This is a genomic window from Actinophytocola sediminis, assembly GCF_054779715.1.
This window is the reverse complement of sequence record NZ_BAAGXS010000104.1, coordinates 1-57,671: the sequence shown is the minus strand read 5'-3', so window position 1 is coordinate 57,671 and position 57,671 is coordinate 1. Positions and strand designations below refer to the sequence as shown.

Here is a 57,671-nt window from a genome sequence, read left to right as displayed (position 1 = left end):
CTGCTGGCGAACAACCCGAGGTCGGGCACGGTGCTGCCGCTGCCCGACCTCACCACCTCGACGCCGGTGCTCGCCCTGTTCCTGGACGTGCCGGGCGTGGTGGACGCCTACGCCGCGCTCGCCAACGCGGTCACCTTCGGCGCGGTGACCGGCCTCGGGGACCTGCCGGCGGCGGTGCTCACCCGCTACCGGCGCGCGACCGGGTTCGCCGACGCGGCGCCGCCGCGGTTCCTGCTCGACAGCGCGCCGGCCGCCCGCCTGTGGGCCGACTGGATCACCGAACACCTGCGGGCCACCGGCGCGGAGGTCGGCACGCTGCGCGCGGACGCGGCCTGGCTGGCCGACTCGCCACCCCCGGAACTGGTGTTGGTCGGCACCGGAACCACCGACGAGCAGGCGGCCGAACGCGCGATGTCGGTCACCCAGGTCGTCGTTGGCGAGTCGGCGCCAGCACCGGCGGACACGCCGACGCTGGTGCTCGCCGGGCTGGAGGCGTCGGTCGCGGTCGCCAGGCTGCACGCGTACTTCGGGCTGCGCCCGGCGGGCGAGGACGCCCCGCCGCTGACCGTGCGGCACCCGGACGAGCCACCCGACCTGGTGTACCTCCCACCGGTGCACACCCCGCACATCGGGCGGAGCGCCGAGCTCGAGCAGTTGCGCGACCGGCTGCTCCACGGCGACGGCTCCCCGGTACGGCTGACCGGCGCCCCCGGCGTCGGCAAGACCGCGCTGGCCCGCGAGTACGCCAGCCGGTACGCCAACGCCTACGCCGTCGTCTGGTGGATCTCCGCGCACGACCGGGAGGCCGTGCTCGCCGCCATCATCGGACTCGGCCGTGAGTTGCGCAGACATACCGACGGGGACGTGCCCGGCCCGCTCGCGCTGCTCGGGTCCGACCTGGTCAGCACGCGCTGGCTGCTGGTGTTCGACGACGGCGACGACCCGGACAGCTATCACGACCTGCTGCCGCCGCCCGGCCGCTGCCACGTGATCATCACCTCCTCGCGCGACGGGAACTTCCCGGTGCCGCCGCTGGCCGTCGACGACTACGCCGCGCTGCTCGCCGGCAGGCTGCCGCAGCTCACCGACACCACCGTGCTCGACCGGGTCGCCGCCGCGGTCGGCTACAGCCCGCTCGCGATGGACCTGTCGGCCGCCTGGCTGACCGAGGCGATCCGCACCGGCGAGGTGGACCCGGAGAGCACGACGACCGAGGCGCACAAGGTGGTCACCGACTACCTCGACGAGCTCGCCACGCTGCCGCCGGAGACCAACGCGGTCGCCAGGGTGCTCGCGGTCGTGGCCAGGAGCCTCAGCCTCGACGCCACCGGCCGGATGACCCTCCTGCTCGCCCAGTTCTGCGCGCTGTTGTCGCCAGACGGCGCCCGCCTGACGCTGTTGCGGTCCAAGGCGGTCCGCCGGGAGCTGATCAGGGTGGGCGGCCAGGACGCCGCGCCACTCACGATGGACGCCGCCGAGATCGACATCCTGCTCGCCCACGGCGCGCGGATCGGGCTGTTCCGGGTCGACTGGGGGCGCACGCCGACGCTGGCCATGCACCGAGTCGTCCGGTGGGCACTCGAGGACTCGCTGTCCGATGGGTTCGCCCCGCGCCTGCGCGAACACGTGCTGCGGGCACTGGCCAACTACGCGCCGACCGAGCAGGAGGAGGACCAGCCGATCGCGATGAGCCGGTACGCCGAGCTGAACCGGCACGTCATGTCGACCGGCGCGCTGGACAGCGACGACCCCGAGGTCCGCCAGTGGCTGGTCAACCAGACCAGGTATCTCTTCCGCACCAGCGAACCGGACGTCTGGCAGGTCGCGGTCGGCCCGGCCCAGCAGCTCTACGACCGGTGGCTGGCCGCGCACTCCGAGCGCGACCCGTACGTGTCCATGCTCGCCAGCCACCTTGGCAACCTCTACCGCGCGCTCGGCCAGTTCCAGACCGCCCTCGACCTGAGCACCAGGGCGCTGAACATGCAGCGCAGACACCAGGGCCGCGCCCACTACCGGTCGCTGCTGACCGCGCGCGGGATGGCCGCCGACCTGCGCGGGCTGGGCCGGCTGGAGGACGCGATGGACGAGGACATCGCGACCCTCGACGGGCTGCGGGCCGCGTTCGGCGAGGACCACCCGCACACCCTCGCCGCCGAGAACAACCTCGCCACGTCCCGCTACCACGCCGGCGACCTGGCCACCGCCCACGCGGAGGGCGAGGCGCACTGCGCGCGGCGCGACCGGCTGTTCGGCCGGGACGAGCCGCGCAACTGGCACTCGCTGGCCAACCTCGGCGTCTACCAGCGGGCCATGGGCCTGTTCAACGACTCCATCGCCACCTTCACCAGGGCACACGAGCTGGCGTCGGCGAGCAGACCGGCGATACCGCTGGCCATCCCGGTGGTCACCTGGCAGCGGTCGATCAGCGAACGGCTCGCACCCGAGCGGGACGCCACGATGGCCAAGGGCCGCAACGGCGAGGCGCTGGTCGCGCTGCGCGACGAGTTCGGCGACGAGCACCTCCAGGTCGTCGCGTGCAAGCTCAGCTACGCCAACGCGCACCGCGCGGTCGACGACGCCGACTACGCGGTCACCGCCACCACCGAGTGCCTCGAGGTGCTGGCCGGCCTGCCCGGCGTCACCGAGGGCCACCCGGACGCGGCGATCTGCCAGGCGATGCTGGCGGTGGCGCTGATGGCCGCCGGCCAGCCGCGCGCCGGGCTCGACCCGAGTGCGCGGGCCCTGCACGTGCTCGACGAGCACCTCGGCCCGGCGCATCCGCTGACCGTGGCGGCGCAGGTGAACCACGCCGTGGTGCTGTCGGCCGCCGGCCGGCAGGAGGACGGGCGCGCGGCCGCCGCCGACGCCGCGCGGGCGTGCGCGGAGTTCCTGCCCGGCCGCCACTACTACCGCGACATCGCCTCGGCGAACGCAGGCCATCTCGGCCAGGGCGGGGACCCCGACGCGGTGCGCACCATCGACCTCGACATCTCGATGCCATGAACGAGTGTGCGAGCGAATCAAGGGGGCCGACATGACGGAGACCGGAGGCCGGATTCCGGACATCACGGCACAGCTCGGCGGCCACCTCGACGACCAACGGGAACAGACCCTGTTGCACGTCTGCGAGAGCGCCATGGCGCGGACGGTCGACCTGCACCACCTCGCGTACTACACCGACCGGGTCCTGGACTTCACCCTCGACGTCCTCGAGGACGAGAACCGCGCACCACGGCACGCCGTGACCGCGGCGCGACCGGGGCTGCAACGGCTCGGCCGGCAGCTGTGCGGGGAGTTCGAGACGCTCGACGACCGGTTGCGCCAGGCACAGACCGGCGCGCTGATCCGCACGGTGCTGCGCACCGACGACGCGGAGATCGTCTGCGACCCGGTGGTGCGTGCCCAGTTCGTCGTCGGGGTCAGCTACACCGAGGCCCACGACTACATCGACGAGTCGAACAGCGTCGACCGCTCGCTGGCCGACCTGGTCAGGAGCCTGCGCACGCACGTCGGCCTGCAGAGCCAGAACGTCGGCGGGTACGAGACGGACACGGCGCCGACGCCGACGCCGACCGAGGACAGCCGCCGGATCGAGCCGCACATCGACGCGCACATCGACGCGCGCACCGACCCCCACCACGACACCATCCCGGCGACGGTCGAGCAGGCGTGTCTGGCCGCGCTCAACCCCCACGGCCTGCACCTGGTCGCCTGCTGTGTCGACGACGAGATCGTGTTCCTCGCCGACATCTTCGACCACAGCACGCTCGCCCTGTTCTTCGCCGGGCCGGTCACCCCGAGATATCGACGCGGGTTCTACCGGGAACTCGGTGGGCAGTTGGCCGAGATCCGCTCCCGGCTGGCCAGGGTCAGCGCGCGCATGCTGCGGGGACCGCTCAAGCGGGTGGTGCTCGACGTCGAACAGGGTGCGGTGTACTACTTCCGGGTCACCAGCCGCACCTACCTGGTCGGCGTGACCCTGAACCAGACGCGCGTGCGGCAGACGGATCTACGCATGGCCGAACTCGCCGAGGAATGCGGAAAACTCCACCCCGCCGAGTGAGTGGAAATGGGGCGAACGGAGCTTTTTGTCGTGGGGCGTGGTCGCTAGAATTACGGCCACGGATATCGGACTTGGGGACGCCGAATGGCCCTCGGCAGAGGCGCGTTACTGCTCGCGGTGCTGGCTGCCAGCTGGCTCGCCGGCAGTGCGCTGCGGGTCGACGACGTCTACCTGACCCCGGCCTACCACTTCGTCATCCTGTCGCTGCTGGCCGTCGGCCTGTACGGGAGCACGCGCGACATCGACTTCCCCGAGCTGTGGCGCAACCGCCGGACCGTCCTGCTCGCGCTCACGCTGGGGGTGCTGGCCAAGGTCGTGTTCATCGCCGCGGTCATGCTGGTGCTGTTCCCCGAACCGGCCAGCATCGTGCTCGGGGTCGCGGTGGCCCAGATCGACCCGCTCGCGGTCGCCGCGGCGACCCGGCGCCGCCGGATGTCCGAGTCGGCGCGCGCGGTGCTCAACGCGTGGGCCGCGTTCGACGACCCGGTGACCGTGTTGCTCACCGTGTACCTGTCGACGTTCGCGTTGCGGCTGGGCGGCGTCGACGCCGGCCCGGCCTCGCCGGAGACCACGTTCCTCGCCGACGTGGCACTGAACTTCCTGTTCGCGGGGGCCGCGTTCGGGGTGTGGTTGGTCGCGCGGCAGACCGGCCTGTCGGCGTGGCTGGCCGGCGGCGGGTTCGTGGCCAGGGCGGGGCAGGTCGTGGTGGCCGTGCTCGCGCTTGGCTACGCGGCGTTCGGGGTGACCCAGTCGCTGCTGCTCGGGATCGCGCTGGTCGGACTGTTCTTCCGGCCGTACGCGGTGTGGCGGCGCACGGCGGCAGGCGTCGTGTTCGGCGCGCTGCTGGTCGCCACGGCCGCGCTCGGGTTGGTGCTCGCCGGGACCGCCGACCTGATCACCGTGGGGCTGATCGGCAAGGGCGTGGTGCTCGGCGTCGCCGCCTACGTCGCGCAGCTGCTGACCGGGTGGCTGCTGTCGCGGGGCCGGGATCGGTTCGACCGGCTCTACCTGGCGTTCAGCCAGCAGAACGGGCTGACCGCGATCGTGCTCGCGCTGGTGCTGGAGCCCGATTTCCCGGGCGCGGTCGCGGTCATCGCGCTGGCGATCGTGGTGACCAACGTGCTCTACGGTGCCGGCGACGCGCTGGTGAACCGGCTGGAGCTGCGGGCGGAACTGGACCAACCGCCCATACCGGCGGCGGCCGGGGCGGTCACGGCCGCGACAGCTCAGCCAACACCGCGCTCCGTACCCGCACGCCAAGAGCCCGGAACTGCTCGGTGAACTCGGTGACCCGCTGCGCGATCAGCTGGTCGCCGATCCGGCCGACCGAGCCCTGGGTGTCCCCGTCGGCGACCAACCGGACCAGCGGCGCGATCCGCCCGAGCGGCATGGTCTCGGCCACCCGCTCATAGGTCCGGCACAGCGCGTCGAACCGGCTGCGGGCCGAACCGGGTTCGCGCGCCTCGTGGCCCTCGAGCACGTACCAGCCGGCGGCCGCGTTGGAGAACGACACGATCCAGCGACGCAGCAACGACATCGTGCCGGCGGCCTCGTACACGCCGGCGGCGGCCAGCCGGTTGAGCATCTGGGTGACCCGGCGGTAGTGGTCGCTTGTGTCCTCGGCCCGCCCGATGACCTGGTCGAACAGCGCGTCGGGATGGCCTAGCCGGTCGAGGGTGGCGAGCGCGTCGCGGAACAGCTGCGCCGCCGAGGCGGGGAAGCCGCGTTCGGTCCGCTCGCGGGCCGGGTCGGCCGCGGTGGTCAGGTTGACGATGTTCACCCGCTCCCGCAGGGTCGACAGCTGGGCCGCGGTGTCCTCGTTGAGCCGGTCCACCTCACGGCCGAGCCGGTCGACCATCTGGTGGGTGGTGGAGTTGTCCATGTCGATGCGCACCAGCCACTCCCGGATCCCGGCCAGCGCGTCGGTCCCGCCGAGGTCGGCGAACCGCCTGCTCAGCGAGCGCAGCGTCGGCTGGAGGGTCCTGGCGAACGACCGCCGGTCGTAGAGCATCGGCGGGTCGACCAGGTAGGTGCCCAACGCGGCGGCGGCGTCCGGATCGAGGACGTTGGCCGCCACCAGCACCACCTCGACCGTCGAGCGCACCGAGCGCACCGCGGTCAGCCGGGCGACCTGGTCGGTCTGGGTGCCGGTGAACACCGAGTCCACCACCAGGATCGCGAAGCCGGAGTCGGCACCGGTCTCGATCCAGAAGTCCGCGCGGGAGTCGCGGATGCCGAAGTGGCGGTTGCGGAGGAAGGGGATGTTGGCCCGGTCGAGCAGGTCGCGGACGGCGTCGGACACCTCCTCGATGGTCACGTTCTCGGTCTGGCCGCGCACCTCCTCCTCCACCAGCACGGTGTCCACCGACCGCCGCTGCTCGACGGCCGTGCGGTACATGGCGTGACAGAGCTTGATGATCTGCCTGGGGTTGCCGTTGACCAGCCGCACCATCCGCTCGATGGCGGCGGTCTGGAACTCGACGGTCGGCAGGTCGGCCTCGTTGCGCTGGGCCAGGTCGATGAAGTCGACGACGTCGGCCGGGGTCAGCGGCGGCATCAGGATGGTCGCGCCGAGACGTTCATGGACGTCCTCGTCGAGCGCGCGCCGGAACTCGGGCAGGCCGCTGAGCACGAGGAAGGCGCCGGTCTGTTGGAACACCTGCAGCAGGCGTTGCAGCGCCTTGCTGACCGGGGCCTCGATGGTCCGGCCGGTCAGGATCTTGTCGATCTCGTCGACGACCAGGACGAACCGTCTGCCCTTGCGCCCGTGCAGCAGCGCGAACACGCCCATCGCGTCGAGTGCGGAGACCTCGTCGTCGATCCGGTTGTTGATCCCGCGTTCCACCAGCGCCGCGTGCGGCGCGCTGCCGTTGAGCCAGTCCCAGACCGCGTCGTCGTAGCCGGGGCGCAGCAGCAGGGTGAGCGCGGTGCCGTAGATCTCGTTGTCGGTGATGCTCTTCAGTTCCTCGACCAGGCGTTCGGTGACCTGGCGCAGCAGCGCGCTCTCCATCATCTGGTAGCCGCCGACCACCTTGTCCGGGTCGACCTTGCGGTCCCGCACCAGCTCGGCGATGTCCATGGTCATGCCGGTGGCCAGCGAGTCGGCGACCACGTCGGCGTAGAAGTCGTTGACCCGCGCGCGCACGCCGTCGCGGCCGAGCTGTTTGATGAACCGGCGGTACAGCCCGGTGAACTGGTCGGAGGCGACGTCGAGGTACATCGCGCTGGCCGGTGGGTCCGCCGCCAGCGCGACCCGGACCAGCCGCATGCCGAGGTGGGTCTTGCCGGTGCCGTGCTCCCCGGACACCGCGAGCACGTTGCCCGCGCCGACGAGCGTCTTCGCCGCGAGGTACTCCCGCAGCAGCATCTCGGCCCTGAGCACCGCGCCGGTCGCGATCGAGGGGTCCGCCGACAGCGTGTCCGTGGTGATGGCCACGGCGAGTGGCGAGAACGGGTTGCCAGCGTACCGGCCGCCATTTCCGGTCATTGCCTCATCCCATCAGGCCAAGAGTCTTGTGGTAGGTGTAGTCGCCGAGCTCGAGCAAGCCGATCGTCGTCTCGTTCGAATACTCGGCGGAGACCGTGCGGACATGGCTGTACAAGCCGGCCAGCATTTCCTGCAACATCGCGACGGACATTCTCTCGGTGGACATCAGTCGCTGCCGGACGGCGTCGTCCAAACGGGGGAACACGCCGTCGTCCGCCCGCTGCTCGTAGCGGGTGTCGATGAACAACTCGATGTCCTCAGCACTCAGCGTGCCGACCGTCATCACCACCGGGGGCGCCTCGTCATCGTTGCCGCCGCCGACGGAGCCGAACTGGAAGGCGCGGGCATAGGCCAACTCGGCGAAGAACACCACACGGGCACCGCGCATGCCGGCATACTGCTCGACCTCACCATGGTGGTCGGCCGCCGGCAGCAGGAGGATCAACACGACGTCGGGCCCGCACTTGCGGTCCAGCGCGACCGCCAGGTCCGCGTAGACCTGGCTGGGCGCTTTGGCGTTCAGCAGCTCGTCCCTGGCCACGGAGTCGATGAGATTCTCCTGCGCCAGCTTCGGCACGAGCTGGTTGCAGACGTGCGCGATCCGCTTGTTGTTGTCGATGATCTGGTTTTCCCGGTTGGTGAAGTCGATCTCGCGGGTCAGGTCGATGACCTCGCCCGTGAGGCCGTGCTCGGGCAACTGTTGGTTGAGCCAGAACGCGCAGTGGTTGCGCAACGCGGACTTCCCGCAGCCGGACTCCCCGGCGACGAGCACCAGCCGGGAACTCTCCTTGAGCGCGTCCGGTTTCGTGAACTGGTCCTGGAAGTGGTCGAAGGCCGGCCCGTAGTTGTCGACCTTGACGTAGAGATCCTTGTGCGTCGAATCCCGCCACGGGCGCAACGCGCTCCTCGGCGCGTGCTCCCGCCCGGGGATGAGGAACGGGTTGATCTTCTCCGATGGCGCGCTCACGACGACCCGTCCCTGATCAGCCGCCGGTCGGCGGTGCCCGGCTCGGCGAGCGCGTCGGCCACGAGGAAACCGATCTCGGCGACCTCCCGGACCTGGGCGCGCAGTTCGGTGATCCGCTGCTGGCGGGTGGCCGTGTCCCGCAGCGCCTGCAGGTCGGCGTCCAGAGACGTGCCCAACTCGCCGTCCCGCAGCTTGGTCAGCACCTCCCGCACGGCGGTCCAGGCCTGTTTCCGCCCGACGATCCCGTTGAGTCGGCCGACGAGCGTGGCGCGAGCCGCGTCCAGGTCGGTGGTCGGCTCGTCGGCGGGAAAGGAGAGCCTGCTGTCGAGCAGCGCGTTGGCGGCGTGGCCGTAGGCGGTGACCGCCGCGCGCAGTTCCCCGGCGTCGGCCTGCCCACGGGTGGCCCGGTGCTGCCACCGGGTGGCGGCGAAGGCCAACGCCGAGGTGAGCACGACGCTGAACAACGGCAGGACGACGGTGTTCACCCCTTCTCCTGGAACGGTGGACTTGCCGCGGACCGCTGACAACGCGTCGCAGGCGGCGACGAAGTCGTCCGGCCACTGGTCACGCCACCGCAGGATCGGCACCGAGGCGTCGCCGACGAGGATCTGGTCCGCCGCGCTGCCCGACCTGGCCACCCCAAGCGCGACGGCGGCGTCGGCCAGCGCGCCACGTTCCGTTGGCTGCAGGCAGAAGACGTCGCGCGCGTCCCGGGTGTCCTGGGAGGTGACGAACGCGGGCCGGACCAACCAGCCGATGGCCGCCAGCCAGCCGGCGATGAGCGCGACGACCACGACCTGGCGCCACCCGCCGGACCGGAACCGGCGCCAGATCGCGAGCACACCACCATCCGCCACGACGTCCCCTCCGCCTGAACCGTTCGGTCGTCAGGTCGCATCCGGTTTGTCCATCGTTACGCTTCCGGCCAATGATATCGACCGCACCGCCGGAGGCAGTATTTTTCTGTCCGGTTTTCGGGAATTTCCGAATTAGATTTCAGCCAGCGCCCAACCGGCCGGTATTTCAGGGCGCGGCGGGGGCGCACGTCGGTGTTGATCGGACGGCCACCTCTTCACTACCATGAAGTGGAACGTGTTATTTTCCGACCAAGGGGTCGTCCATGTCAGTACGCCGCCGTCTCACCGCCGGTGCGCTCGCGACCGGTGCCCTCGTCGCCGGTCTGCTCGCCGCTCCCGGCTCGGCCAGCGTCGCGCACGCCGCTGCCGGGCCAACACCACTACCCACCAGCGAATACACGCTCAGCGCGAACTACAACCAGTTCGACGCCGTCAACTCGGCACTGATCTCGACACTGGGCACCGCCGCCGTGCACACGGTGATGGACAACGCGAACCACACCAGGACATCGCTGCCGTCGTCGTTCTCGATCGGCGGCCTGGTCGGCGGTTTCCGGTTCGACAGCGCGGACAACTCCGACTGCAAGAGCTACCCGCAGGGCATCACGACCAGCCGCGACGCGGTCGGCACGGCCGACAGCGGCAACTACGACGGCCACCAGCTCGTGCTGGTCAGCTGGTACACCAGGGACGCCTGCGGCGGCAGCCAGGAGCGCAGCCGGATCACCCTGGTCGACTGGGACGCGACCTATCCCAACAAGTACCGCAAGATCCTGCTCGTCGAGCCCACCGGGACCGCGGCCACGCCCGACTTCAGGGACATCCCGATCCACGCTGGCGGTGTCTCCTGGTACGGCCACTACCTCTACGTCGCGGACACCGGCCGGGGCATGCGGGTCTTCGACATGCGCAAGATCCTCAGGACCAACACCGGGGGCGGCGCCGACCAGATCGGCCGCCAGCCCAACGGCACCTACTACGCGCACAACTACGCCTACGTGCTGCCCCAGGTCGGCACGATCACCTCGAACACCACGTCGGGCACCAAGCTCGCGTGGTCGACGATCTCCCTCGACCGGGCGAGCAAGTCGATGGTGATGACCGAGTACACCTGCCAGTCCGGCTGCACGTCCTACCCCAACCGCGCGCCACGGGCGATCCGCTACCCGTTCGCCGCGGGCGCGACCACCTTCGCCGCGTCGACCACGGCCAGCCAGGCACTGCAACTGCCCTGGTACAAGCTCAACGGGGTGGCGTCGCACAACGGGCGCTGGTGGTACTACTCCTCGGGCGCCAAACAGCTCTACTACTGGACGCCGGCCGCCGGGCCGACGACCTACTCCTGGGTCAGCTACGGCGAGAGCATCTCCTACTGGGAGGACGAGACCGAGGCCGACATGCTGTGGACCCTGCAGGAAGGGGCCGGCAACCGCAACGTGTTCGCCGTCAGGCAGGCGACCTACGACGGCTGAGCCCGAGAGCCGGGTGTCCTGGCCGACCGCTCCAGGACACCCGGCGTCACCTCAGAGCACCGGTGGGGCGAAGAAGCCCGCCCAGTCCAGGATCACGTGGATCCGGCCGGCGTGGTTGTACACGTTGAACCCGTAGTAGGGCCCGATGTCATCGGAGTCCCACCCCAGGCTCGTGGTCGCCAGGTTCGACGCGCTCTGCCCGATGGACAGGTTGATCGTCGACGCGCTGGGCACCGGCGACCCGCTCGGGAACAGCGTCAGGTACGTGGCGGCGGTGCCGCCCGTGCCGGTCACGTTCATCACCATGGCGGAGATGGTCGCGTCCGGCGACTCCGGGTCCTCGGCGATGGCCCACGGGTAGTAGAAACCACCCTGCAGCGGGCCGCCGCCGTCCGCGCGGGTGTCCACCAGCCGCGTCGGGTTGACCGGGTAGAACGCGTCGCCGAAGCCGGTGTCGTAGTTGCCGACGACGTCGACGATCACGTGCGCGCTGCCGCTGTTGTTGTACAGCCGGATGTCCTTGTCCGCCCCAACCGCGACGGTCACCTGGTTGGCCGTCACCCTGCCACGAGTGGCGTTGATGCTCGACGCGTTCGGCCGGGCGACGTTGGTCGGGTACGCGGTGAGGAACGTGGTCGCGGTCGGGTTCACCACGGTCAGGTTGAGCGTGAGCGCCTTCACCCCGGTGGAGGGCACCAGCGTGCTGGTGTCCACGACGATGCTGCCACCGGCGGGGATCGGGCCGCGGCCGTTCCTGGTGTCCAGCACACGCGCCGGGCCGTGGGCGTTGTACAGCGCCTGACCCTCCGGCGCGTAGTAGCCGGCCAGGTCGGCGACCAGGTTGATGGTGCCGTTGTGGTTGTACAGGTTCAGCGTGCGACTCGGGCCGAGTGCGACGGTCACCGCGTTGGCCCGGATCTCGTTGGCCGCGAGGTTCAGGTTCGACACGGTCGGCTGGGCTTCCTCCGACGGCCACACCGTCACGAACGAGGAGCTGGTCGGCGCCACCCCGGTCAGGTTGAGCACGACCGCCCACGTGCCGGCCGGCACCCGGGTGGACAGGTCGAGGGTCACCGTGCCGCGCGGGGGAACCGCGCCCGGCGACGGCAGGCCGATACCCGAGCGGGTGTCCAGCACCCGCACCGGCGAGGTCGGGGTGAACAGCGAGCCGTCCGCGGCGGCCGCGCGGGCCTCGCCCGCGGCGGACAGGTCGAGGTCGACCGTGCGCCGCTCGCCGCGATCCGGCTCGGCCGGGCCCGCGGGCGCGGCCAGCGCCTGGCTACCCATGGTCATGGCGGCCGCCGTCGTGGCGAGCAACACCAACGTTCTTCGTACGTTCATTAAGCATGACCTCCGGTAAATACACCTGTGATCGGCCGAACCGGAATTTCGGCAGTGCCCGCGAAACGCGCGCGCAGAAGAGAACAAACGTCCTCTTGAATTCATGGAAAATGAATCCCCCCGGTCCAGCGGACGACCAGAGTAGTCCGGACTCGACGCCCGAGGACACCGCCGTTTGGCCGCACACCGGGGCGGGCCGCGGCCGAACGGCCCAGTCGACCGCGCCGTGGTCTGACCCTGTGTGGACAGTCCGGAAGGGACGGTCCAGTACCGCGCCGACGGCCCGCCCGCGAACCGGCGCTCGCCGGTTCGCGGGTCGGCGGGGCATGATGAGGGGGTCGGCGCGCAGGAGGTGACCGTGCGAGCGGGTGTGATCGGGGCCGGGCCGGCGGGCATCGTGACCGCCAAGGTGTTGCTGCGCAGCGGTTTCGACGTCACGGTCTTCGACAAGTACGAGCGGGTCGGCGGGACCTGGTCGCCGAGGGGGTGCTACGACGGGCTGGCCAACCAGGCCGCCCGCCGCCTCTTCGAGTTCGCCGACCTGCCCAACCGGTTGCACTTCGCCAGCGCGCCGGACAGCCAGCGCTACCTGGAGGACTACGCCCGCGCCTTCGGCGTGCTGGACCGCCTCCGGCCGAGCACCGAGGTGGTGTCGGTGCGCCCCGTGGACGGGCCCGGGCGGGTCGGCGCGGCCGGCTGGTCGGTCGAGTCCCGGCCGGTCGGGGGCGACCAGGTCCGGCACGACACCTTCGACTACGTCGCCATCGCCAGCGGGGCGCATCACCATGTCCAGCTGCCGGACCTGCCGGGGCGGGCGGCGTTCGGCGGCACCGTGCTGCACTCCAACGAGGTGCGGGCCGGGTCGCTGGCCGGCAGACGGGTGGTCGTGGTGGGTGGCGGCAAGTCCGCGCTGGACCTGGTCACCCGGGCCGCCAGGGAGGCGAGCTCGGCCACGCTCGTGCAGCGCGGGGTGAACTGGATGATCCCGGAACGGCTGCTGCTCGGTCTGGTCGGCTACAAGTGGATCCTGTTCTCCCGGCTCGGTGAGGCGCTGCTCCCCCGCTACCACGATCCGGCGTGTGTCCGGCCGATCGACCGCGTCGACGATCGGGTCAAACGCGCGCTGTGGTGGCTGATCACCCGCGACATGCTGATCTCCACCGGGTTCTACCGGCTGCCAAGGCGGTTACGGCCGGCGCGGCCGCTGCCCTTCCACCTGGCCCACGCCGGCGTCATGCCGCGCGGCTATGTGCGGGCCGTTCGCCGAGGCGAGGCCACCGTCAAGGTCGACGCGATCGAGGCCTACACCGACACCGGGCTCCGCCTGGCCAGTGGTGAGCAGGTGGCCGCCGAGGTCGTCGTGTTCGCCACCGGGCACCGCCGGGTCTTCCCGTTCCTGGACTCCTCGGTGCGGGTGCACGACTCCGCCGGGCGGCTGCGGCTCTACCGGGGCATCGTGGCACCCGGCGTCGACCGGTTGGGGTTCGTCGGTTTCCGGCAGATCTTCAACAACATCATGGGTGTCGAGCTCACCGCGCACTGGCTGGCCAGACACTTCCTGGGGACCCTGCGCGCCGACCCCGGCGAGCGGGAGATGCTGGCGGCCATCGACACTCGCCTAGCCTGGCAGGAGCGGGTGCTGCCGGGCACCGGTGGCTACGACTTCGGCCCCTACGACATCCACTGCGCGGACGAGCTCATGCACGACATGGGGTTGCCGTCCCGGCGCACCGGCAACCCGCTGACCGAGTACCTGCTCCCCGGCGGCGTCGCGCACCGCTACGCGGGTCTGGCCGACCCGCCGGCAGCGGTATGGTCGCCGCCGTGACCCAATCCTCCACCACACCGGACACCGGAGCGGCCTACGACGCCGTCGCCAGCCTGTACGCCGAGATGTTCAGCGGCATCCTCGACTCCATGCCGCTGGAACGCGCGCTGCTGGCGGCGTTCGCCGACCTGGTCGGGCAGCACGACGCCGGCCCGGTCGCCGACATCGGCTGTGGCCCGGGACATCTGACCGCACACCTGAACGCGCTCGGGCGGCCCGCCTTCGGCATCGACCTGTCCCCCGAGATGATCGCCATCGCCCGCCAGGCGCACCCGGACCTGCGGTTCGACCAGGGCACGATGCGCGCGCTGGACCTCGAGGACGGCATGCTCGGCGGGGTGCTCGCGCACTACTCGATCATCCACCTCCCGCCGGCGGACCTGCCGGTGGTGTTCGCCGAGTTCCAGCGGGTGCTCGCGCCGGGCGGCCACCTGCTGCTCGGGTTCTTCGCCGGTGACGATCCCCGGCCGACGGAGTTCGACCACAAGGTCACCCTCGCCTACCGGTGGTCGCCCGACACCCTGATGGACCTGTTGGGCCAGGCCGGTTTCGTCGAGGTCGGCCGGCTGCGGCGGGAGCCGTTGCCCGACGAGCGGCAGTTCCACGGTGGCCAGCTGCTGGTCAGGAAACCCGGGTAACGCCAGGCGTCCCTCGCGTGGGGGACGCGGGGACCGCTCCGCGGCGGGACGACCGCGACCGGCTCCCGGCCATAGCTTCTGCCGATGCGAACAATCAGAAAGCTGGTCCGGCCCGCGGTGGTGGCCGCGGTCGCGGGGATGGTCGCCACCGGCGCGCTCGCGTGCGGGAGTCCGCCGGTCGCCGAACAGCCGCCACCACCGACCGACGGGCGCCAGGCGCTGCTGTCCGCGTTCGACGACCACCGGATCGTCGGGTTGATGAGCCCGGTCGTCGGCGACTTCGTGGTCGACCTGATCGGTAGCCGACGCTTTCCCGACACGGTCGACGACATCGTCATCGAATGCGGAAACGCGCTCCACCAACCGATCCTGGACCGCTACGTCCGTGGCGAGGACGTGCCGCTGGCCGAGGTGGCGAAGGTCTGGCGGGACACCACCCAGATCTCCTGCGGCTACTCCAGCTTCTACGAGCGGCTGATCCCCTTCGTCCGCCGGGTCAACGACAGGCTGCCGGCGGCGGACAGGCTCCGGGTGCTCGCGGCCGATCCGCCGGTCGACTGGTCGACGGTGCACCGGCCGGCGGACATCGAGCCGTTCCTGGATCGGGAGCCACACATCGCCGACGTGGTGAAGACCGAGGTGCTGGCGAAGAACCGCACGGCACTGCTGCTGTTCGGACTGCGCCACCTCACTCGGGGAGAGCACCGCAGCGCGGTCTGGCTCTACGAGCAGGACTATCCCGGCGTGACCTACGTGGTCGCCTACCACCGCCGGTTCGAGAAGGACAACGACCGGCTGGAGGCGCGGCTGGCGTCCTGGAAGGTGCCGGCGCTGCTGCCGATCAGGGAGACCTGGCTGGGCGAGCTGACCCCGGACCACTTCCCGCTCGACGGCCACGAGGCGCCTCCCGGCGCGCTCGGCTACCCGGGCGTCGACGGCTACCTGTACCTCGGACGCCGCGACGTGCTGTTGCGCGAGCCCATCTCCTTCCGGACCGCCGTCGACCAGGACTACCTGGCCGAACTGAACCGGCGGGCCGATGTGCTCGGCGAGCCGCAGGACAGTCCCATGCGCCCGGCGAACATCCTCCAGCGCGAGGCCGCGTTGAGCGTGCTGCTCCACGACCCCGACGCCTGAGCGTTCGGCTACCGGCGCTGGCCGTGCCAGCGTGCCGGGTCGACCTCCAGCGCGGCGCGGTCCCAGCCACCGTGGTCGGCGGCGGCCGCGTAGGTGGTCTGCAGGAACCGCAGCAGCTCGCGGTCGGGGTTCGCCGCGGTGCGCACCGCCTCGTAGGGCAGCAGGAACTGGCCGTTCTCCTTGCTGTAGGCGGCGGCGTCGGGGGCGACCTGATGGTCGGCGAACCCCGCCGGCTCGGGGTAGGCGTAGGCGTAGAACGCGCCCTCGTCGCCGCCGCCCGGCCAGAAGCCACAGCTGCTCAGCTCCCGCGAGTAGCCCTCCACCATGACCCAGTCGCCGCAGTTGGGCGCGCCGCCGGGATGGGCAGGCGCCGGCCTGCCGGAGAACCGGGTGCACGCCAGGTCCATGGCGCCCCAGAAGAAGTGCACCGGGCTGACCTTGCCGGCGTAACTCGACCGGAACTCCCCCAGCACCCGGTTGGCCTGCAGCAACTGCCGCCAGAACAGCCCCGCGGCGGCCGAGTCGTAGGAGCGGTGCTCGTGGTCCTCGGCGAACGGGATCGCCGGCTCGACCTCGTTCGGGCGCGGCGTGATCGCGGCCTCGATCCCCAGCTCGGCCAGCGCCGCCACCGTCCTGGCGTAGAAGTCGGCCACCGACATCGGCACCAGCGGCACGTCGCGGCTGGCGCCGTCGCTGTGCCGGATGCCGAGCCGGTGCTCGACGAAGTCGAACTCCAGGTCGAAGGAGCCCGTCCCGTGCGGGATCGCCGAGGTCGTCAGGCCCCGGGCGGTGACGTAGAGCGTGACCTGCCACCAGTGGTTCACCAGCGGCGCGTACTGGAGCCGGACCTTGCCGACGATCTGGGTCCACATGTGCAGGGTGTCCCTGGTCGCCGTCCAGTCATCGACCCGCAGGCTGGGCCACCCCTTGTCGGTCACCATCCGCGGAGGGTACCCCGGACCCGGCACCGCACACCTGGTGCCGGGTCCGGCGCTCACTTCCCTGTGCCGTAACCGAACTCGTCGGTCCCGGCGGGCAGCACCGGGTCGGCGTCCACCCAGCCGACCTGTTCGACGGTCTCGGCGTGGACCACGGTGCCGACCGGCAGCCGCCGCCGCTCGCTGCCCGGCTCGAGCAGCACCAGGCGCCACTCCCGCAGCGAACCGGTGTCCGGGTCGATGACCACCTGCCACTCGAGCAGGGCGTTCTCCACGGTGTAGCTCCAGCCCATGCGCACCGCACGGGCGACACCGACCGACCCGTCTGGCAGCTCACCGCCGTCCATGACGCGGAACCCGGGCAGGTCGGCGAGCATCCGGTAGGCGGCGGCCCTGGTCCCCGGCGTCGTCGGCACGGTGCCGCTGAGCAGGGTGTCGGCCTCCCACATGAGCCACTCGGTCTCGTCGGTAGGGCCACCTGTCGGCGGCTGGGTGTGGAACCGGTCCAGCAGCAGTGCCCGCAACCGTGCCGGATCGGTCGGCAGCGTGAGCACCTCGCTGACCGGTGTCTGTACGCCACCGATGGCGTGGGTCTGCTCGCCGGCCATCCAGATCGCGGACGGCGGCACGGTGGACGGCATCGGCGGCGCCGGTGGCGCGTCCGGCGCCGGTGACGCGTCCGGGATGCCCACCGGGTTGCCTGCCCGGTCCCACTCGGCCTGGTCCCGGTCGGTCAGCGCGCGGGTGGTGAGACCGAGTTGGTCGACGGTGACGCTCAGCTCGGCCCCGGTGCGCGAGACCCACGACGCCGCGTCGCTCTCGGTGGTCACCAGGTACTCGTCGTGGTCCTTACCCGGCCACATCAGGTTGATGTCCGTGACGTGCCTGCGGACATGCCAGTAGCGGCCGGGTGCCGGGGTCGCCTCCTTCGCCGCGGCGTCGGCGACGGCCAGCAGTACCTGCTGGGGTGTCCTGACCGGGCCCGGATCGTCGGCGGCGGTGGTCAACGCGAAGATCATCGCCGCCACGAGCACACCGGCCGTCGCCAGAGTGGCCACCGGCAGGCGGCGGGTGCCCACTCGCCGGGTGGTCGCCACCTGCTGGGGCTGGTCGAGGATGGCGCGCAGGTCCCGTTCGCGGCGAGCGGGGTCGTGCGGGTCGTCGGGGTTGGGCAGGAACGGCGGCCTGGTGCCCGCGAGCGGGTCCCGCCTGGTGCGTGCGTTCACAGGATCTCCTGGGTCAGTTCGTCTGGTCGGCGCTCGTGGGCCTTGGCCGGCGGGGGCATGGCCGGCGGGGGCATGGCCGCCAGCAGCCGGCGGCGCGCTCGGTGCAGCCGGACCAGCAGGGTCGCCGGCCGGCAGCCGAGGACCGCGGCCGCCTCCCGGTTGGTCAGCCCATGCCAGGCCAGCAGGGTGAGTAACTCGCGGTCGTCGTCGGTCAGCTCCGCCAACGCCCGCAACGCCGTCGCCCGCTCGGCGACGTCCTCGGCGATGTCGTCGACGGTGTCCCCGGCCAGCGCGCCGAGTTCGGCGCACAACGTGCGCAGCCGCTGGTCTGCCCGGTGCCGCTCGCGGATCAGGTTCCGTGCGATGCCGAACAACCATGGCAGTTCCCTGGACGGCGCGTCCGCCAACCGACGCCACGCGATCAGGAACGTCTCGCTGACGATCTCCTCGGCGCTCGCCCGGTCCAGATAACCGAGTGCGTAGCCCAGCAGGCGGAAATAGCTCTCGTCGTACATCCGCCGGAGCCGGTTCTCGGCATCGATCGCGACCACCCCTTCCCTCGTGTTCGGTGGGTTCACCAGGTAGTGGTCCGCGCGGCGCGATTCTTACCCAACCGCCACGAACGCGACGGCGACCGGGAGCCGGTTCCTAGACTGTGCCGGTGTCGGGGTGGGCGACGGTGGCGGCGGTGCGGACCGTGCTCGTGGTCGTGCGTTCGCCGGTCGCGCTCAACCGGTTGCTGGACATCCTGCCGGTGTTCGACGGGGACACCCGGGTGCAGCTGGTGTTCACCGTGGACCACGGTTCGCGGTTCGCCGTCGGGCTCGGGGCGCGGTTGGTCGCGGCGGGCGCCCGGCTGATCTCCTGGGAGGAGGCGGTCGCCGGGTCGTTCGACCTGGCGTTGGCCGCGAGCGACAACGGTGACCTGCACCGGCTGACGACGCGGCTGGTGCTGTTCCCCCACGGCGTCGGCTACCAGCGGTTCGCCGCGCACGAGCGGGGCGCGGTGTCCGGGCTGCGGCGATCGACGCTGGTGCGCGACGACCGGATCGTGCCGAACAGGATCGTGGTCAGCCACCCGAGCCAACTGGACGTGGTGCGCGCCGTGGAACCTCGGCTGTTGCCAAGGGTGGTGGTGGCCGGCGACCCGTGTTTCGACCGGATCCGGCTCAGCGCGCCGCGCCGCGACCGCTACTCGCCCGCCTTCGACGCGCGCGGGCGACAGCTGGTGGTGCTGTGCTCCACCTGGGGACGGCACTCACTGTTCGGCCGGCAGCCCGACCTGCCGGCCAGGGTGGTCGCCGAGCTGGACGCCGACCACTACCGCACCGCGCTGGTGCTGCACCCCAACGTGTGGTCCAGGCACGGCGCGCGCCAGGTCCAGGCCTGGTTGCGGCCCGCGCTGGACGCCGGGCTGGTGCTCGTCCCGCCCGACGACGGCTGGCGCGCCGCCCTGATCGCCGCCGACCTGGTCGTCTCCGATCACGGCTCGCTCACCAGTTACGCGGCGGGCGCGGGCGTGTCGGTGCTGCTCGCCGAGGACGGCGGGCCGGAGGTCGTGCCCGGCTCACCCGGCGACCTGCTCCGCCAGCGGCTGCCCCGGCTGCGGCGGGACACCTCGCTGCGCGACCAGATCGCCTTCGCCGCCAGCCAGGACGTCGCGGTGCCCGACATCGTGGAAACGCTGTTCGCCCACCAGGGGCGGTCCCTCGAACGGCTGCGCGGCCTGCTCTACGGGACGTTGCCGCTGACCCCGCCCCCGCTGCCCGTGCGGCTGCGCCCGGTACCCGTGCCCGAGCTCACGGCGGTGACCCCGACGGTGTACGCGGTGCGCTCGCGGGTGGGTCAGCCGAGGGCGGACCTGGCCGAGGTCACCCTGCACCGGTTCCCGGCGGTCACCTACGACGAGGACCAGCCCCACCCCCGCCACCTGGCCGCGAACGACGCCGAACTCGACCCCGGCTGGACCGAGCGCGCGGCGGTCGTGTGGCGCGACGGCCAGCACCCCTCGGTCGCGCTCGCCCACGCGTGGGCGACCGGCACCCTCGACCGGCTGCCGGCGGTCCGGGTGGTGGTCACCGCGATCCGGGACCGCGCACTGCTCGTGGTGCTGCGCGACGGCCGCGAGCTGCTCGCGGTGGGCACGACGAACGCCGCGGTGGTCGGCTCGGCGGTGTGGTGCTGCGCGGTGCACGGCGTGGCGCTGGACCGGTTGCGACGCCTCGACATCACCGCCGGCACCACCACCACGGTCCACCTGCACCCCCGCTGACCAGCATGCCCTGAATGAGGCATTGGCGACGGTCAACGTCCTGAATGAGGCATTCAAGGCGGTTGGCCTTCTGGGGGGTCAGGCGGTGATCACCTTGGCCGCCAGGGGGCTGCCCATTCGTTCGAGGAGTTGGACCGCGCGGGCCCGGTGTTCGGCCGCGTCGGCGCCGCCGAGGTCGGCGAGGGTGATCAGCGCGTCGACCGCGTCCGCGGTGGTGCCGTGGTCGACGGCGAGGTCCACCGCGGCCAGCAGGGCGCGGTCGGCCTCGGCTGCGCGGCCCGCGCGGGCGAGCACGGCGCCGGTGGCCGCGAGGATCTTGGGCAACAGCACGGCCGCCGATCCGCCGGTGACGAGATCCCGGGCGGCGGCGAACATGTCCAACGCCTCGTCGAACCGATCGAGCCGACCGAGCGCCCGGCCGACGAGCATGCTCTGCAACGCCGTGCCACGCACCAGACCGAGCCGGCGGTTGACCGCGAGCGCCCGCTGGAACCAGCCCAACGCGACGGCGGCGTCGCCCTGTCGCAGGTACAGGTTGCCGGTGAAGTCGTAGGTGGCGGCGGCGAACCGCTCCGCTCCGTCGGCCACCAACCGCCGGGCGATGGTCAGCTCGGCGTGTGCCTCGTCGAAGCGTTCCAGCTCCTGATAGGCCTTCGCCAGCAGGCAACGGCACCGCGACTCGGTCTCGGCGTGCCCGGTCATGGACGCCGACCGCACGGCGATGGTGCCGGCCCGCACCCAGGACGAGAGCGGTTTGCGGGTCTTGTAGAGCGCGAACAGCGCCTCGAACAACCGGCACACCTCGGCATGCCAGCCCTCCTCCTCGGCCGCTTCCATGGCGGCCAGGAGGTTGGCGTGTTCGCGGTCGAGCCAGTCGACGCCCGCGGCCGCCGACACCCCGGCCGGCCGCTCACCCCGCACCGACTCCGCATCGGGCACCCGCAGCCGATCGGGGTCGGCCGCCAGGTCGGCGGCCATCGCGCCGAACAGCCACCACCGCACCGCCCGCCGGCGCCAGCCGCGGCGCACCTCGAGGTCGTCCTCGTCGGCCGACCGGTGCAGCGCGTGCTCCCGCACCATCCGGTGCAGGCGAAAGGTGTCCAGGCCGGCCTCCTCGACGAGCCCAACCTGAACCAGGTCGTCCACATCGGCCCGCGCCGCCCTGACCGACCGCGCGCTCGCCGCGGCGAGCAGCTCGATGCCGAAGTGGACACCGACCATGGTGCCCAGCGACCGGTAGAGCCGGCGCAGCGGTTCCCGCAGTTCGCCGTAGACGAGGTCGAAGGTGGCGAACACCTTCGCCTTGACCGTCCGGCCGTCGGCGTCCCCGACCTCCTCCAGCAACCTGGCCACCGGCCACGACCGGTGCGCGGCCAGGCGGGCGCCGGCGACCCCGATCGCCAACGGCAGCCCGTCGAAGGCGGCGACCAACGCGCGCGCGCTCTCGGGATCCTCAGCGATCCGCTGGTCACCACAGATCGCGTCAAGCAACCGGACACCGTGCTCGACCGACAGCGAACGCAACGGGACCGGCACCGCGCCGTCGGCGTAGAGCCCCTCGAACACCCGGTTGCCGGCGGCGAGCACCATGCTGCCCGGCGAGTTCGGCAGCAGCGCCGACACCTGTTCGTCGTCGGTCACGTCGTCGAGCAGGACGAGCAACCGCAACCCGGCGCTCATCGACCGGTACATCGCGACCCGCCGCTCGGTGGTGGACGGGATGTGCTGCTCCGGCATACCGAGGCCGACCAGGAACGTCGCCGCCGCCTCCCCCGGCGCCCGCTCCTGGGGCCCGAAGGTCACCGACAGCACCCCGTCCGGGAACAGGTCGCCCGCCGTCGCCGCGAACTGGCGCAGCAACGCGGTCTTGCCGACGCCCTGCATGCCGTGCACCGTGACCACCTCGGGCCGGGCCAGCCGCACCGCCGTTGCCCGTTCGCGCAACAACGCAAGCTGGTCGTCCCGGTTCACGAACGCCGACGGCGGCGGATCGGCCTGCGCGGGCACCACCGGCCGTGGCGACGGTTCGACGAACGTGACCGACCCGATGTGCGCCGCCTGCACGACATTGCGCGCCGTCCCCGACATCTCGTTATGCCGAGCCACCTCATCCACGACTGCTGACCCCCGGATGGCGTGTTGTGGCCCATCACACTACGTGAATCGCGGTCGTCCGTGTCGTGGTTGGCGCCTTGCTGATCCGGCCGAGCTGCCCCGATCCTCGGCGGGTCGAGATCGGGCGGCCGTCCGGAGAGGGGATCTCAGGGGTGTACCGGGGTGGCGGGGATCTGTCTGGTCGGCGGGTCGAGCCGGATCCCGCTGGTGGCCAGGCTGGTCACGCAGCGGTTGGGGATCAAGCCGGTGGTGCCCGACCAGCCGGCGGCCGTACTCGCGGTCGTGAACTGACGCGCGGCGGGTGAGTCGATGCTGGTGTCACTGAAGCACCGACAGCCCGATCTGGCGGCTGGTGGGCGAGTTGCCGGGCTGCCGCGAGCTGTCCAACGTGCTGGACTCCTCGACGCTGATGGCCGACGGGTACTGGATGCTGGTCGGCTGCTTCCGCGGCGGGGACCTGGAACATCTGCACGAGACGACACCGGACGGCCTGGGACACGCGGTGAACCTCGGCGGGATCGCGCTCGACCAGGTCGGGACCGTTGGCAGCGCCAATCACCCGCCGGTGAACCTGCTGATGACCGACGAGACCCCGTATCTGGTCCGAGGCGACCAGGAGCGCAGTAACGGCGTGGTCGCGCGGGCCCTCGGCGGTGGCGGGCGGCCGTGGCAACACGCGTTGACCGACGTCTCCGAGGTACGCCTGCTGGCCGCCGACGATGACGCCGTGATCGCGTTGGCCATCACGCCGGGACCGGCCACACTGCACACCATCCACGACGCGAACCGGGCAACGCCCGGTCAGGAACTGGATCCCGCCGCGTCCGAGAAACTGCCCAACGCGGACCAGGCGACCAGGGTCGGGGACTATCTCGTGTGCGCCTTCGACAGCCTGGAGGACACAACAATCGGCGTGCTGCGCGCGGAGGACTAGGCCAAGCAGCGCGATTATGGGGACGAGGAGCCGAGTTCCACCCGGACCAGCGATAGCTGATACCGGCTGGCCGAAGAACCGGAAAAACGGGTTAGCCGATTGATTCCGGAAACGGTTCGCGAGAAGGTAGCCGTGGTGGGCAACTCCCACTCGGCACTCGTCACCTGGCAGCCTCCTAGTTGTACGGCATATGTGACGCCGCGGCCGTGGCGGCACCCATGACCGCAACAGTCACAACCGAGCTCAGCAAGACGCTCATCCTCGCGATCCACTTTCGCATTGTTTCCCTCCTTTCTTGATCGAGATCGCCACCCTACACACGATCGATACCCCACGTTCAGGTAGGTCATCACCAGGCGACAACGCCACAGAAAAGCCCGCAGCCAGGCCTTATTGACCTTGACTACGGGCTGGATCGCGACGAAACAGGAACCCGACGGGCGGTTACCCAGGTACCACAACAGAAACTTCACCCGATGGGGTGAAGTTTCTGTTCAAAATTATGCTCTCAGTAGTTCAGCTCACCGGTCTCGGATGATCCGAGTTGGGCATCGCTCGGCCGAGCCTCCGGGATGACGACCTGGCTCGGCGACAGCTCACGAACCCGATCGTGCAGACTGGCCACGCGACTCAGGTTCCCCATGCGGTGGTACAGGTCGATCGCGCCCCGCCATGCCGAAACGGCGGCCTCAACCTCACCGCTGGCATGGCGCAGCGCGCCCAACACGGCCAGCGCCTGCGCCTCAACCGGCAGATTTCCCGATTGCCGGCAGAGATCGAGCGCGAGCCGGATCGTGGTCAGCCCGCTGCCCGTTCGCCCTCGGGCAAAGTCGAGTTCCGCGAGCGCGACACACGCCTGCGCGATTGCTGGTTTGTCCGGTATTTCCTCCGCCAGTCGGCGAGCATGTCCTAGATGCATCGCCGCGCCGGAACTATCGCCGGTGTCGATCAACAGGTGTCCGAGTTGGGTAAGCACGGCCGCGTGCGCCGAATTCTCATCAATGCGTTCAGCGATCCGCCGCGCCTCGGACAGCTGGATATACGACTCCTCATGCCGGTCGATTACGCGCAAAGCCTCACCAATTCGACATTGGTACCAACACCTGCCTTCGTCATCGTCATTCTGATCAGCAATGGACAGCCCCTTTCGCCACAGCCTCAGCGCCGCCGCCGGGTCTCCACGCAGCATTTCCAGCCTACCGAGATGATGCAGCGCGGCCGACCTGCCCCGAATCAAATTATCTTCAGTAGCGATTCGCAACGCCACCTCGAGATCACGCCGCGCGCCACCCAGTTCTCCGAGATGCAACTGGTTCATCGCGAAACCGATCAGTGCCGACGTCCGACCCTCGCGATCGCCGGTGACAGCGGTTGCCTCGAGAATCAGTCCTCTGATTCTCATGCTGTCCCGATACGCGCCCATTCTGTCACAGAACGTGGCGGCCGGCTCACCCAGTTGATAGGTGTAGCCACAGTGGCCGTTGTGCACAGAATAGACAACGATTGCGATGAGATTCTGTCGTTCCTGATAGAACCAGGACTGCGCGTGCGCACGAGTCGAGAACTCGATCGAGCGTAGACTTAGCCCGACTGTTGCCGGCGGCGGAATATAGGCGGCAAAGGACGCCTTTGCGGCGTTGGTGACGGTCGCCGCGTAGTAGCGGATCATGCGCTCGGCGGCCGCGTGCCGGTGCTCGGCGGATTCTTCTGTCTCAGCGCAGAACAGCGCGAACTCGGCCAGTAGGTCGTGCAGTCGATATCTCCCGAGCGCCGGCTGTTCGACGAGATGCGCGTCCACCAACTTGGCCAGGCTCCACGACGTCTCCTGGTCGCCACGATCGTCACCGGCGCGGAGCGCGCCGATGTCGATGTCGGGACCGGGATGCAGGCCGATCAGCCGGAACAGCCGACGTGCCGGCTCGTCCAGCGCGTCGTAGGACTGCGCGAACAACCCACCGACGTTGACCGTGCCGTCCTGGTCGCCGAGATCCACGACCAACTGGCGCGCGGTCAGCTGGCTGGCGAACTCGATGATCGCCTCGGGCGGGCAGGTCGCCGCGTACGCCGTGGCGACACTGATCGCCACCGGGAGACCACCGCAGCGCTCCACGAGCCTGGCCCGGTCGGCGGCGGCGAGCTGTCGCTGCTCGCCCAACTGGATCGACAGCAGGTCATCCGCTTCCGCCGCCGTCATGCGGCCCACCGCGACGCGCCGCGCACCGACGGTGGTGCCCAACGTCGTCAGCCTGAGCCGGCTGGTGACGATGACCTGGCTGTTGGCCATCCGCGGCACGAGATCGCGGACGTGCTCGTTGTCCCGGACGTTGTCCAGAATCACCAGCGTCGGTCGCTCGGCCAGCAGTCTGCTCAACAGCAGCACTTTGGCGCGCGGGTTGGACATCTGGTCCGGTGCGTGTCCCAGCGCGATCAGGAAGTCGTCGACGACCAGGACCGGATCGACGACCGATCGGTCAGAGAAGCCACTGAGGTTCGCGAACAGCACACCGCCGGGGAACCGGTGCCGGACCTGGTGTGCCCAGTGGATCACCAGGGCCGTCTTGCCGACACCTGGCGGTCCGTGGACGATCACCACGCCCCTGGCGGGTTCGTCGGTCGCGGATGTCAGCTCACGCAACGATTCGAGCAGGTCGACCCGTCCGACGAAGTCGACATCCTGCTGCAGCAGGTCGGGCGTCAGCCGACTCGGGGGCCTGGATCCGTTGCCGGACAACGTAATCGGCGCAGCGGCGTCGATGTGTTGGCGGATCAGGTCGTGCTGGCGAAGGAGTTCGTCCGCCGCGTCGATCTCGTCGTTCTCCAACAGGTGGTGCCGTGCCTGCTGCACGTAGCTCAGCGCGTCCCGTTGCCGGCCAACCGCGTAGAGCGCCTTGACCCGCTGCACCGCCAGCCGATAGTGCCCACGGTGCTCGAACGGAAGATTATCCAGGCGGTTCAACACATCCTGGCTCCTGCCGAGCCCGTCGAGCGCACGCAGCAGCACATCGTAGGCCGGCACCCAGATAGCGGACTCGGCCTGCCACCGCCGATATTCGGCCGGCTCGCCATGCAGGTCGGCGAACGGCTGAGGGGTCCACAGCTGGCCAGCTTGTCTCAGCAGCTGATACGCGTCCCCGTATTCACCGGCCTCGAGTAGTTCCCCGCCGCGTTCGACCGCTCCCTGCAACCACCAGTAGTCAATCTCCTCGCGGTCGACGTCCAATCGCAGGGTGCCGCTCTTGTTGCGTACGTCCAGCTCCGGATCCAGTTGCCGCAGACCCTTCCGGACGTGCCCGACATAGCGTTGGAACGTATCCGGGTTCACTGGTCCATCATCCGGTGGCCATACCCATCGGGTGATCGACTCGAACGACATCGCCTGGCCTGGGTGCAGCAACAGCACCGCGAGGATCCCCCGCGGTTTGGCATGTGGCCAATCGCCGTTCGGATTGTCTCGAATGCGTAACGCTGTTGGCCCGAGAATGCAGAATCTGTGTTCCACCAGCGCAACCCTTCGCTGGAACCCATTCCCCAACAAGGAGTGAGTGTGCGGTCACTTCCTGGAAACGACCCAGCGCACCGACCTTTCGAAATCGTTCCGTTACCGTACGGGTAATTCGATCATCGATGTGCGCGTCGACCGGCCAGCAATGTCCAGGCAATGTCCGCGCAGTGTCCGCTTCCTGTCCTCTCCGCCGGCGACCGGCGTGGACGGGCGTTCATCCAGTTGGTCGAACGGTGTCGGGATTCTGTCCTGGTCACTGTCCCGGATTCGTCCTACCCGCCGGGAGATGCTGGATACCGTCGGCCACCGCAGGCCGGCAACCGAGTTGGGGGGAGGTGGCCCGCGATGATCGAGTTCATCGAGTCCGACCGTCGGATGATGTTCTGCACCAAGGAGAACGACGACGCGTAGTTTTCGGTAAGACCGTAGGATGAGGAGATTTCCATGTTTCGCCCAATGATCAAGTTGGCACATCGGCCCGTGCGGCACGGCGAGGACCAGGTCCAGATCGGCGGGAACGTCCCCGGCATCCGGGCACGGATCTGGGACCCGGACGGGTGGGTGTGGGCGCTGCTGGAAACCCTCGACGGCACGCGGACGGTGGACCAGGTCGTCGCCGAGCTGGTCCACCGGTTCCCGGACGCCCCGGCGGCCGAGATTCGCGCCGAGACCCTCCGCGATCTCGAAGCGCTGACCATGGCGGGGTTCGTCGAGAACGCCGACGAGCCTGTGCCGACAACGTTGACCGCCAGGGAACAGGAGCGCTACAGCCGCTGCCGCGCACTGTGGCGGTGGATGGCGCGCCGACCCCAGCGATCGAGCTGGGACACCCAACTGCTGCTGCGCCAGGCCAGGGTCGCCGTGGTCGGCGTCGGCGGCACCGGCAGCACCGCCGCGCTGAGCCTCGCCATGTCCGGTGTCGGCGAACTGCACTGCGTGGAACCGGATCTGGTCGAGCTGTCGAACCTGAGCCGCCAGGTGCTCTACACCGAGCAGGACGTCGGCGAGCGGAAGGTCGACGTGGCCGTGCGCCGGTTGCGCGAACACAACTCCGACATCGCCATCACCGGCGAGGCGCTGACCGTCACCGGGTCACGGTCCCTGGTCGAGCTGGCCGCCCGGTTCGACGTCCTGGTGCTGGCCGCCGACCAGCCGGGAGAGATCCGGTCCTGGACCAACCGCGCCTGCCACGCGACCGGCACCCCGTGGGTCCACGGCGGCTACCACGGCCCGCAGGTCAACATCGGGCTGTACCGCCCGGGCACCGGACCGTGCTACGACTGCCTGTGCGCCGAGGACCGGGAACGCCGGGCGCCACGCGCCCCGGCGGCGCGGAAGCGACCCACCCAGGCGAGCAACGCGGTGTCGGCCGGTGTCTCCGGACAGCTCGCCGCGCACGCCGCGATGACGCTGGTCACCGGGGTACCCCAGCTGCCGGTGAACCGCGAGTACGCCGTCAACCTGGTCACCCTCGACGGCGCGGTGGTACTCGCCGTCGAGGCACCGCGACCGGACTGCCCGACCTGCGGCCACCACCAGGCCACCGGTTAGGTGTCCGGCTCTTCGGCGGCCATGGCCGTCAGCTCGGCCAGCCGCCCCCTGGCCTGCCGGGCGCGGGGATCCTCCAGGTCGTCGAGCAGACCGATCGCGGCGCGCGTGGTCGACATCGCGGCCGGCCAGTCACGCAGGTGTTCCTGGGACACCGCCAGCGCCAACACCGTCTGCACCAGATCCCGCCCGGTGTAGCGCAGCACCCGGTAGGACTCGATCGCCTGCTGGAACAGGGAGATCGCGGTGTCGTGCCGGCCAAGTCCCTGCCAGGCCAGTCCCGCGTCGCAGAGCGCGCCCGCCTCACCGACCTGATCGCCGGCCTGGCGGCGCAGCACGAGTTCCTGCTCGGCGTAGGCCAGGGCCTGGTCGAACTCGCCCAGGTCGGTACAGATCGCGCTCAGGTTGCACAGCGCGACGGCTTCCGACCTGGTCAGTCCCGCCTCCCTGGCCACCGCCGCCGACCGCCGGTAGTACTCCCCCGCCTCGCTCAGCCGCCGCTGGCCCCGCCGGACCCGGCCAAGCCCCGACAGCCCGGACACCAGGCGGGCCGGGTCGGCCAACTCCTCGGCGAGGGTCAGTGCCCTGGTGACGGCCACGTCGGCGTCGTCCCACCGGTCCAGATGCCCCAACGTGCCCGCGCGCATGCTCAGCAGCAGCGCCTCCAGCACCCGGTGGCCGGCGGCGCCGGCCGACGCCGTGCCCGCTTCGGTCGCCTCCAGATGCAGGGCATACCAGGCCCGGCCGCCCGAGGTCAGGAACCGGCACGCCACGGCGAGGGCCATGGCCTGGTCGTGCAGCCCACGGGCGTTCGCGCCGCGCGCCGCGGCCACCAGGTTGGCGTGCTCGGCATGGAGCCAGGCTCTGGCCTGCTCCCGATCGGCGAACGCGGCCTCGACGTCCACCGGCCCGACCACGGCCGGCACGGTCCCGGCCATCTCCGGGAACGCGGTCTGGTCCGCGTGCCACGCGGTTCGCGCGTACCAGGACAACATCCTGGCCACCGCGGCGTCGCGGTCGCCCGGAGGCTCGTCGAGCTCGACGCGGTGCGCGGCGTGGGCGTGCATCAGGTCGTGCATGCGGAAACGCCGGCGGGCGACCGGTTCGATGAGGTGCAGCTCCGCCAACGCCGCCAGACACCGGTACGCCGCACCGGAACCCAGCCCGGCGAGCGCGGCGGCCGCGGCGACCCCGAACTCGGGGCTCGGATGGAGGCCGAGGCGCCGGAAGACCATCGCCTGCTGGTCGGTCAGCCGCTCGTAGGACCAGTCGAACACCGCGCGCACCGCGCTGCCGACATCGTTACCCCACAACGTGTCCTCCGCTCGCCGGTGCTGGTCGCCGGTGATCTCGGCGACCACGTCCGCGATGTCGACGTGGGGGTGGGCGGCCACCCTGGTCGCCGCGACCCGCACCGCCAGCGGCAGCCCGCCACACACCGCGAGCAGCTCGGCCGCCGCGTCGAGCTCGGCGTCGATCCGTTCCGTGCCAAGGATCTCGCGCAACAGCGCGGTCGACTCGGCCGTGCTGAACACATCCAGGGGGACCCGATGCGCCGCCTCCGCGATGACCAACTCCGTGAGACCGCCGCGACTGGTCACCACCGCCATACAGCCGGGCGCTCCCGGCAACAACGGCCGCACCTGCTCGGCGTCCACGGCGTTGTCCAGCACCACCAACACCCGCCGCTCGGCCAGCACCGACCGGTACAACCCCACCCGCGCCTCGAACTCCGCCGGCACCTGGGTCTCGGCCAAGCCCAACGCGGGCAGGAACAACGCCAACACCATCGCCGGGTCCAGCGGCGGACTCGGCCCGAAACCGCGCAGGTTCACAAACAGCGTGCCGCCGGGAAACCGGCGCTGCGCCCGGTGCGCCCACTTCACGACCAGCGTGGTCTTTCCCGCACCACCAACACCATCGATCACCGCGACGACCACCGTGGCCGCCGGATCTCCCGCGCTGGCAAGCACTTCGTCCAGTGCCGCCAGTTCGCGGTCACGACCGGTGAAATCGCGCACCGCGGACGGCAACTGCCGAGGAACGGGTACCTCCCGCCCGGGTAAGATCACCTGGTGAATCGTGCCGGCCTGCACCACCGCGCCGGCGACACTTCCACTGATCTCATTCCCCACACTCTCCCGCTCCACCAACCCAGTGTGTGGTCATACCTATCGGACCGCAACACTGTTGTCCCTTTCATTTGGCAGGGAACGCAATCTTATCGGTCCTATGTAGACAGATCGAAACTCAGAACCTGACCCCGCCCTGGATGTCGCGCGCCTGCACGATCTTGCCGGTAACGTTTCCCGAGATCTGGTTGACCACGCCGCCACTTTCGGCCTTGGTGACGGTCTCCTGCCACCGTTCCCGGATTTCGGCAGCGAACTCCGGGTCCGAGCGCTCCACGGCCGCGAGCTGCTCACTCAGCGCCTCGACCTCGGGCGAGTCGGGCTCGGCCCCCTGCGCGGCGTTCAGCGCGGTTTCGGCGGTGTCCTTTCCCTGAAACTTTCGCTTCACCAGTTCGTAGAGCGCCCCCGCACCCTTGCTCGCCAACGCCGCCGCGATCGACACCAGTACCGGTTCCGGCATGATCCACCCCTTCTTCGACCCGTCAGGCCACCGTAACAAACCACCGCCAGGAATTGCCGTGGCCGGCCAGCACGACAGCGACTGGACGCGATGAATCCCCGAACCGCTTCATCCACAGTGGACTATCGGCCGGACGGGCGAACCGTGACACGCCGGGGGCCCAGGGCAAAGTCGGGGTTGAGTGACCGACGTCTCTTCTGTTAGCGTTAACACATCACGTCCCCCCGGGTCGCAACGTGACACCTGTGTGCTTTCGATATTCATTGTTAGCGATCACATTGGATGGGAGCCATGAGTACCTGGCGACGAGCGTCGACCCTGGTCATCAGCCTGTGCGTCGCGGTCGGCATGGCCGTCGTGGTCAACGCGCCGCCGGCGGCGTCGGCCACGAACACCGCCTACGTGATGACCTATTTCACCGAATCACCCCAGATGGTGGGGGCCAACTATGGCCTGCACCTCGCGGTGAGCCAGGACGGGAGCAACTGGACGCCGCTGAACGCCAACAACCCGGTGGCCACGCCGACGGCCGGCACGCTCGGCCTACGCGACCCGTTCGTGTTCCGCAAGCAGGACGGCACGTTCGTCGTGCTGGCGACCGACCTCAACGGCACCGACTTCACCCAGAACAGCCAGTACCTGCACGTGTGGGACTCCACGGACCTGACGAGCTTCACCGGGTACCGGCGGATCAGGATGCACACGCTGAACACGCACACCTGGGCGCCGACCGCGTTCTGGGACGCGGCGCGCGGCCAGTACGGGATCGTCTACTCGGCCAACAACGGCAGCGACGTGTTCCTGGTGAACTACACCACCGACTTCCTCACGGTGAGCTCGCCGCAGGTGTTCTTCAGCCCGGGTTTCGGCGTGCTGGACGGGGACATCGTCGTCGACGGCGCCACGACCTACCTCTACTACAAGAACCTGGCGACCGGCCTGCTGCACGGGGCGCGGTCCGCGACCGGCGCGCCGAACAGCTTCACCACCTACACCAGCGGACTGCGGCAGGGAAACGGCATCGAGGCGCCGCTGCTGGTCAGGAACAACGACGGCACCGGGTGGCGGCTGTGGGGTGACTCGTACAGTCCGATCAACAACGACTACTACTCCTGGACGAGCACCAACATCGGCGCCAACGCCTGGACGGTGGCCAACCAGCGCGACTACACCCCGCCGCTGAACGCCAAGCACGGTTCGATCACCGGCATCACCTCGGCCGAGTACAGCGCGCTGGTCTCCCGCTGGGGCACGCCGAACTGGACGCGGCTCAAGTCCTCCAACTACCCCGACCGGTTCGTCCGGCACGCGGACTACGCCGCGCGGCTGGACACCTACCCGCTCGAGCCGTACCAGGATCAGTTGTGGCGCATGGTTCCCGGCCTGGCCGACGGCGCGGGCGTGTCGTTCGAGGCGGTGAACTATCCCGGCCAGTTCCTGCGGCACTACAACCAGGAGGTGCGGCTCGCGGCCGACGACGGCACGGCCACCTTCCGCGCCGACACCACCTTCTACCGCACCGCTGGCCTCGCCGACGCCGGCTGGTCGTCGTTCCGCTCGTACAACTACCCGACGTACTACCTGCGCCACACCGGTTTCCTGCTGCGCATCGACGCGCTCAGTTCGTCATCCAGCGCGAGCGACCGGCAGGACGCCACCTTCCGGCTCACCCCGTGACGAACCTGGAGTCCACAATGGAACCATCCCGTCTCAGCCGCCGCCGGCTGCTGCAGGCCGCCGGTGTGGTGGCCGTCGCCGGCGGCGTGCCGGCGGTCGGCGCCGGCGCCGGCGCCGGCGCCGCGGTCGCCGAGATCCCGCCGGTCCGCGAGGACATCGGGGTGTCGGCCTACCCGTTCCCGCTCGAGCAGGTCCGGCTGACCGCGAGCCGCTGGCTGGACAACCAGAACCGCACGCTCACGTACCTGCGGTTCATCGACGCCGACCGGCTGCTGTACAGCTTCCGCGCCAACCACCGGCTCTCGACCGGAGGCGCGGCGGCCTGCGGGGGCTGGGAGGCGCCCAACTTCGAGTTCCGCGGCCACAGCCAGGGCCACTTCCTCACCGCGTGGGCCCAGGCGTGGGCGGTGCTCGGCGACACCACCTGCCGGGACAAGGCCAACTACCTGGTCGCCGAACTGGCCAAGTGCCAGGCGAACAACGCCGCCGCCGGGTTCAACACCGGTTACCTGTCCGGGTTCCCGGAGTCCGATCTGAACACCGTGGAAACGGGTGTGCGCAAGGGAGTGCCCTACTACTGTCTGCACAAGACATTGGCCGGGCTGCTCGACGTGTGGCGGTATCTCGGCAACATCCAGGCGCGCGACGTGCTGCTGCGGTTCGCCGGCTGGGTCGACTGGCGCACCGGCCGACTGAGCCGCGAGCAGATGCAGACCACGCTACGGGTCGAGTTCGGTGGCATGGGCGCGGTACTGACCGACCTGTGCCAGCAGACCGGCGATCAGCGCTGGCTGACCGTGGCGCAGCGGTTCGACCACGCCGCGGTCCTCGATCCGTTGGCCGCCAACCAGGACCAGCTCAACGGGCTGCACGCCAACACCCAGGTGCCCAAGTGGGTCGGCGCCGCCCGCGAGTACAAGGCGAGCGGCACCACCCGCTACCGCGACATCGCCGCCAACGCCTGGCAGCTCACCGTGGACGCGCACACCTACGTGATCGGCGGCAACAGCCAGGCAGAGCACTTCCGCGCGCCACACGCCATCGCGGGCTTCCTGGCCAGCGACGCGGCCGAGTCCTGCAACACCTACAACATGCTGAAGCTGACCAGGGAACTGTGGCTGCTGGACCCGAACCGGGTGGCCTACTTCGACTTCTACGAGCGCGCGCTGCTCAACCAGATGCTCGGCCAACAGAACCCGGCCAACAGCCACGGGCACGTCTGTTACTTCACCGCCCTCAACCCGGGCGGGCGGCGGGGTCAGACCGGGCCGGCGGTCGGCGGCGGCAGCTTCAGCACCGACTACAACTCGTTCTGGTGCTGCCAGGGCACGGGGTTGGAGACCAACACCAAGCTGGCCGACTCCATCTACTTCTTCAACGACTCCACGCTGACCGTGAACCTGTTCATCCCGTCGGTGCTCACCTGGGCCGACCGCGGGATCACCGTCACCCAGACCACGACCTACCCGGCCAGCGACACCACGAACCTCACCGTCACCGGCACCGTGGCCGGCACGTGGACGATGCGCGTCCGGATCCCGGCGTGGACCAGCGGCGCGACCGTCAGCGTCAACGGTGTGGCGCAGGACATCGCCACGACACCGGGCACCTACGCCAGCATCAACCGGGGATGGACCGCGGGCGACCAGGTGACCGTCCGGCTGCCGATGCGGGTGATCATGCGCGCGGCCAACGACAACACCGGGGTCTCCGCGATCACCTACGGCCCGGCGGTGCTGTCCGGCAACTACGGCAACAGCACGCTCACCGCCCTGCCCACCCTCGACGTCGGGTCGATCACCCGGACGAGCACCACGACGTTGTCGTTCACCGCGTCGGCAGGCGGCACGACGGTCCCGCTGGGGCCCTTCCACGACGCGCACGGGCACAACTACACGGTGTACTGGCGAGCGCCCGGCGACGGCGGCGGGAACTCCACGCCTGGCCACCGGTTGGTCAACGCCGCCAGCGGACTCGTCCTCGGCGTGCGCGACATGTCCACAGCCGACGGTGGACAGGCGTTGCAGTGGAGCGACACCGGCACGCCCGACCACAACTGGGAGCTGGTGCCCGACGGCGCGGCCGTACGACTGCGCAACCTCAACAGCGGCAAGGTGCTCGGCGTGGAGAACATGTCGACCGCCGACGGCGCCAACGTCCTGCAGTGGGCCGACAACGGCACCGCCGACCACCGGTGGACCATCACCGACCTCGGCGACGGCACGCACACCATCCGCAACGTCCACAGTGGCAAGCCGCTCGGCATCCAGGGCGGCTCGACCGCCGAGGGCGCGCAGGCCGTGCAGGACGCCGACAACGGCAGCGCGGACAACCGGTGGCGGTTCGCCCCGGTCGGCACCCGACGGCTGCGCAACCAGGCCAGCGGGCTGGTGCTCGGCGTCCGTGACATGTCCACAGCGGACGGTGCGCTGGTCATCCAGTTGACCGACACCGGCACCGCGGACCACCTGTGGACCGCGGTGATCGACACCGGCGGCTACCTGCGGCTGCGCAACGCCAACAGCGGCAAGGTGCTCGGGGTGGAGAACATGGGCACGGCCAACGGATCGCGGGTCGTGCAGTGGGCCGACAACGGCACCGCCGACCACCGCTGGCGGCTGCGCCACGGTGGCGGCGACCTGTTCCGGATCCAGTGCGCGAACGGCGGCCGGGTCCTCGGCGTCACCGACGCGTCCACCGCGGCCGGCGCGCAGATCGTGCTGTGGGACGACAACGGCACCAGCGACCACCTCTGGCGCTTCGGCTGACGGTCAGTGCCGGTGAGCCCCGACCGGAGATCGGACTCACCGGCGCTGCCGTCGACCGCGCCCGGACGGGTGATCAGGCCTTGGACATCTCCCACGGCGCGTTCTTGCCGTGGTTGCCCCGGTGGCTGGAGTCGGAGACGTCACTGGTCATCCTGGGCCACTCGTTCTCCCCCGACGACAGGTTCTTCGGGTACGCGCCGTTGGTCTGGATGACCTGGTCCAGATCCTTGAACGCGGGCAGCACGGTCGAGGCGACGAACGCCTCGAGCACGCCGATGGCCGCGGCGACCAGCCCGGCCACCTTCGCCACCGAGATGCCGGCGGCCGGGACGGTGGCCGGCGTCGCGGCGCCTTCGGAGGCCACCGTGGCACCGGCCTCCGCGATGATCTCGGAGATGAACGACACGATGGCCGCGGCGATCGCGAGCCACGCGACGCCGATCGCGACCGCGAGCTTGCCGAGCGCGTCATCGACCGCGTCCGTGGCCGCCTTCACCGCGGCGAGCGCCTTGCCCTGCGGGCCGAGCGACCGCTTGTACTGGCTGGCCGCGGTGCCGTCCCATTCGGCGCCGGTGGGCATGGCGCTCTCGGTGAAGTTCCCCTCCATCCCGCTCACGGTGCCGACGGAGTTGGTCCACGTGCTACCGGTGTTCCACAGCGTCCACGGCTGTCCCGGCTGGGTGAGGAACTTCCTGAGCTCCGCCTCGACCTCCATCAACTTGGCATACATCCAGCTCAGCAGTTCCGTGAGTTTTCCGTACGCCCAGGGGACCCATTTCTTGACCCAGCCCTCGACGCCCTGAACGAACTTCTGGAACTCGGACTTGAACGTCTCGAAGCCCTCGTTGATCTTGCGGATGATCTCGTCGATCTCTTCTTGAGTCAGTGGCATGACGGGTCCCTCACCAGACGTCGTTCATACGGTGGACGCCGGCCTGCTCCTCGGCGTCGTAGGTCGCGGCCGCGGCCCGCAGTTGCCCGGCAACGGCGGTGGAGTACTCGCCGCCGGAGGTCAGCAGCCGCTGCAGCTTCTGCTGCAACTCCGTGTACTGCGCGGTGATCCCGCACTTGTCGGCGACATAGGAGATCGCGGCCGCGTCCAGCGTCAGCCCGGCCGCGACACCACCCGCCGTGGTCAGCTCGTTCCCACACGCCTCCCATACCTTGGCGTCCCCTTCGAGCGCGTCGAGCGCCGCCTTGTACTGCTCCGGGGTCGGTGCCATGATCCAGCTCCCCTGTTCTGTTCTCAGCGATTGATTCCGAAGAGTGTGTTGACGAATTCCTGCGGGTTCTCGGTGAGTTTCCGCAGTTCGTCGATCGCGCTGTTCGCCCGGCGGCGCGGGGCGGCGTCGTCCAGGTTCCGGTAGGCCTCGGCGAACGCGTCGCGCAGTTCGGCCGCGATCTCCCGCTCGTTCGCGGTGGCGATCCACGACGTGTCGGTCTCGATCTCCACCCGCACCACCCGCTGGCCGTCCATGCCGACCACGACGTGCCCGCCTTCGCTGCGGCCCTTGGTGATCGGTCGGCGCGGCGCGGCGGCGAGCGCCTCGGCGCGCCTCAGTTCGGCCGAGGACTCCTCGCTCGCCCGGTGGATGAGCGTGAGGACCTGGTCGAGCATCACCCGCGGCGGGTTGATCTGGAACGGCGCGGACACCGGCGGCGACGCGGGCACCTCGACGGCCGGCAGCGTCGCGTCCGCCTCGGTGATCCGCTCGGCCCAGTCCGACACCCTGGCCGTCTCCGCGTTGCCGGCCGCCTCCAGGGTGGCCGCGGCGAGCAACCGGAGGTCGCCGGCGCGGAACTTGTCCCGGTCGATCGTCACGTCGACGACCCGGCCGTCCGTGTCGACCACCACGGCCACCGTCTCGGTCGCGTCCTGTCCCGCGTACCGCGCGTCCGGATTCCGGCCGGTGTCCAGCACCGTGCCCATCCGCTCGGCCTCGCCAACGAGCTGGCGCAACTCGTCCACCCCGACCTCCCCATTTCTCGACAGCGAACCTGTGACCGCAGCCGAGTTACATCGGTTCAATAATTGTCACAGGTATTTGCTGACGCGAATCAGGGACGGTCGGGCGGGCCTACGCGGGCCGCAGCAGGATCGCGTCGGCCACCACGTACCCGTCGGCGTCGTCGCTGATCAGCACGTGATCGCCGGTGCCCATGGGGAACGTGCCGAGCCGGTGCCAGACGCCGCCGCCGGCGCGCTGGTTGACCCGCACCGTCGCGCTGCCCCTGGCATGGGTGACCGTGTACGGCGCGTTCGTGGCCTGGGCGGGCGCGGAGAACCACCAGGCGAACACGTCGTAGGAACGCGTCCTGGTCAGCCGGGGCGTGAACCGCAGGGAGGCCTCGCCGGTTCCCGGCCCCTTGTAACGCACCGCCGTGCCGAACACCCCCGGCCCGTTCACCGCCGGACCGCCCACCGTCCACGAGCCCGTGACGACGACCCCGCGATCGCTGTTGGCCACCACGATCTGCTCGGCGGCGTTGGTCGTGCGCAGCGCGTCGTGGTGGGCGAGCCACTTGGTCAGCCAGGACTCGGCGGCCCTGGCGGCCACCCACTCCTCGCGGCCGGCATAGGTGTCCTCGCCGGCACTCCGGTAGGTACTGCCGTCGCTCGGCACGCCGCCGGCCAGCGGTCGTTGTTGCATGTCCAGCACCCGCTGCGCGTGCAGCCGCTCCCAGGTGACCGCCCGGCCGGGGACGGCGGTGTCCAGGCCGAAGGCGCCGACCATGACGTCGAGCTCGGCGAAGTGCGCCCGGCGCGCGGTGCCCCAGTCGTTGCCCTGTGGGTAGTACACGTCGTCGGTGCCGTGGACGTACATGGTGCCGGTCGGGTTCGCGGCCGCCGGCGGCCGGAACCCCGGGCTGTTCGGACAGGGCGGCGCGGGGGCCGGCCACCACCGCCTGGCCACCAGGCTCTGGTAAAGCACCGTGGCGCCGCGCAGCGCGTTGCCCGGGATGCGCCTGCGGGCCAGCCCGTAGATCAGCCCGCCGCTGATCATCTCGCTCAGCGTGGTCACGTAGTCCGGGTGGTAGATGCTGTGGTTGACCAGCCCGCCGTCGTCGTCGATGTTGGTGCCCTCGAGCCAGTCGCCGAGCGGCCGGCCCCGGGTGCGCTGTTTCGCGGCGAGGTCGGCCGGCCGCGCGAACGCGCCGATGCTCAGCTCGTTGGCCTTGTACGCCCAGCCGGCGCGCCTGCTGTGCCGGGGCATCATCACCACGGCGAGGAACAGCAACCGCGAGTTCCACGCGTTCTCCTCGGCCTTGGTGTCCCCGCAGGCGCCGTTGAAGCCGCCAGCGCGGTTGCGCCAGTAGGGCACCGGCCAGCCGATGAACCGGTTGGCCTCGAACTCCACCATGCGGCGCACGTACTCGCGGTCGGCCGCCGGCAGGTCGGCCCACAGCAGCCAGCCCGCGTTGCCGGCCAGCGCCGCCCACAGCGCGGTCTGCCAGTCGTAGCCCCAGCCGCCCTCGGTGTTCACCCGGTGGCGGAAGGCCAGCGAGCCGACCAGCCGGACGGTGAGCGCCCTGGCGGTCCGCTCGTCGACGCCGGTCACCGCCGCGTCGTAGCCGCCGGTGGCCAGCGCCACGGCCAGCGCGTACGCCTCGCTCGCGGCCGGCCGGATGCTGTGCTCGGCGATGCCGCCGAAGTCCAGGTGGTCACCGGTCTGCGCGTCGAAGTTCTTGACCTCGTGGTACCAGGTGGTCACCGCGTACCTGGTGGCATTGGCCAGGATCGACCTGATCCGCGCCGCGTCGGCGTCGGTCGGCCGGCCATTGGTGAACTGGCTCCTGTCGAACGGTCGCACCCGCATGACATCCTCAGCTCCTCACCTACGTGGTTGCCGCCCTCACTCGTCGAGGGCGGCGAGTCGTCGCCGCAACCGGCCGGCGTCGTCGTCGCGTTGTTGGGCCCGGTACAGCTCAAGGGCCTCCCGCCACGCCGTGCGGGCCTGCTCGGGGCGGCCGAGGGCGAGGTGCGCCTCGCCGAGCCCGTCGAGACTGTTGGCCAGCTCGTAGCTGTAGCCGAGGTCGCGCAGCAGCGTCAGCGCGTGGGCGTAGTGCTCGACGGCCTGCTCGTGCTGGCCCGTGTGGTGGGCGATGTAGGCCAGGCTGTCCAGCGCGTAGGACTCGCCGTCGGGGTTGTCGTGGCGGCGGTGCAGGGTGAGCGCGGCCGCGCAGTGCTCGTGGGCCCGCGCGTACTCCCCGAGCCGGGCGGCTTGCCAACCCATCTCGTTGAGCGCCTCGGCCTCCCACACCGCGTTGTCCAGGGCGCGGTAGCCGGTGAAGGCCTGGGTGGCCTCGGCCAGCGCCCGCACGTGGTCCCCCCGCTGCCCCCAGGCCCGCGCGAGCAGCCGGTGGGTGTGCGCCTGGTTGGTGTGGTCGTGGTGTTCCTCGGCCAACGCGAGGGACTGCCGTAGCTGGTCGATGGACTCGTCGTGCCGGCCGACCTCGGCGTAGGCGTAGCCAAGGACCCGGTGCGCGCGGATCCGGGCGGCCCAGTCGGCGAGCTGGTCGGCGGCGGCCAGGCCGGTCAGCCAGACGGCGAGCCGGTCGTGGGCGCGGCCCCGCCGGTCGTGGTAAGTGCCGAGGGTCCAGGCCAGCTGCCACACCGTCTGGTGCCAGTGCCGGGCGGCCGCGGTGTGCTGGGCGGCCAGCACACCGGAATGCTCGGCGTCCAGCCAGGCCAGCGCGGTGGCGTGGTCGGTGAGCGGTTCTGGCTGACAGCCCGGCGCCGGTGGGTCGAGCCGGACGGGCGGGCGGTGCGGGTCGAGCAGCCGGTCGGCCGCGTGCGCGGTGTGCAGGAAGAAGTCGACCACCCGGCGCAGCGCCATGGTCAGCTCCTCGGCGGGCAGCCGCTGGTCGACGGTGTCGGTGGCGTAGCGGCGGATCAGGTCGTGCATCGCGTACCGGCCGCGCCCGTCCCGGTTCACCAGGGACACCTTCTCCAGTTCCCGCAACAGTTTTCTCGCCTGCGGGAGTGGCTGGCCGACGAGGCTGGCGGCCGCGGCCGCGGTGAGGTCCGCGCCGGGCGCGATGGCCAGCAGCCCGAACATCGTCTGCTGGTCGGCGCTCAGCGCCCGGTAGGTCCAGGACAGCGCCGCGGGCAGGCTGGCCGCCGGGTCGTCGTCGGCCAGCGCCGCGAGCCCGGCCTCCCGCAGCTCGGCGGCGACCTCGGCGAGCGGGACGGTGGGGAAGATGCTGGCGCGGCCGGCGATGATGCCCAACGCGAGCGGCAGGCCGCCGCACAGGCCGACGAGCTCGGCGACCGCCGCCGGCTCGGCGGCCACCCGGTCGACGCCCACCCGCCTGGCCAGCAGGGCGTGCGCCTCATCGGCACTGAGCATGTCCAGGGACAGGGGGTGTGCGCTGTGCCGGGTGATCAATCCGGTCAGCGTCCGGCGGCTGGTGACCAGCACCGTGCAGGAGTCCCCGCCGGGCAGCAGCGGCACGACCTGCTCGGCGTCGGCGGCGTTGTCCAGCAGGATCAGCATCCGCTTGCCGGCGACCCGGCTGCGGTACAGCGCGGTCTGGGCCGGCAGGTCGACCGGGACCCGGCCGGCCGGCACGCCGAGGCCGTCGAGGAACCCGCGCAGCGCGACGCCCACGGGCAGCGGCTCGCTGTCCTGGCTGAAGCCACGCAGGTCGGCGAACAGGTGCCCGTCGGGAAACTCGGCCAGGTGCTGGTGGGCCCAGTGCAGGGCCAGCCAGGTCTTGCCCACTCCCCCGCCGCCGCCGACCACGACCGTCCCGCCGGGGGTGCCGGCCGCGGCCGAGAGCACGGCCAGCTCGCGGTGCCGGCCGACGAACGCCCCCGGCTGGGCCGGTAGTTGCCGGGGCACCGGTTCGCCGCCGGCATCAGCCACCCCGTCGGCTACCTCGTCAGCTACCTCGTCGGCCACCTCGGTGTGCATCGCGGCGGCGAGCAGTTCGTCGCGATCGGCCGGGCGCAGGCCGAGGGCGTCGGCCAGCAGGCGCATGGTCACCATTCTGGGGTCGGTTCGCTCGCCGGTCTCGAACCCCCGGATCGTGCGCACGCCGACCCCTGACCGGTCCGCCAACTGCTCCTGGGTCATCCCCGCCTGTCGCCGAAGCTGCCGCAGCAGCACGTTGAACTGACCTGTCACCTGGCGCCTTTCGATCCCATCCGCTGTGCGGTATCCCTACGCTAACGTGCATATCGGCTACCACTGACCGGTGCTCAGCTGACACTCCGTGGCGACATGAACAACGTGCGACGCTTCTGGGACGACCGAAACGTTCAATACGCGCCGGGCGGGACCGCGCCAGAATGACCGGGTGACTGTTGACCTGTCGGCCGCCGCCGCGTTCCTGGCCACCCATGGCCGGTTGCTCGACCGCCGCCGCTTCGAGTACCTCCTCGGCGACACGGACGCCGCCGCCGTGCTCGCCGCCGTCGACGGGTACCGCAACCCCGACGGCGGATACGGCTGGGGCCTGGAACCCGACCTGCGGGCACCCGAGAGCCAGCCAGGTGGCGCGTTGCACGCGCTGGAGGTGTTCGCCGAGGTCGGGCCGACGCCGAGGGCGGTCGAGGTGTGTGCCTGGCTCGGCCGGATCTCCCTGCCCGACGGCGGGGTGCCCTTCGCCCTGCCGGTCGCGGACCCGGCCGGGTGCGCGCCGTTCTGGGCGGACGCCGATCCGCGCGCGTCGTCCCTGCAGAGCACCGCGTTCGTCGCCGGGGTCGCCCACCAGGTCGCCGCCGGCGATCCCGGCGTGGCCGCGCATCCCTGGCTGGCCGCGGCCACCCGGTACTGCTTCGCGGCCATCGCCGAGCTCGACGGCGCGCCGCACGCCATCGCGCTCCGCTTCGCCGTCGGGTTCCTGGACGCCACCTACGACACGCACGCCGAGGCCCCGCCGCTGTTCGACAAGCTGGCGACGTTCATCCCGCCCGACGGGCTCGTGCCGGTCGCCGGTGGCGCCGATGGCGAGACCATGCGACCGCTGGACTTCGCGCCGCTGCCCGACCGGCCGGCCAGACGGCTGTTCAGCGCCGAGGTGATCGCCGAGGACCTGCGCCGGGTCGAGGCCGGACAGCAGGACGACGGCGGCTGGCGGGTCGACTTCGACAGCTACTCCCCCGCCGCCGCGCTGGAATGGCGTGGATATCTGACCGTGGGCACGGTGTCGTTGCTGCGCGCCAACTCACGCTGATCCCGCCGCGCGGCGGTGCTGGCCCGGGGCGGTGCCGAACTGCCGTTTGAAGGCGCTGGCGAACGCGAACTCCGAGGTGTAGCCGACCTTGCCGGCGATGGCGCGCAGCGGCTCGTCGGTGTCGCGCAGCAGCCGGGTGGCGGTCGTCATCCGCCACCAGGTCAGGTAGGTGAGCGGCGGTTGGCCGACCTTCTCGGCGAACCGCCGCGCGAACGGCGCCCTGGACAGCCCCGCCTCGGCCGCGAGCGTCGCGACGGTCCACGGCCGGGCCGGGTCGCGGTGGATCGCGTGCAGTGCCGAGGTGATCGCCCGGTCGGTGAGCGCCGCCGCCCAACCGGTGCCGCCGGTCGCGGGCTGGGCGGTGAACCAGGTGCGCAGGATGTAGAGCAACAGGGTGTCCAGCAGGGTCGGGATCAGCGCGTCGGTGCCCAGGTCGGGGCGTTCCAGCTCGGCGGCCAGCAGCTCGACCACGGCGCGCAGGTCGTGGCCGAGGCGGGCGGGCAGCCGCACGACCTCCGGCAGGCTCAGCAGGAGCGGATGGGCGCGGGCCGGATCCAGTTGGTAGGCGCCGCACAGCGTCACGGTCGTCGGGCCGGTCCCGGTTGGCGGCCGGTGCACGTGGCGCTCGACGAACGCGGGATCGTTCGGGTCGCAGGCCTCGGCGTCGATCGGGGTGGCCGGGCTGTCGGCCAGCGCGTGGCCCTGGCCGTGGGGCAGGAAGACCACGTCGCCCGTGCCGAGTGGCAGCGGGTCGGTGTCGGGGCGGATGAGCCAGCAGCTGCCGTGCAGGACCACCTGGAAGCCCGCCGACCCGGGCACGGGCGCGAACCGCTGTCCCCAGGGGGCGGTCCACACCACCCTGGCCGAGCGCGGCTCGCCGGTGCGCATCACCGTGAGCACGTCACTGAGCAGATCCATGGTCTTCTCTCCGAGACGATCGGATATGTACCAGGGACCCTAACGCATGGATTGTCTCCCCGTCGGCTCCTACGGTTCAGTCATGCGCAGCGCACGAATCCACGAGCACGGCGGCCCCGCCGTCATCCGGATCGACGACGTCCCCCGGCCGGTGCCCGGTCCCGGCGAGGTGGTGGTCGAGGTCGCCGCGACGTCGTTCAACCCGACCGAGACCGCGCTGCGGTCGGGGATGCTGCGGTCGCTGTTCGCGGTCGACCTGCCGTACACCCTCGGCTGGGACGTCGCCGGCACCGCGGACGGCCGGCCGGTCATCGGCTGGCTCGCTGGTGGGGCGGCGGCGGAGTACGTCGCCACGCCGGCCGGCCGGCTCGTGCCGGCGCCGGTCGGGATTCCACTCGCCGACGCCGCGGCCATCCCGCTCGCCGGGCTGACCGCGTGGCAGACGGTCATGCCGAACGTGCGGCCGGGGCAGCGGGTGCTGATCAACGGCGCGGGTGGTGGCATCGGCGGATTCGCCGTCCAGCTCGCCAAGCACGCCGGTGCGCACGTCGTGGCCACCGCGAGCGCGCGCAGCCGGGACGCGGTCCGGCGGCTCGGCGCCGACCAGGTCGTCGACTACACCAGTGGCTCGGTCGCCGCCAGCGTCGACCCGGTGGACGTGCTGATCCACCTCGTGGGTACGCCGCCGCCGTGGGTACCGCCGGTCCGGCGCGGTGGGGCCATCATCTCCGCGGCGGCGCCGGTGACCGCGCCCGCCGGGGTGAGCTCGACCCACCTGGTCGTTCGGTACGACGCGGCCCAGCTGAGCGAGCTGGTGGCGTTGGTGGACGCGGGCGTCGTGACGGTCGAGGTGACCGAGACCCATCCGTTGGCCGGGATCGCCGAGGTGCACCGCAGGAGCGCGGCCGGCGAGATCCGGGGGAAGGTCATCATCGTGCCCAGCTAGAGAAGAAACAGGGAGACACTCCAGGCGGTGATCCAGATCGCCCAGCCGAGCGCGCCGACCAGGCCGGCCGCCCAGAGCCGGTTGCCGCCGTCGACGTTGTAGGGACTGGCCGACGCGGCCACGAACAGCACCGCGGCGCTGAGGTAGCCGAGCACGGCGTGCCAGGTGGCGATCAGACCGGCGTCGGCGCCGGCCAGGGTGAAGCCCAGGATCGCCAGCGCCAGGAAGACCTGGTTGAACCCGAGCAGCACATTGCTCAGACCCCACAGGCCCGCCACCGAGCCAGGACCGTGCCGGGCGGCGGCGGCCATGCCGAAGCGGAGCGCCTCCACACCGGTGAAGGTGGCGTTCTGCATGAGGACGCCAGCGAAACCCACCAGGGCCCACGCGCTCGCCCCGGACCCGCCACGCCACAGCACCGACAGCAGACCGGCGGCGAAGACCGTGGTGCACACCCACGTGACCGGCACGATCGTCGACGGTCTCCGGAACGCGTCACCCAGGTTGGCGAACGAGGCCGTGACCGCGTTCAGGTCCCTGCCCGAGGTCGGGAACGGGAGCCCGGCGCGGACGTAGATGACGTTGAGGATGACCAGGATCAGGACGAACCCGATGCCGCCCAACCCGGCCAGGACGGTGAACTCCATTGTGGACTCCCCCAGAAACACGGTGTCATGACTGCGTCAGCGTGATCTCGTAGGCGATGGGCCGGTCGCGGTACACCAACCGGGCGAAGATCCAGAACCGGGTCCGCGTGCCGTCGGTGCCGTCCAGTCGCCGCGCGCGGCCGCGCACCGCGGGGCCGGTTGGCTTGCCCGTCGACGTCGACGGCGCGAGGGACACCTCGGGATTATTGGCCAGCCGCTTGACCTTCGCACTCGTGGCCCGCGTCATGAAATAGGCCTTGCCGTCCTTGATCTTCACGTTGACCGGGGTGCCGACGCCGCTGCCGTCGCGTCGGTAGGTGGTGAGCAGTGCGATGCTGGATTTCCTCAGTACCTCGACGCTCATCGCGGCCTTTCCGGGTTCAGCAGTTCGCGGCCGAGTGCCTCGGTCCACCAGCGCTCGATCTGGTCTGGCGGCCAGCCGCGTTCGTTGACAAGGGTGTTGTAGACGTCGATGTTGCACAGGGCGGCGTAGATGTCGACCGCGGCCGGCACCTCGAGGCCCGGTCGCAGGGTGCCCGCCGGCCAGGACGAGAACGCCTGGTCACGGGGTTCGTCGGCGCGCCGCCGACCTTGCTGGTAGAACGCCGCCAGCTCGGGCTCGGTGCGGCCGACCTCACGGATCAGGGCGATGATGTCGCCGGCGCGTTCGAAGAGCCTGCGGTCGTAGCCGGTCATCATGGCCAGGTGCGCCATCGGATCCGTGGTGGCCGCCAACTCGTCGAGCATCTGCGGCAGGCCCGCGGACAGGTCCGCGACCTCGACCAGCGCCTGGACCAGCCCGGTCTTGCTCTGATACGCGGCATAGACGGTGGGCACGGAGACGCCGGTCTGACGGGCAACGTCCCGGATGGTGGTCGCCGCCCACCCCTGGGCGAGGAACAGGCGGCGCGCGGAATCGACGATCTCGGACCGGGTCTGTTCGGCCTGTCCCACCCGTCGCGACGAGTCGTAGCGTCGCCGTTCCCCCATGGCCCACCAGCTCCTTCCGTGCCATGTATTGAATATAGCACGAGGAAAGCGGATATGCCTGAGCCGTCACGGTGTCGGCAGCTGCCCCCACACCTCGGTCGCCACGGAGACCGCGCCGGCGCAGCCGCTCTCGCCGCCGGTAGGCACGTAGGTGCTGACCTCGGCCAGTTCCGCCGAGCATCGCGAGCTTGCCGACCGACAGCACCGCGATACCGGCGCCGTCACCGGACACCAGGCTCAGCCCGCACTGCTCGAAGGACCGCCGGTCGACGATGCCCGCCGTGCCGAACTCGGCGAACGCGGCCGGCTCGACCACCCCGCACGGGTCGTACGTGGCGAAGTCACCGAGCACCGCCTCGGCGGTCAACCCGTCCGCTTGGTTCGCGGCCGAGTGCGCACCGGAACCACCCGACTCGCCCGCCACCACGTTCGTGCACCCCGTCAGGCCGGCGACCACCCCCAGCGCCACCACCCATCGCCGCCCGCGCCACACCCGCATGACTCTCCCCACCTGGTCGAATGCCGGCGAAGCTACCCACCCAAACCGCCCGCGCACCCCCACGGCCACAACCGGCCATCGCCGCCGGACCCGCCCCGCACCCGATCGTCAGACCGCGACCGCCTGGATCGGTGGGGTGCGGATGGCCCGACCGGCGGCGCCCAGGCTCGCGGCGAAGGTGAGTACCACCGCGATCGTCACGATGGCCAGGTACACGCCGATCGTCATGTCCGGCAACACCTTGCCCGTCCTGGCGATGCTGTAGGGCACGATCGACACCGCCGAGGCCAGCGACCCGAACAGCACCCCGATCGCGGCCAGCACCGCGCCCTCGACACCGACCATGCCCAGCACCTGCGGCGGGGTCGAGCCGACCAGCCGGTGCTGGCCGAACTCCCGGCGGCGGTGGATCGTCGCCGCCACCAGGGTGTTCACCAGCATGATCGCCGCGAACACCGCGATCATGCCGACCACGACGAAGTTCAGCGTCTCGATGCTCTGCTGGTCGGCGTTCTTCGCCACCCCGGCGGTGACCGAGTTCTCGATGCCCTGCATGTACAGCGTGCCGGTCGCGATCCCGGTGAACAGGATGATCGGCACCAGCACGCCGCCCATCTGCCGGCTGCGCTGCTGGATGTTGAGCACGGTCAGGTACCCGCTGACCCCCGCGAACCAGCGCACCGGCCCGGCCAGCACCGCGATCCCCGCCCGGCCGAGCGCGGGCGCCAGCACGGCCAGCCCGATCGCGGACATGATCGCCGCCTGGCCGGCGATGGCCATGCCCTCCAGCCCCATGTCCTCGACGATGGTCACGGTGAGCACCCCGCAGCTCATCCCGATCCCGACCAGCACCAGCCCGACGACCAGCCGCGTGCGGCCGAGCCGGGGGCTGTCGAGGGCGGCGGCGAGCATCGCGTCCCTGGCGCGGGCCATGGTGGCGCGCCTGGCGGTGACCCTGGCGGCGATGGTCGCCGCGACGAACGTGATCCCCAGCCCGACGCCGATCGCGACCGACCCGAACTCGTGCACCGTGCCACCGGCCGCCTGGCCGGTCTCCTTCAGCACGTCGAGCAGCAGGCCGCCACCGAGCATGGCCACCGGGATCGCGGCGAGGGCGGCGACGACCGCGACCACCGCGGCCTCACCGACGATCAGCCGGCCGACCTGCGCCGGGGTGGCGCCCACGCTCTTGAGCACCGCCATCTCGGTGTGCCGCTGGCTGACGAGCAGGCTGAGCGTGGAGGACACGGCGAAGGTGACGATGACCAGTCCCCAACTGCCGACCACCGACGCCATCAGGATCAACGGATCGGCTGTCGTGGCCGGCACCCCGTCGGCGAGCGCGGTGTCCACCATGGACGCGAAGCTCATCAGCACCACCGCACCGAGGAACAACGCGATGAAGCTCGCCACGAAACCCGTTGTGCGGTAACGAAGAGAGCGCAGCGCGAGCAGGAACATGGTCATGCGCCGGCCGCCGTGCTCCGCTCGGAGGCGTCCCCGAGACGGGCCATCCGCTCGGCGACCATTTCCGCGGTCGGGTTGCGTAGCTGACCGACGATCCTGCCGTCGGCCAGGAACAGCACACCGTCGGCATAGGACGCGGCCACCGGGTCGTGGGTCACCATCACGACCGTCTGGCCCATCCGGTGCACCGCGTCGGCGAGCAGCCCGAGCACCTCGCGGGCGCTGCGGGTGTCGAGCGCGCCGGTCGGCTCGTCGGCGAAGATCACCCGGGGGTTGGTCACCAGGGCGCGCGCGATCGCGACCCGCTGCTGCTGTCCGCCGGACAGCTCGGCCGGCCGGTGCTCGAGCCGGTCCCCGAGACCGACGCCGCGCAACACCCGCAGACACTGGTCGCGATCGACCTTGCGGCCGGCCAGCCGCAGCGGCAGCGTGACGTTCTGCCAGACCGTGAGCGTGGCCAACAGGTTGAACTGTTGGAACACGAACCCGATCCGCTGCCGGCGGAACTTGGTCAACGCGGTCTCGCTGCTCAGGTCCAGTTCGGTGCCGTCGATGAACACCTGACCGCTGGTCGGCTCGTCGAGCCCGGCGGCGCACTGCAGGAAGGTGCTCTTGCCGGAACCGGACGGCCCCATCACCGCGGTGAACGTCCCGGCGGGCAACCGCACGGTGACACCGTCCAACGCGCGCACCGGATTGTCCCTGGTACCGAAGATCCGGCGCACTCCGACGAGCGCAAGCGCGTCGACGTTGGTCGTGGCGGTCATCGTCATCTCCTTGTGGTGGCGCCCCGTGCGCCTTGGCGATCACGCTAGATGCGGCGCGCGTCACTCACGATGGGGCGCGCCCCCGCGATCGGGGTAGGGCTGGCCCTACCCTCGCGTCACGACTCGGTCTGGCGGGCGAGGCCGCGGAACCGGGTCGGGGTACTGCCGGTGAACGCGCGGAAGTCACGGTTGAGATGGGGCTGGTCCACATAGCCGCAGGCGGTCGCGATGTCGGCCAGGCGCGGCGCGTGCGGTTGGCTGAGCAGGCGCAACGCGCGGTGGAACCGGGCGATCCTGGCGACGGACTTCGGTGGCAGGCCAACCTGTCGGTGGAAGCGGGACTCCAGATGTGGCCTGCTCCAACCGATCTCCTCGGCGAGCGCGCCGATCGTCTGTCGGCCGCCCGAGGTGATCAGCCGGCGCCACGCGCCGAGAACCGGCGCGTCGAGGGCCGGACCGGTGCGCAGCCACTCGGCGAGCCGCCGGTCGAGCAACGCGAACCTGGCCGGCCATGCCGGGATGTGCGCCAGTTCCTCGATCAGGTGCGCTGCCCGGGCGCCGAGCAGGTCGACGATGCCGACATCGACCTGGGACAGTTCCTTGAGAGGCAGGCCGAACAGGGCGTACGCGCCAAGCGGGGTCAGCCCGATCGTCATGCTGTGGTCGCGACCGGACTGCTCGAACACCACCGGCTCGGCCCGCAACCCGTCGACCGGCGAGCCGGACACCAGCTGGCGCTGCCCGGAGTTTCCCGGGATATACCACCGTTGTGCCGGTTCGAGGTCGAGCAGCACGGTCAGCCCGGCGACCGGGGTGACCCGGTGCAGCACCGGACGGTCGTCGGTGTGCCGGGACCCGGCGTAGCCGAGCACGTGGGCCGACAGTGCCGGTGCCGCCGGCCAGACGAGGTTGTCGCCCGCCGGTAGCTCGACGTCGCGCCGCGACAGCGCGCTCGACCATCCGTCGAGTCCCCGGCCTCCCACCGCACCAACAGTACCGCGATCTTGCGTTTGTCCAATACCGGGAACCGGTGCCGCGACTACGTTGTCCGCCGACCAGGTCCAGCAGAGGGGAACCGTAGATGACCGGACACAGTAGACGGAACGTGCTGCGTGGTGCGAGCGCCGCCGCGGTGGGGCTGACCACCGCGACGCTGGGCGCCACCCCGGCGGCGGCCGAGTCGGACGACTGTCCACCGCCACTCGGTCCGGTGGCCATCGGGCCGGACGACCCGCGCTACCAGGACCTGATCATCCGGGGCTACAACCGGCGGTTCGCCAACAATCCGGACGAGGTCCGGGTGGTCGGTTCGACCGAGCAGGTGGTGCACGCCGTGCGGGACGCGGTGCGCACCGGCCGGCGGCTCGCGGTACGCGGCGGCGGCCACGGCTTCGAGGGCTTCGTCGACGACCCGGCGGTACGGATGCTGATCGACATGTCCGGGATGACGCGGGTGTACTACGACCCGCGCCGCCGGGCGTTCGCCGTCGAGGCGGGCGCGACCCTCGGCGAGGTGTACCGCAGGCTCTATCTCGGTTGGGGGGTAACGGTTCCCGCCGGCTGGTGCCCCCAGGTCGGCGCGGGCGGGCACGTGGCCGGCGGTGGGTACGGGGTGCTGTGCCGGCTGCACGGCCTGGCCGTCGACCATCTGTACGGGGTCGAGGTGGTGGTGGTCGACCGGGACGGCACGGCCAGGAGCGTGGTGGCCACCCGCGAGGAGTCCGACCCGAACCGGGAACTGTGGTGGGCACACACCGGTGGCGGCGCCGGGACGTACGGAGTCGTGACACGGTACTGGTTCCGCACGCCGGGCGCGACGGGTTCGGACCCGGCGGCGTTGCTGCCCAAGCCACCGGCCTCCACGCTGTCGTTCTCCGTCGACTGGCCGTGGGCCGACATCCCCGACGTGGCCGCGTTCACCAGGCTGATGGACAACCACGGGCAGTGGTCCGCACGCAACAGCGCGCCGGACTCTCCTTATGCCGGTTACTACAGCGAGTTCCTGGTGACGCGTCGCCTGGCGCAGAACATCACCCTGATCGGCAAGATGGCCGGTGCGGACGCCGAACAGCGGATTACCGACCTGGTCGCCGAGATCAGCGCCGGGGTCCGCACCCCACCGACCCCGGTGTTCAGCCGGCAGCCATGGCTGGCCGACGCGCTGCTGGGCTCCCCCGGCGATCCGGGGCCGATCTTCCGGCTCCAGGTCAAGTCCGGCTATCTGCGCAAGCCCTTCACCGACCGGCAGCTCGCGGTGATCTACCGGTACCTGAACATGGACGACTACCCGGGTGGTTTGCTCAGCATCAACTCCTACGGCGGCAAGGTCAACACGGTGCCCGTCGACGCGACCGCCGTCGCACACCGGGACTCGATCCTCAAGCTGCTGTTCGTCAACGGCTGGCCGGACGCCGCGAGCGACGGTGCCAGGACGCGGTGGCTGCGCGAGTTCTACCGGGACCTGTTCGCCGACACCGGCGGTGTCCCGGCGCCGAGCGAGCGGACCGACGGCGCGTTCATCAACTACGCGGACACCGATCTCGCCGACCCGGCGTGGAACACCTCCGGTGTGCCGTGGCACACGCTGTACTTCGGGGAGAACTACCCACGACTGCAACGAATCAAGGCCCACTGGGATCCGCGTAACGTGTTCCGGCACGCCCTCTCGGTCCGTCCCGGATGAGGTCAGGCGTTGAAGATGGCCTCGGGGCGGTCCCGGCGTTCGTGCAGATCCCAGAACAGGGGGGCGATCTGCTCGGGCGTGGCCGCCGGGGAGCCCTCTGGGCCGCCCCCGCCGATCCAGACGTTGATCGCCACGTGGGCGGCGTACACGCCGCTGCCGGTCAGCTCCTTGTTCAGGTTGATCACCCAGTTGCGCAGCGCCGCTTGGGCGGCGTTGACGTTGCCGAGCATCGGCACCGGGTCCACGGAGCCGCCGCCGGTGGTGAACAGCAGGGTCCCGGCGCCGGCCGCCCGCATGGCGGGCAGTACCGCCCTGGCCGCGGCGACCGCGCCGTAGAAGCTGTACTCGACCTGCGGTTGCAGGTTCTCCACGGTGACCTCCGATGGCGCGGCGATGGTGAAGCCGGGCACCGGGGAGTGCGGGGCAGGCGAGTACTCCAGTACGTCGATGCCGCCGAAGTGGGCCCGCGCACCGTCCAGCGCATCGGTCAGTGCGGTGCGGTCGAGGATGTCGGCGGGGAAGGCGGCGGCCTTGATGCCGTCCTGGCCGAGTTGGCCGACCAGTGTTTCCAGCTTCTCCGTGGTGCGGGCGATCAGGGCGATGTCGAAGCCCCGGCTGCCGAAGGTGCGGGCGATGGCCAGGCCCATGCCGGAGCCGGCGCCGACGATGGCGAGAGTAGGCACAGTCAGATCTCTTCCGTGTCGTGTGGGCGTGGCGCCCATCCAATTCTTACTGTTTGTGCGTAGCGCCATGATGGACCAGGATGGAGGGACGTACAAAAGGCACATCGATGTCCGTACCGGAGGGGAATGTGCGCCATGGACACCGCCGACCAACCCGACGCCGCCGCTCGCCGAGGGCCGTGCGCCGCCATCCCCGCTGAGCAGATGGGGTTCGTCCGGCAGATTCTGGACCGGATCGGCGACAAGTGGAGCATGCTGGTGATCGCCGTACTGGAGGCCGGCCCCCTGCGCTACACCGACCTACAGCGCGAGGTCCCCGGCATCTCCCAGCGAATGCTCACCCTCACCGTGCGCCAACTCCAGCAGGACGGCCTGGTGACCCGGACCGCCCACGCCGAGGTGCCGCCACGGGTGGAGTACGCCCTCACGCCTCTCGGCCGCAGCCTCCACCACATCGTCACGTCCCTGATCACCTGGGCCGCCGACCACCACGGCCAGATCCGCGAACACCGGACCCACACCGCCACCCAATGACGACCTGACCTGCGCCAGCACGGTCTCTCGGCCCGCTCCGGATGAGTCCTAAGTGGACATCAGGGCACCACACGACTACGACGAGACGATGATGCCGCGACGGCGGTGGTGCGCCCAGGGTGGGCTGATGGTCCACGGCGGCTCCCCCAGCGCGCACGCGCGGTGGTGGTTGGTGGCACGCCACTTCGCCGCCGGCCACGTCATCGTCGTCGACGGGCTGATCGCCCTGCTACCGGGCGGATCGGTCGTGTGGAGCACGATCGGCGAGGCCGCCGGGCGCACGCCGCCAAGGCCGTTGGACTGGCTCGGCGTGGCGCTCGTGGTGGCCGCCGCCGGATCGCTGGTCGACTACACCATCTTCCTGATGAGCCGCGCCCGGGAGGAGGTCGCCCGTCGCGGCCACCGTGCCGGGATCCTGCACGCGCTCACCACCACCGGCGGTGTGATCACCAGTGCCGGGGTCGTGCTGGCCGCAACGTTCCTCGTGCTCACCGTCTCCCCGGTCGTGCTCAACATCCAGTTGGGGGTGTTCGTCGCCGTCGGCGTGCTGATCGACACCTTCCTCGTCCGTACCCTGCTGGTGCCCGAGCCGGGTTGGCGCATAACGGCGGTGCGGAGGGGCTGTGCCCCTCCGCACCGCGGACCTCAGTGCTGGCCTCGTCGGGTGACCTTCCATGCTCGGGTGATGGTCTGGTCGACGGAGTTGCCGGCGGTGTCGGTCGCCTTGACCCGGAGGGTCACGAACTCGGCGTCGCGGGGCGCCCGCAGGCGGAACTTGGCTCCCTCGTCCTTTCTGGACTGTTCGGTGCCGGCGGACCGCCAGGTCCGCCCGTCGTCGTGACTCACCCACGCCTGGACGGTGAACCGTCCGTTGTGGCCGTCATAGCCGGGTTGGTAGCCGGGGGTGAACGTCGCGGTGTACGGCTTTCCCTCGGTCACCGCGTTGGTGAGGTCGACGTCGACGTCGTAGCGCAGGTCGGCCAGCGGCACGATCTCCTTGGCACCGACGGCACCGTCGAACTTCACGTTGACGTCCCACGCGGTGTGCACCTCGGTCATGAACGCGCGCACGTTCTGCTCGACATCCCATTCGTACCGGTACTTTCCGGCGCCCATCGGCGTGGCGCAGCCGACGTTGATCCGCTCCGGCCAGTCACACAACACCTTTCCGTCGTGGAGCAGGCGCGCGGTGTTCCTGGTGTTGGGCCACCCGAGGACCTGTCCCTCCGGCGCCCGGTACAGCTCCCCACCCGTGGGATACACCACCTTCTGGTCGGGTTCACCGATCGTGGCGGTCATGACCGGGTGCTCGACCGGGCCGTGGGCAACGGGTACCGAGCCGTAGTTCTCGGTGACCCTGGCGCCGGCGACGTGTGCGCGCCGGGTCTCCTCGTAGACGGTCCGGGAGCCCACAACGAACCGGTACCGGTGCACCGGACCGATCCCCGAGGGCGTGGACGGCGTGTGGTACTCGGTCCGGGTGTGCGGCGTGGTGAACTTCGTCGTGTTGTAGGCGAAGGCGAGCTTCTGGGAGTTGTCGTTGGTCCCGGAGACACCGACCGAACCTGGCACATCGCTGTGGTACCGGGCATTCACCGTCTCCAGGTCCCGGTCGCGCACCCGGGAGTCCGGCAGGCGCAACCGGTCGAACTGGTACTTGAGGTCGTAGGCGTACGGGGTGACCGGCTGCCCGCCCGTACGCACCGAGACCGGCCCTCTGCGCACCGCGTCGGCGAGTTTTCGGCCTTCGTCGACCGACAGCGTCGCCACCGGAATCGTCGTGGGGGCGAGCTGGGTCCGCAGATGTGAGCCGGGATAGCCGGCCGCGATCAACACACCCGTTGCGCCGGCCGCCGCCGCGTCGGCGGCCACCTTGTCCACGCGCGGCCCGCCCGGCAGCCAGGTCCCCGGCACGCCCCAGTCCTCGGTCACCACCACGAGCCTGCCCCGGACCCGCGCCGAGGCGAGCTCGGCCGGACTGCCGCCACCCGCGTACACCAGTGAGTACTTCTTGCCCGAGTCGAACGTCGGATGGCACAGCACGCGCCCAGCACAGCCGGTCTGCCCGCTGTTCTCGTTGGGGTACCACGGATGCAGCTCGGGCACCCGATTGCCGGACGCGCGCATGGTCAGTGCCGGCGCCACCAGGTAGGAGCTGAAGTGGAGGAAGAAGGTCCCGATCGTCGCGGTGGAGTCGTCCGGCACGACGTACTGTTCCCTGGCACTGGACGTGACCCTGATGGTGGGGTGGCTGATCGCACCGTCCTCGTGCTCGACCGTCACCTGGCGCACCGCCCAGACCAGGTGGTCGTGGTGGCCGAGTGGTTCGGCGCTCCGCTCGGTCCGGTACTCGAGCTTTCTGGCCGTGCGGGCGTCGATGACGATCTCCCGGTCCCGGTCGAGGACCAGCTCGGCGGCGCCGCCGATGGTGTCGGACAACGTGAAGTACGGCGCGGCGAGCGTGTAGGTGCAGACGTTCGCGAGGACGCCGTAGCGGCCTTCCGGCAGCAGCGGGTCGGGGCCGCCGTAGCGCCAGGTGTAGGCCCGGCCGTCCTGCCACCAGCCCTCGATCTGCTCGCCGGTCTCCAGGTTCAGGATGTGCACCAGCGAGCAGTCCACGGTGTTCGCCGGCACGCCGAGCCGGTCCACGCCCTTGAGGGTGAGGCGGTGGCGCTGGATCTCCTTGCTCCAGCCGACGGTGCTGCGGGCGAGCACCGTGTCCCCCGACCGTGCCTCCAGCCAACCGAAGTAGGGCGCGATGTCCAGCGCCGCGATGTCGACCGAGACCCGGACCGGGACGCTGCCACCCGCCGGTATGTCCACTGTGGATGGTTCGATGGTGACGGCGCCGGGCGGCGGGGTGTAGTCCGCGTTGGCGGTCAGGCCCGTGCGCAGGGTCAGCGCCAGGTCGGCGCGCACCGGCGCGGCGGAGACGTTCTGGAAGGTCACCGTGCCGCTGGTGGCCGCGTACGGCGGCTCGATGGCGCCGAGGTTGAGCGTGCCGGTGGCGACCACGGCGGCCGCGGTGGCGCGGGACAGGTCGACCATGCCGCCGCCCTGCTCGGTCACGCCTTCGGCGGGGTTGGGGTTGGCCGTGCTGACCAGTGCGTCCTTGAGCTGGGTGGCGGTCCAGTTCGGGTGCTGTTGGGCGAGGATGGCGGCCGCGCCGGCGACGTGCGGGCTCGCCATCGACGTGCCCTGCTGGGACACGTGTCCGCCGCCGGTCCTCGCCGCGACGATGCCCGTGCCGGGCGCGGTGATCTCCGGCTTCACCGCGCGGTCCAGGATGCGCGGCCCTCGGGAGGAGTACCACGCGACCGAGTGCGGCGCCGTCTTGTCGACCGCGCCGACGGTCAGCGCGCGGTCGGCCGTGCCGGGAGAGGAGACCGTCTCGGGGCGCTCGTCGTTGCCCGCGGCGATGACGAACAGCGCGCCGGTGTCCTCGGAGATCCGGTTCACCGCCTGGGCCATCGGGTCGGTGCCGTCGGTCGGGCCGCTGCCGAGGCTCATGTTGATCACCTTGGCGCCCTGCGCGGCGGCCCACTCCATGCCGGCGATGATCTCCGAGTCGAGACCGGAGCCCTCGTTGTCGAGCACCTTGCCGACCACCAGCTGAGCGCCCGGTGCGACCCCCGTGTACTGGCCGCCCGCGCCGAGGGCGATGGCGGCGACGTGCGTGCCGTGCCCGTGGAGGTCGGCCACGTCCTGGCCGGCGACGAAGCTGCGGCTGGCCGCGATCCGGCCGGCGAGGTCCGGGTGGGTGGCGTCGACGCCGGTGTCCAGCACGGCGACCTTGACGCCCGTGCCGTCCAGCCCCGCCTGCCAGGCCTGGGGCGCGCCGATGGCGGGCACGCTGACATCCAGCGAGGCCTGCGCCTTGCCGTCGAGCCACACCTTCCGCACCGACGCGGCCGGGCTGGTCAGCTCCGCCCACGCGGCGGGGGCGTGGTCCTTGGCCACGGCGAGCGTGGTGGCGTCGATCGCGGACAGCGTGCGGGTCTTGGTCGAGCCCCTGGGTGCCCGCGCCGTCTCGGCCCTGGCCGGCGGGTAGGTGACGATCACCGGCAGCTCGTCGAGGTGGGCGTCGTCGTAGCCGTACTCGGCGAGCTTGGTCAGGTTGAACAGCTCCCGGTCCAGCCTGCCCTCCCCCACCAGCCGCACGGCCGCGATCGGCAGCGCGTACAGGTCGTCCTCGACCTCGGTGAACCGGATGTCGTCCTGCGGTCCGGCGTCGAGGACCAGCGCGCCCTGCTGGCGGCCGTCGGCGGCCGTGTCGAGGCGGACCTGGTCGCCGGTCAGCAGGGTGAACGTCGGCCCGGGGACGAACTCGGCGGCCGCCGGTGACGGGGCGACCTCGGGTGTCGGGGGTGGCGCGGGCGGGGTGGCGGCGGCGTGGCCCGCGTCGGCGAGCAGCACCACCCCCGCGAGCAGCAGCGCCACGGATGACCGGCTACGACGCATCAGGATTCCTTCCAGGGCAGGGTGTTCCCGGTGGACGCGACGTCACAGCGGCAACCACTCGTCGGGGTCGGCCGGCTCCTCGGCCACCGGTTCCACCGGCGGGATCTCGTGCTCCCGGTCGGGGTCGGCCGCCGGGCAGGTCGTCTCGTCCATGGAGACACCCTGCTGGCCGTGGTCGGCCGCCAGCTATGGCAAGAACGCACCATCCTTGCCGGGGCCGGCCATCAGCAGGCGCACCAGCTCGGTCCGCGACCGCGCCCGCAGCTTGCGCATCACCGCCGCCATGTGCTTGTTGACCGTGTTCGGGGACACGAACAGCGCCTCGGCGATCTCCCGGTTGGTCCGCCCGCCGACGGCCAGCTCGGCCACCTGCCGCTCCCTCGGGGACAGCTCCTCGCCGTAGCCACGACGGCCGTTGCGGTGGCGGGCGGGCAACGCGACCCCGTGCCGGCGGGCCAGCGCGGCCGCCCGGCCGGCGTCCCAGGTGGCGCCGAGCCGCTCATACACCGCGGCAGCCGCCAGCAGCGACGCG

The 57,671-nt window shown here is 70.8% G+C and carries 43 protein-coding genes and 1 pseudogene (1 of these 44 running past the window's edge); 18 read left to right on the top strand and 26 right to left on the bottom strand.

Annotated features, from left to right (window positions below; translation table 11 throughout):
• From fxsT to ACYVIP_RS43515, 3 genes are all read left to right on the top strand, one after another.
• Positions 1-3,003, top strand: partial view of an FxSxx-COOH system tetratricopeptide repeat protein gene (gene fxsT / locus ACYVIP_RS43525; RefSeq protein WP_460406994.1) — the 3' portion only. It extends 699 nt beyond the left edge of the window; the window shows 3,003 of its 3,702 coding nt (coding positions 700-3,702); its start codon lies off the left edge, out of view; it ends in the stop codon at positions 3,001-3,003.
• Positions 3,004-3,034: 31 nt separating this feature from the next.
• The gene (locus ACYVIP_RS43520) at positions 3,035-4,063 is read left to right on the top strand and encodes a hypothetical protein (RefSeq protein WP_460406993.1); all 1,029 of its coding nucleotides are present in this window, start codon (positions 3,035-3,037) and stop codon (positions 4,061-4,063) included.
• Positions 4,064-4,147: 84 nt separating this feature from the next.
• Positions 4,148-5,344 (top strand): cation:proton antiporter, encoded by a 1,197-nt coding sequence (locus ACYVIP_RS43515; protein ID WP_460406992.1) that lies wholly within the window; start codon positions 4,148-4,150, stop codon positions 5,342-5,344.
• Here ACYVIP_RS43515 and ACYVIP_RS43510 read toward each other — a convergent pair.
• From ACYVIP_RS43510 to ACYVIP_RS43500, 3 genes are read right to left on the bottom strand one after another with little or no spacing between them, the layout of a single operon-like run.
• Entirely contained in the window at positions 5,274-7,550 is a 2,277-nt protein-coding gene (locus ACYVIP_RS43510; RefSeq protein WP_460406991.1) for a hypothetical protein, read from the bottom strand. The genes ACYVIP_RS43515 and ACYVIP_RS43510 overlap by 71 nt on opposite strands.
• 4 nt (positions 7,551-7,554) lie before the next feature.
• Complete coding sequence (locus tag ACYVIP_RS43505; RefSeq protein ID WP_460406990.1) at positions 7,555-8,517, bottom strand: hypothetical protein; 963 nt, start codon at positions 8,515-8,517, stop codon at positions 7,555-7,557.
• Positions 8,514-9,374: a hypothetical protein gene (locus tag ACYVIP_RS43500; RefSeq protein ID WP_460406989.1), complete on the bottom strand. Its 861-nt coding sequence runs from the start codon at positions 9,372-9,374 to the stop codon at positions 8,514-8,516. Before ACYVIP_RS43500 ends, ACYVIP_RS43505 begins: the two co-directional genes overlap by 4 nt.
• 263 nt (positions 9,375-9,637) lie before the next feature.
• Between ACYVIP_RS43500 and ACYVIP_RS43495 the strand changes: the two genes are divergently transcribed.
• On the top strand, positions 9,638-10,846 hold the full coding sequence (locus ACYVIP_RS43495; protein ID WP_460406988.1) for a hypothetical protein: 1,209 nt from the start codon (positions 9,638-9,640) through the stop codon (positions 10,844-10,846).
• Positions 10,847-10,897: 51 nt separating this feature from the next.
• Here ACYVIP_RS43495 and ACYVIP_RS43490 read toward each other — a convergent pair whose 3' ends face one another.
• Positions 10,898-12,187: a hypothetical protein gene (locus tag ACYVIP_RS43490; protein ID WP_460406987.1), complete on the bottom strand. Its 1,290-nt coding sequence runs from the start codon at positions 12,185-12,187 to the stop codon at positions 10,898-10,900.
• Positions 12,188-12,545: 358 nt separating this feature from the next.
• On the opposite strand from ACYVIP_RS43490, the gene ACYVIP_RS43485 reads away from it, so the two are divergent.
• The 3 genes from ACYVIP_RS43485 (at position 12,546) to ACYVIP_RS43475 (ending at position 15,790) form a co-directional block, all read left to right on the top strand.
• Entirely contained in the window at positions 12,546-14,015 is a 1,470-nt protein-coding gene (locus ACYVIP_RS43485) for a flavin-containing monooxygenase (RefSeq protein ID WP_460406986.1), read from the top strand.
• A complete protein-coding gene (locus ACYVIP_RS43480; protein WP_460406985.1) occupies positions 14,000-14,653 on the top strand; it encodes a class I SAM-dependent methyltransferase in 654 nt (217 codons plus the stop codon). The genes ACYVIP_RS43485 and ACYVIP_RS43480 overlap by 16 nt, the downstream gene beginning before the upstream one ends.
• A gap of 84 nt (positions 14,654-14,737) precedes the next feature.
• Positions 14,738-15,790: a hypothetical protein gene (locus tag ACYVIP_RS43475; RefSeq protein WP_460406984.1), complete on the top strand. Its 1,053-nt coding sequence runs from the start codon at positions 14,738-14,740 to the stop codon at positions 15,788-15,790.
• Between the two features lie 8 nt (positions 15,791-15,798).
• Here ACYVIP_RS43475 and ACYVIP_RS43470 read toward each other — a convergent pair whose 3' ends face one another.
• The 3 genes from ACYVIP_RS43470 to ACYVIP_RS43460 are packed head-to-tail and all read right to left on the bottom strand — an operon-like array spanning position 15,799 to position 18,505.
• Positions 15,799-16,731, bottom strand: a complete 933-nt coding sequence (locus ACYVIP_RS43470; protein ID WP_460406983.1) for a DUF5996 family protein — start codon at positions 16,729-16,731, stop codon at positions 15,799-15,801.
• A 53-nt stretch (positions 16,732-16,784) separates the two neighbouring features.
• Positions 16,785-17,954, bottom strand: coding sequence for a CU044_5270 family protein (locus ACYVIP_RS43465; RefSeq protein WP_460406982.1), 1,170 nt, complete (start codon positions 17,952-17,954; stop codon positions 16,785-16,787).
• Complete coding sequence (locus tag ACYVIP_RS43460) at positions 17,951-18,505, bottom strand: RNA polymerase sigma factor (protein WP_460406981.1); 555 nt, start codon at positions 18,503-18,505, stop codon at positions 17,951-17,953. The genes ACYVIP_RS43465 and ACYVIP_RS43460 overlap by 4 nt, the downstream gene beginning before the upstream one ends.
• Before the next feature lie 110 nt (positions 18,506-18,615).
• Here ACYVIP_RS43460 and ACYVIP_RS43455 point away from each other — a divergent pair, with 110 nt between their 5' ends.
• On the top strand, positions 18,616-20,226 hold the full coding sequence (locus ACYVIP_RS43455) for a hypothetical protein (RefSeq protein WP_460406980.1): 1,611 nt from the start codon (positions 18,616-18,618) through the stop codon (positions 20,224-20,226).
• Positions 20,227-20,304: 78 nt separating this feature from the next.
• On the opposite strand, the gene ACYVIP_RS43450 is transcribed toward ACYVIP_RS43455, so the two are convergent.
• Positions 20,305-22,314 (bottom strand): NB-ARC domain-containing protein, encoded by a 2,010-nt coding sequence (locus tag ACYVIP_RS43450; RefSeq protein ID WP_460406979.1) that lies wholly within the window; start codon positions 22,312-22,314, stop codon positions 20,305-20,307.
• Between the two features lie 189 nt (positions 22,315-22,503).
• On the opposite strand from ACYVIP_RS43450, the gene ACYVIP_RS43445 reads away from it, so the two are divergent.
• Positions 22,504-22,632 carry a hypothetical protein gene (locus ACYVIP_RS43445; protein WP_460406978.1) on the top strand — a complete coding sequence of 43 codons (129 nt, stop codon included), beginning with the start codon at positions 22,504-22,506 and terminating at the stop codon, positions 22,630-22,632.
• A gap of 61 nt (positions 22,633-22,693) precedes the next feature.
• Positions 22,694-23,275, top strand: coding sequence for a hypothetical protein (locus ACYVIP_RS43440; protein WP_460406977.1), 582 nt, complete (start codon positions 22,694-22,696; stop codon positions 23,273-23,275).
• Positions 23,276-23,783: 508 nt separating this feature from the next.
• Here the strand turns inward: ACYVIP_RS43440 and ACYVIP_RS43435 are convergent.
• Positions 23,784-26,675, bottom strand: coding sequence for an ATP-binding protein (locus ACYVIP_RS43435; RefSeq protein ID WP_460406976.1), 2,892 nt, complete (start codon positions 26,673-26,675; stop codon positions 23,784-23,786).
• Positions 26,676-27,221: 546 nt separating this feature from the next.
• Between ACYVIP_RS43435 and ACYVIP_RS43430 the strand changes: the two genes are divergently transcribed.
• Complete coding sequence (locus ACYVIP_RS43430) at positions 27,222-28,328, top strand: PqqD family peptide modification chaperone (RefSeq protein ID WP_460406975.1); 1,107 nt, start codon at positions 27,222-27,224, stop codon at positions 28,326-28,328.
• Here the strand turns inward: ACYVIP_RS43430 and ACYVIP_RS43425 are convergent.
• Both ACYVIP_RS43425 and ACYVIP_RS43420 read right to left on the bottom strand, forming a co-directional pair.
• Complete coding sequence (locus tag ACYVIP_RS43425) at positions 28,325-30,460, bottom strand: ATP-binding protein (RefSeq protein ID WP_460406974.1); 2,136 nt, start codon at positions 30,458-30,460, stop codon at positions 28,325-28,327. The two genes, ACYVIP_RS43430 and ACYVIP_RS43425, sit on opposite strands and share 4 nt — an antisense overlap.
• 115 nt (positions 30,461-30,575) lie before the next feature.
• Positions 30,576-30,917, bottom strand: a complete 342-nt coding sequence (locus ACYVIP_RS43420; RefSeq protein WP_460406973.1) for a hypothetical protein — start codon at positions 30,915-30,917, stop codon at positions 30,576-30,578.
• Between the two features lie 291 nt (positions 30,918-31,208).
• On the opposite strand from ACYVIP_RS43420, the gene ACYVIP_RS43415 reads away from it, so the two are divergent.
• Both ACYVIP_RS43415 and ACYVIP_RS43410 read left to right on the top strand, forming a co-directional pair.
• Positions 31,209-32,594 (top strand): AbfB domain-containing protein, encoded by a 1,386-nt coding sequence (locus ACYVIP_RS43415; RefSeq protein WP_460406972.1) that lies wholly within the window; start codon positions 31,209-31,211, stop codon positions 32,592-32,594.
• Between the two features lie 17 nt (positions 32,595-32,611).
• On the top strand, positions 32,612-35,362 hold the full coding sequence (locus ACYVIP_RS43410) for a beta-L-arabinofuranosidase domain-containing protein (RefSeq protein WP_460406971.1): 2,751 nt from the start codon (positions 32,612-32,614) through the stop codon (positions 35,360-35,362).
• Positions 35,363-35,435: 73 nt separating this feature from the next.
• Here ACYVIP_RS43410 and ACYVIP_RS43405 read toward each other — a convergent pair whose 3' ends face one another.
• The 5 genes from ACYVIP_RS43405 to ACYVIP_RS43385 form a co-directional block, all read right to left on the bottom strand.
• Positions 35,436-36,254, bottom strand: a complete 819-nt coding sequence (locus tag ACYVIP_RS43405) for a hypothetical protein (protein WP_460406970.1) — start codon at positions 36,252-36,254, stop codon at positions 35,436-35,438.
• A gap of 10 nt (positions 36,255-36,264) precedes the next feature.
• Positions 36,265-36,585, bottom strand: coding sequence for a hypothetical protein (locus ACYVIP_RS43400; RefSeq protein ID WP_460406969.1), 321 nt, complete (start codon positions 36,583-36,585; stop codon positions 36,265-36,267).
• Between the two features lie 23 nt (positions 36,586-36,608).
• On the bottom strand, positions 36,609-37,331 hold the full coding sequence (locus ACYVIP_RS43395) for a hypothetical protein (RefSeq protein WP_460406968.1): 723 nt from the start codon (positions 37,329-37,331) through the stop codon (positions 36,609-36,611).
• 109 nt (positions 37,332-37,440) lie between these two features.
• Positions 37,441-39,180: a golvesin C-terminal-like domain-containing protein gene (locus ACYVIP_RS43390; RefSeq protein ID WP_460406967.1), complete on the bottom strand. Its 1,740-nt coding sequence runs from the start codon at positions 39,178-39,180 to the stop codon at positions 37,441-37,443.
• 36 nt (positions 39,181-39,216) lie between these two features.
• Complete coding sequence (locus tag ACYVIP_RS43385; protein WP_460406966.1) at positions 39,217-41,493, bottom strand: ATP-binding protein; 2,277 nt, start codon at positions 41,491-41,493, stop codon at positions 39,217-39,219.
• A 172-nt stretch (positions 41,494-41,665) separates the two neighbouring features.
• On the opposite strand from ACYVIP_RS43385, the gene ACYVIP_RS43380 reads away from it, so the two are divergent.
• Positions 41,666-42,544, top strand: coding sequence for a hypothetical protein (locus ACYVIP_RS43380; RefSeq protein WP_460406965.1), 879 nt, complete (start codon positions 41,666-41,668; stop codon positions 42,542-42,544).
• On the opposite strand, the gene ACYVIP_RS43375 is transcribed toward ACYVIP_RS43380, so the two are convergent.
• On the bottom strand, positions 42,536-43,462 hold the full coding sequence (locus ACYVIP_RS43375; protein ID WP_460406964.1) for an AraC family transcriptional regulator: 927 nt from the start codon (positions 43,460-43,462) through the stop codon (positions 42,536-42,538). The two genes, ACYVIP_RS43380 and ACYVIP_RS43375, sit on opposite strands and share 9 nt — an antisense overlap.
• An 82-nt stretch (positions 43,463-43,544) precedes the next feature.
• Between ACYVIP_RS43375 and ACYVIP_RS43370 the strand changes: the two genes are divergently transcribed.
• Positions 43,545-44,408 carry an NADP-dependent oxidoreductase gene (locus ACYVIP_RS43370; RefSeq protein WP_460406963.1) on the top strand — a complete coding sequence of 288 codons (864 nt, stop codon included), beginning with the start codon at positions 43,545-43,547 and terminating at the stop codon, positions 44,406-44,408.
• Here the strand turns inward: ACYVIP_RS43370 and ACYVIP_RS43365 are convergent.
• The 6 genes from ACYVIP_RS43365 to ACYVIP_RS43340 form a co-directional block, all read right to left on the bottom strand.
• A complete protein-coding gene (locus ACYVIP_RS43365; RefSeq protein ID WP_460406962.1) occupies positions 44,405-45,055 on the bottom strand; it encodes a hypothetical protein in 651 nt (216 codons plus the stop codon). The genes ACYVIP_RS43370 and ACYVIP_RS43365 overlap by 4 nt on opposite strands.
• A gap of 25 nt (positions 45,056-45,080) precedes the next feature.
• Positions 45,081-45,419, bottom strand: coding sequence for a PPOX class F420-dependent oxidoreductase (locus ACYVIP_RS43360; protein WP_460406961.1), 339 nt, complete (start codon positions 45,417-45,419; stop codon positions 45,081-45,083).
• Positions 45,416-46,045 (bottom strand): TetR/AcrR family transcriptional regulator, encoded by a 630-nt coding sequence (locus ACYVIP_RS43355; protein WP_460406960.1) that lies wholly within the window; start codon positions 46,043-46,045, stop codon positions 45,416-45,418. The genes ACYVIP_RS43360 and ACYVIP_RS43355 overlap by 4 nt, the downstream gene beginning before the upstream one ends.
• Before the next feature lie 607 nt (positions 46,046-46,652).
• Positions 46,653-48,011 carry an FtsX-like permease family protein gene (locus tag ACYVIP_RS43350; protein WP_460406958.1) on the bottom strand — a complete coding sequence of 453 codons (1,359 nt, stop codon included), beginning with the start codon at positions 48,009-48,011 and terminating at the stop codon, positions 46,653-46,655.
• Positions 48,008-48,778: an ABC transporter ATP-binding protein gene (locus tag ACYVIP_RS43345; RefSeq protein ID WP_460406957.1), complete on the bottom strand. Its 771-nt coding sequence runs from the start codon at positions 48,776-48,778 to the stop codon at positions 48,008-48,010. The genes ACYVIP_RS43350 and ACYVIP_RS43345 overlap by 4 nt, the downstream gene beginning before the upstream one ends.
• A 116-nt stretch (positions 48,779-48,894) precedes the next feature.
• Positions 48,895-49,761 (bottom strand): AraC family transcriptional regulator, encoded by an 867-nt coding sequence (locus tag ACYVIP_RS43340; RefSeq protein WP_460406956.1) that lies wholly within the window; start codon positions 49,759-49,761, stop codon positions 48,895-48,897.
• 98 nt (positions 49,762-49,859) lie between these two features.
• Between ACYVIP_RS43340 and ACYVIP_RS43335 the strand changes: the two genes are divergently transcribed.
• Positions 49,860-51,461: an FAD-binding oxidoreductase gene (locus tag ACYVIP_RS43335; RefSeq protein ID WP_460406955.1), complete on the top strand. Its 1,602-nt coding sequence runs from the start codon at positions 49,860-49,862 to the stop codon at positions 51,459-51,461.
• Between the two features lie 2 nt (positions 51,462-51,463).
• Here ACYVIP_RS43335 and ACYVIP_RS43330 read toward each other — a convergent pair whose 3' ends face one another.
• Positions 51,464-52,144, bottom strand: coding sequence for an SDR family NAD(P)-dependent oxidoreductase (locus ACYVIP_RS43330; protein ID WP_460406954.1), 681 nt, complete (start codon positions 52,142-52,144; stop codon positions 51,464-51,466).
• A 126-nt stretch (positions 52,145-52,270) separates the two neighbouring features.
• Here ACYVIP_RS43330 and ACYVIP_RS43325 point away from each other — a divergent pair, with 126 nt between their 5' ends.
• Both ACYVIP_RS43325 and ACYVIP_RS43320 read left to right on the top strand, forming a co-directional pair.
• On the top strand, positions 52,271-52,678 hold the full coding sequence (locus tag ACYVIP_RS43325; RefSeq protein WP_460406953.1) for a winged helix-turn-helix transcriptional regulator: 408 nt from the start codon (positions 52,271-52,273) through the stop codon (positions 52,676-52,678).
• 88 nt (positions 52,679-52,766) lie between these two features.
• Positions 52,767-53,300 (top strand): annotated as a pseudogene (locus ACYVIP_RS43320) (MMPL family transporter); the annotation flags it as partial.
• A 23-nt stretch (positions 53,301-53,323) separates the two neighbouring features.
• Here the strand turns inward: ACYVIP_RS43320 and ACYVIP_RS43315 are convergent.
• Both ACYVIP_RS43315 and ACYVIP_RS43310 read right to left on the bottom strand, forming a co-directional pair.
• Positions 53,324-57,139: a S8 family peptidase gene (locus ACYVIP_RS43315; RefSeq protein WP_460406952.1), complete on the bottom strand. Its 3,816-nt coding sequence runs from the start codon at positions 57,137-57,139 to the stop codon at positions 53,324-53,326.
• 186 nt (positions 57,140-57,325) lie between these two features.
• A partial coding sequence (locus ACYVIP_RS43310; RefSeq protein ID WP_460406951.1) for a helix-turn-helix domain-containing protein occupies positions 57,326-57,671 on the bottom strand: 346 nt, incomplete at its 5' end.

Coding starts and splice junctions, on each gene's coding strand:
- ACYVIP_RS43520 (WP_460406993.1), top strand. CDS start 3,035: ATGACGGAGACCGGAGGCCGGATTCCGGACATCACGGCACAGCTCGGC.
- ACYVIP_RS43400 (WP_460406969.1), bottom strand. CDS start 36,585: ATGGCACCGACCCCGGAGCAGTACAAGGCGGCGCTCGACGCGCTCGAA.
- ACYVIP_RS43375 (WP_460406964.1), bottom strand. CDS start 43,462: ATGGATCTGCTCAGTGACGTGCTCACGGTGATGCGCACCGGCGAGCCG.
- ACYVIP_RS43415 (WP_460406972.1), top strand. CDS start 31,209: ATGAGTACCTGGCGACGAGCGTCGACCCTGGTCATCAGCCTGTGCGTC.
- ACYVIP_RS43420 (WP_460406973.1), bottom strand. CDS start 30,917: ATGCCGGAACCGGTACTGGTGTCGATCGCGGCGGCGTTGGCGAGCAAG.
- ACYVIP_RS43325 (WP_460406953.1), top strand. CDS start 52,271: ATGTGCGCCATGGACACCGCCGACCAACCCGACGCCGCCGCTCGCCGA.
- ACYVIP_RS43480 (WP_460406985.1), top strand. CDS start 14,000: ATGGTCGCCGCCGTGACCCAATCCTCCACCACACCGGACACCGGAGCG.
- ACYVIP_RS43495 (WP_460406988.1), top strand. CDS start 9,638: ATGTCAGTACGCCGCCGTCTCACCGCCGGTGCGCTCGCGACCGGTGCC.
- ACYVIP_RS43360 (WP_460406961.1), bottom strand. CDS start 45,419: ATGAGCGTCGAGGTACTGAGGAAATCCAGCATCGCACTGCTCACCACC.
- ACYVIP_RS43515 (WP_460406992.1), top strand. CDS start 4,148: ATGGCCCTCGGCAGAGGCGCGTTACTGCTCGCGGTGCTGGCTGCCAGC.
- ACYVIP_RS43410 (WP_460406971.1), top strand. CDS start 32,612: ATGGAACCATCCCGTCTCAGCCGCCGCCGGCTGCTGCAGGCCGCCGGT.
- ACYVIP_RS43350 (WP_460406958.1), bottom strand. CDS start 48,011: ATGACCATGTTCCTGCTCGCGCTGCGCTCTCTTCGTTACCGCACAACG.
- ACYVIP_RS43475 (WP_460406984.1), top strand. CDS start 14,738: ATGCGAACAATCAGAAAGCTGGTCCGGCCCGCGGTGGTGGCCGCGGTC.
- ACYVIP_RS43355 (WP_460406960.1), bottom strand. CDS start 46,045: ATGGGGGAACGGCGACGCTACGACTCGTCGCGACGGGTGGGACAGGCC.
- ACYVIP_RS43430 (WP_460406975.1), top strand. CDS start 27,222: ATGTTTCGCCCAATGATCAAGTTGGCACATCGGCCCGTGCGGCACGGC.
- ACYVIP_RS43490 (WP_460406987.1), bottom strand. CDS start 12,187: ATGAACGTACGAAGAACGTTGGTGTTGCTCGCCACGACGGCGGCCGCC.
- ACYVIP_RS43405 (WP_460406970.1), bottom strand. CDS start 36,254: ATGCCACTGACTCAAGAAGAGATCGACGAGATCATCCGCAAGATCAAC.
- ACYVIP_RS43470 (WP_460406983.1), bottom strand. CDS start 16,731: ATGGTGACCGACAAGGGGTGGCCCAGCCTGCGGGTCGATGACTGGACG.
- ACYVIP_RS43390 (WP_460406967.1), bottom strand. CDS start 39,180: ATGCGGGTGCGACCGTTCGACAGGAGCCAGTTCACCAATGGCCGGCCG.
- ACYVIP_RS43365 (WP_460406962.1), bottom strand. CDS start 45,055: ATGGAGTTCACCGTCCTGGCCGGGTTGGGCGGCATCGGGTTCGTCCTG.
- ACYVIP_RS43450 (WP_460406979.1), bottom strand. CDS start 22,314: ATGTCGGGGACGGCGCGCAATGTCGTGCAGGCGGCGCACATCGGGTCG.
- ACYVIP_RS43370 (WP_460406963.1), top strand. CDS start 43,545: ATGCGCAGCGCACGAATCCACGAGCACGGCGGCCCCGCCGTCATCCGG.
- ACYVIP_RS43315 (WP_460406952.1), bottom strand. CDS start 57,139: ATGCGTCGTAGCCGGTCATCCGTGGCGCTGCTGCTCGCGGGGGTGGTG.
- ACYVIP_RS43335 (WP_460406955.1), top strand. CDS start 49,860: ATGACCGGACACAGTAGACGGAACGTGCTGCGTGGTGCGAGCGCCGCC.
- ACYVIP_RS43510 (WP_460406991.1), bottom strand. CDS start 7,550: ATGACCGGAAATGGCGGCCGGTACGCTGGCAACCCGTTCTCGCCACTC.
- ACYVIP_RS43345 (WP_460406957.1), bottom strand. CDS start 48,778: ATGACCGCCACGACCAACGTCGACGCGCTTGCGCTCGTCGGAGTGCGC.